Source organism: Tenacibaculum sp. M341, from assembly GCF_004337695.1.
GTDB lineage: Bacteria > Bacteroidota > Bacteroidia > Flavobacteriales > Flavobacteriaceae > Polaribacter.
This window is the reverse complement of sequence record NZ_SJXJ01000004.1, coordinates 191,678-249,348: the sequence shown is the minus strand read 5'-3', so window position 1 is coordinate 249,348 and position 57,671 is coordinate 191,678. Positions and strand designations below refer to the sequence as shown.

The window sequence follows — 57,671 nt, the reverse complement described above, 5'->3', positions numbered from 1 at the left end:
ACGACATATTAGTAACATTACTCACATCCCAATCATTTAAATCAGCATTAAATGAAGTAGCTTGATTGAACATTCCATACGTAGTAGTAACTAAAGATAAATCTGGAGCATCTGAAGCATTTGATGTTAAATTAGAACAACCGTGAAATGCATTATTCATAGCTTTCCATTGAATAATTCCCCATTGCTCAATGGTTAATATTTTATCTTTATCTCCTTGATTATTAAAAAATATCTGAGGAAAACTGCCTTTTATTTTAACAGTATAGATTCCTGGTTTTGCATATATATGTGTAGCATTTCCTCTGAGTTCAGACTCAGTAAAACCATCTCCCCAATCTACTGTGTAATTATACTCACTTCCTCTTGTAGGAATGGTAATCGATTCATTGTCTGTTATAGTTTGCCAAGTTGTTATAAAAGACTCTGTGTCTTCTACAAAACTTACATTGGCTTTATTTGTACTATCTTCCTCTTTAATAGAAAAAGAAACTTCTGCTTTTCCTGATGTAGTACTTGATAAGGTAGCTGTATACGTTCCGTTTAAATTATCTGTTACATTACTTAAATTTCCTAGAGTAGTTTTTATAGTTACTGTCTCTCCTCCTTCTGTAACCTTAACTCCATTTGTATCTAACAACTGGACAGTTATTGTTGAAACAGAGACACCATCAGCTATTACTTCTGTTGGTTGGGCTGTAATTGTTGATGTATACACATCAATGATTTGTTTACCACATAAAAGATCTTTACCATCATCTGTAATACCCCATTTATATTTACGAATTATTTCTGCTCTAGCTTCTTCTGCTTTACAATAATTACTTCTACCTCCATCAAATCCTACATTGGGCTCTAAGGTCAATTTACTCCAACCTATTAATAATGCATCATAATTTGTGGTGGATAGTTTTGAATTATTAAACATAGCCCCCATATCTTTAACATTTTCTACATTCCAATTACCAATATCTCTATCAAATAATAATGAATTTGAAAACATAAATCTCATATTCGTTACATTACTTACATTCCATTCACTGATATCGGCATTAAACTTCTTTGTAGACTGAAACATACCTTTCATAGTAGTAACATTCCATAGTTTATCCTTCCATTTGCTTAAATCTGCGTTAAACTCTTCTGCTCCAGAAAACATAACTGACATGTTCTTAACTTTACTTACATCCCATTCACTGATATCTGCATTAAACTTTTTGGTGGACTGAAACATTGTACCCATATCAACAACACGACTAACATTCCATCTACTTATATCAGCATTAAAAACCTCTGCTCTTGAAAACATAACTGACATATCGGTAACATTATTAACGTCCCATTCACTTATATCAGCATTAAACTTTTTGGTAGACTGAAACATACCTTTCATTGTGGTAACTTTTCCCAGTTTATCCTTCCATTTACTTAGATCAGCATTAAATTCTTCTGTTCCAGAAAACATAAACGACATATCAGTAACTTTATTCACTTGCCATTCGCTTATATCAACACTAAAGGAACTTGCTGATTGAAACATAGCAGACATGTTTTCAACATTAACCACATTCCAATCACTGATATCTATATTAAATTTCTCTGCTCCAGAAAACATAAACGACATGTCAATGACTCTACTAACATTCCAATTACTGATATTTTCATTAAACTCTTTTGCTCCATAAAACATAGATGACATATCAGTAACTTTAGCTACTTTATCTCCCCATTTGCTTAAATCTCTATTAAACGAAACAGCACCTCTAAACATGGTAGACATGTTTTCAACATTGACAACATTCCAATCACTGATATCAGCATTAAAACCTTCTGAAAACAAAAACATGTTTGACATGTTAGTAACATTTTCTACATTCCATTTACTCAAACCTGAGTTCAACTTCTTTGTAAATGCAAACATAAAACTCATATCAGACACCCTTGATAAATCTGGTACATCTAAAGTATTTAATATCAAATTAGAACATCCATAAAAAGCCCCTGTAAAAGTCTCCCATTGAATACTCCCCCATTGCTCTATAGATAACATTTTATCTTTATTTCCTTTATTATTAAAATATATTCTAGGAAATTGTCCTCCAATTTTTATTGTATGAATACCTGGTTCTTTATATGTAAATGTTGCTGATCCTGTTACCCTTTCATCTATATTACTATCATCCCATCTAATAGTGTAATTATACCCACCCCCTATAGTAGGTATCGTAATTGATTCGTTATCTGTTGTAGTTTGCCAAGTTGTTATAAAAAATTCTTTTTCTTCCATTTAAAATATTTTAAATATAATTAGTTAAATAACCTGAGTTAAATCTCTTTGTCTTCGTATCTTAAAATCTTTTGATTTAACTCAGGGTGTTTTGTATAGAAACAAATAATTGTTTCTTTTTAGACATATTGGTAAGATTATAATTAGCTATCGTATGAATTACATGGAACTATTCCATGCATTTCTCCATCTTCTCTTACTTTAAACTCAATAGTTGAAATTGGGACTAAACTTCTCCTCTCATAATCTGAATATGACGGCTTACTTACAATAACATAAGATTCATTATTTCCATTAAAAGGAATACTAAAGTCTGCATCTCTATACAAATACACCTTGCTTGTATCTCCTGTCTTAAGGTAAACTTTTACTTTATCACCTAATATACTGAAGCAATTTCCTTTGTAAATTTCTAATACATTCTCTTGATTTTGCTCACATCCATTAATAACAAAAGATGAATGCTTATACCAATCTGTCCAAACTCCATTTACTCCTTGAATCATTACCTCTAACTCATACTCTGCTGCTTCCCTTAATAAAGGCGTTGAAGGATTATTAAAGTTTGTAATCTCAAAAGTTATCCAAGGAATTGTTGCATCAATAGGTTCATCATATATTCTTCTATATCTCCCCTTTGCTCCTGTAATTGTTTGATCCGCTTTTATATTAAAAGAAACTTGACAACCTAACGGTTGATAAAAACTAACTAAAGTATTTTGTATTCCTTTTTCTGCTCCAACTTTAAACGATACTATTGCTGTACCTACAGAATCATCTCTCAATTCAGTTTGATAAAGCCCATTTCCTAAATTCTGAATAGTACTTGTAACTCCTTTTGTTGAAGCAATACTTACTAACTCAGTAGGTCTTGTAAAATCATTTCCAAATTCGTCTTTTAACTGAACGGTAATTAAAGATGATTCTTCTTTATTAATGTTTATATTCTGCGGAACTGCTGTAATAATAGATTTAGTTAAATCTAATTGAACACAAGCTATATCTCTTCCTGAATCTGTAATAGACCAATTAAACTTAGAAATAATATTTCCCCTTGCTTTTTCTCCATCACAATAATTGCTATTTCCTCCGTCAAAAGGAACATTTTCTTGTAAATTTTGTTTACTCCAACCTATCAAAGAGGCATCATAGTTTTCTGTAGAAAGTTTCGCAGATTTAAACATTTCAGACATATCTGTAACATTACTTACATTCCAATTTCCAAGGCTTTGGTCGAAAGAACTAGCTGCACGAAACATTCTATGCATATTAGTTACCTTACTTACATCCCAATTACTTAAATCTCTATCAAACAAATCTGCTATTTGAAACATATTAGCCATATTAAGAACATTACCTACATTCCATTCACTAATGTCTCCATTAAATACACTTGCTCTTGAAAACATTCCTAACATATTAATAACATTGTTTACTTTTTCTCCCCATTTAATATCTTGATTAAATACACTTGCTCCTGAAAACATACTCGCCATATTGGTAACACTACTAACATCCCAGCTATTCAAATCTCCATTAAACTTTTTAGCATTCTGAAACATTGCTAACATATTAGTAACATTACTAACATTCCATATATTTCCTTTTGTTATTAAGTCTTGAGCAAAAACCTTTGCTCCATTAAACATAAAACTCATATCAGTAACTTTACTTGTATTCCAAGTACTAATATCTCCATTGAAAGTTTCAGCCCCTGAAAACATAGCTTTCATGCTAGTAACACTACTAACATTCCAAACATTTTCTCTTGTCACCAAATCTTGATCAAACATTTTAGCTCCATTAAACATGTAAGACATATTAATAACCCTGACTGTATTCCAGGTACTGATATCTCCATTAAAAGACTCTGCATTTTGAAACATATTATGCATTAAAGTTACACTACTAACATCCCAAACATTTTCTCTTGTCACCAAATCTTGATTAAAGATTTTCGCTCCATTAAACATGTAAGACATGTTAATAACCCTGACTGTATTCCAGGTACTGATATCTCCATTAAAAGACTCTGCTTCATGAAACACCCCAAACATATCTTCAACATTAGAAGTATTCCAAAGACTTAAATCTCCATTGAATAGACTTGCCTTTTGAAACATATTTCGCATACTAGTAACTAGTAATAAATCTGGAGCATCTATAGCTTTTGAAATTAACTTAGAACAACCTGAAAAGGCTAAATTCATTGACTCCCATTTAATAACACCCCATTGTTCTATAGTTAAAATTTTATCCTTATCTCCTTGATTATTAAAAAATATTCTAGGAAAATCTCCTTTTATTTTAATAGTGTGCACACCTTCATTGGCGTAAATATGTGTGATATTGCCCGTTATAGCTGAGTCTACAGTTCCATCACCCCAGTCTACTGTATAATCATACCCATCTCCTTTGGTTGGAATGGTAATCGATTCATTATCTGTAGTAGTTTGCCAAGTTGTAATAAAAGACTCTGTATCTTTTTGGAAACTTACATTAGCTTTATTAATACTTTCTTCTCCATTTACAGAAAAAGACAATTCAGCATTACCTTCTACTTCACTTGATAAAGTCGCTGTATAAATTCCGTTTAAATTATCTGTTACATTGCTTAAATTTCCTAGAGTAGTTTTTATATCTACTATTTCTCCTCCAGAAATAATTTTAATTCCACTTGTATCTAATAACTGAACAGTGATGGTTGAGGTAGAAATTCCGTCTGCAAATACCTCTGTTGGTGTAACTGTAATGGTTGATTTGTTAATATCTACTTTACCACATTCTGGGTCTTTACCAGTGTCTGAAATTCTCCAACCAAAATCATTTATAATTTTTTGTCTAGCTTCTTCCGCTAAACAATAATTACTATCACCTGCATCAAATCTTACATTTCCCTTTAATTGTTGAGTACTCCAACTCTCTAAAGTAGCATCGTAATTAGCCGTTGAAAGTTTAACCCCATGAAACATTTCGGACATAGCCATTACATTAGTAACATCCCAGTTCTCTAAAGACTGATCAAAAGAGCTTGCTTGAAAAAAAAGATAGAACGTGTTAGTAATACTACTTAAATCCCAATCACCTATAGGTTGATTAAATTTTGAAGCTCCATAAAACATTCCCTGAAACTCTTTAACATTACCAATATCCCAATTACCTATAGGTTGATTAAAAGATTGAGCATTAGAAAACATCGAGATCATAAGCGCTACTTTACTAACATTCCAATCACCTATAGGTTGATTAAACTCTGAAGCATCATAGAACATACCCCCCATATTAGTGACGTTGCCAACATTCCAATCTCCTATAAATTGATTAAAGTCTGAAGCACCAGCAAACATACTCTCCATATCAGTTACATTACTTACATCCCAAGAATCTAAATCCTGATTAAAGGACTTTGCATTTCGAAACATTTGTTTCATATTAGTGACGTTACCGACATTCCAATCACTTATAGATTGGTTAAATTCTGATGCACCATAAAACATACCCTCCATATCAGTTACACTACTTACATCCCAAGAACCTAAATCCTGATTAAAGGACTTTGCATTTTGAAACATTTGTTTCATATTAGTAACTTTACCGACCCCCCAATCGCTTATAGATTGGTTAAATTCTGATGCATCATAAAACATAGCCTCCATATCAGTTACACTACTTACATCCCAATCTCCTATAGGCTGATTAAAACTTCTAGTTCCTTGAAACATTCTCCGCATATCTCTAACATTACTTACATCCCACCTGTCTATAGATTGAATGAAATTGTGTGCATTAGCAAACATACTATTCATAGTAATTACTTTAGATGTATCCCAATTTTCTATAGGTTCATTAAAAGAAATTGCTTCTCTAAACATACCTCTCATATATTTAACACTATTAACATTCCAATCGCCTATAGGCTGGTTAAAATTTTCAGCTTCATAAAACATAGTAGACATATTAGTCACTTTAGATGTATCCCAATTTCCTATAGGTTGATTAAACTCAAGAGCACCATAAAACATAGAGGTCATATCAGTTACATTACTTACATCCCAATTTCCTATAGGTTGATTAAATAGCTTTGTTCTTGCAAATATTGAGTGCATAATCGTAACTGAACTAACATCCCAATTACTGATATTAGCATTAAAAACTTCAGCACCTGAAAAAGTAGAAACCATATTAGTTACATTACTTACATCCCAACTACCTATATCTTGATTAAAGAACTTTGCTCCGTACAACATTTTCTTCATATTTGTAACCGAACTGACATCCCAATCACTAATATTCCCATTAAATATTTCTGCTCCCCAAAAAACGCCCTCCATATCAACTACAGTGCTGACATTCCATTTATTTAAATCCTGATTAAAAGATGTGGCTTCAAAAAACATAGAATTTAAACTTTTTAACCGTTTGAAATTCCAATTATCTAATGCCCCATTAAAAATTTTATTTTGGTAGAACATACTACTCATGTTAGTTACATTACCAACATCCCATCCATTTAAATCTTGATTGAATGACTCAGCTCCTGAAAACATGGCTTTCATATTAGAAACATTACTAACATCCCATTGTTCTATAGGTTGATTAAAAGCCTTTGCCATAAAAAACATACTTTCCATGTCTATTACGCTTACCGTGTTCCATAATCCTAATGACTGATTGAATGACTCAGCTCCTGAAAACATGGCTTTCATATTAGAAACATTACTAACATCCCATTGTTCTATAGGTTGATTAAAATTCATGGCGAAATAAAACATATACTCCATATCTGTAACCTTACTAATATTCCAAGCGCTTATATCCTGATTAAACTCTCTACAGTTAGAGAACATATTAGCCATTTTAGTAACCTTACCTACATTCCAGTTTCCTATAGGTTGATTAAACATACGTGCCCCTGAAAACATAGACCTCATATTAGTTACATTACCAACATCCCAAGTACTTATATCTTGATTAAAAGAAGTATTGTAAGAGAACATTCCAGACATATTAGTTACATTACTAACATCCCAGTTCCCTATAGGTTGATTAAACATACGTGCCTCTGAAAACATGTAGGACAAATCGGTAACTCTATTAAGATCAGGAATGTCAGTTGCTTTACCTACAAGATTCTTACAACCTAGAAACATAGCATACATAGACTCCCAAGAAATAGCACCCCATTGATCGATACTAATAATTTTATCTTTTCCTACTTTCTTATTAAAAAACAAATGTGGAAAGGTTCTTCTTATTCTTACCTTATATTCTCCAGGAACTGTATAGACATGTGATGCTTCTCCTGTAAACCCCTCCTCAAAAATTTCGTTATTATCCCCCCAATCAACATCATAATTATAGGTTAAATTTGAATTTATAGGTATCGTAATTGATTCATTATCTGTTGTGGTTTGCCAAGTTGTTATGAAAAAATCTTTTTCTTCCATTTTTTATGTTTTTAAAGTAAATTGTTAAATAAAACAACCCGAGTTAAATGCTTTTTCATAATATCTGACAGCTTTTATCTAACTCGGGTTATTGTTTAATTTAGAAACATTGCATGTTTCTATAATAAGAAGGTGTAATTAGTTTTAACGTTTATCATATTAACTGTACACTACACATTTATCTAAGATAAATCTTGGACAAGTATACCAGTCAGTCCAAACATTTCCATCTTCTGAAATACTGATTTGTAAATCAAATTCTCCGAGACCAGCAATTACTGGAGTTCTAATATTATTGATATCCAACACCGTAAAATCAATCCAATCGGTATTTGAATACAATTTGTAACGTCCTTTTACTTTTGTAAATGGTCTTGAATTAATAGTCTCTATAGCAAACGGTACTGATACTTGATTTACATTTCTTGCATCAATACAAAAACGTTCTCCTTCTGGGTAATAGAAACTATCTATTTCCAATCCATTACAGCAACCTCCTTCAGTATAATCAACTGAAATAATTTCTATATCTGGAACTGATTCTACTAAAATAGTCTCAAGCAAAACACAACCTGTGACAGTGTCTTTAACCAAAACTTTCACTTCAACCTTTAACTCACCAGAAGAAACCATATATTTATGCGTGTACTGTCCCTTTTCATTTGGCTTTACTTCCTTCCATAAATCATCAGAATAAAAATCAAATTCATACGTATATTTTGAATCTAGCCCTGAAAATGTTACATCAAATCTGTTGCTATCGTCTTGGAAATACGCTATTGATGTGGTAATATTCACATTAGGATCTGGCAACACTGATAATTTTGTTTCAACAGGCTTATCATTTACTGTAAAACTTATCTCCTCTTTTGTTATGGAGTCAGGTATATTAGCTGGAATAAAATAATTTTGTCCTGCTATTTTTTCTATTACATCTATTTGATTACCGTTTATAAAAGCCTTTACCTCCCCTAACAAAGGTTCTGCAACTAGAATAAAATCCTCATCCCCTCGGCAAACTTCTGAAACCGGAGCTGATAATGAATAGTTGTATTTTGTAGGACAACAGATATAAGGAATTGTAAAATCTGCAAAAACTTTTGGGTTTGTTTCTGATTCATACATCATAACAAATGTTCCTCCTGCATACACTCCTGAATGATGAGCTACATCTGGATGTCTTTCTAAATAATCTAAATAGTTAATTTTAGTTTCATCACCTTGATTTGGATCTAATTTTTCTAGTGAAATTAAGACAACATCAAAATCTAGTTGCTTTTCAAATCTTAAATCATCTAAAAACTTTTTAGCTTCTTCATAATTCTTACCTAGGTGTCCTTCAACCCTAAAAAATGATGCTTGATCTAAATTAAAATCTATTGGCTTTTGAACATGCCTTGGCAAACTAGTGTTTGAAGCATGATACCCTAATATATTTTGATAATCTCTATTTACAGTAGTTTCAAAATCCCAAGAATGTCTTATCGAATTGTTATTATCATTCAATTCATTTGGTATCATTACTCTAGTCTGCAAAGCATTTATAACAGTTAAACCTCCACTTTGTTTATTTAAATAATAAAAAGGAATTGCTTTTTTTCCAATGTTTGGAACTTTAGAAGAAGGGATAACTTTAATTGTTCCTAAATCAATATTCAAACTCAAAACATTCTTTACTTGATCTCTAGACCTATCGAGCAATAACATTACCTTATCTAAAGTAGCTAACTCATCAACAACAGGACTTTTATAAAACTGATGTCTGTAAGTTTTATTTTCTGTATTCAAACTACCTAACATAATATGCTTCTGAAAAGCCTTAAAATCAGGAAATTTCAATGTCTTTAATTCAGGAAGCAACTCCTTAATTTCATTGTAAGTACTTATCAACTCACGTAAAAAAGCATATACATATTGAATTCCAATTTCTTTTGATCTTCCCGAAAGTTCTTCTATAAGCTTTGTAAGAGACAAATCCTTAAATACATCTTCATATTCAAAAAAACCAGTTATAAACCTGTAATTCTTCTCTATTCTCTCATGAAGATTTTTGTCGTTTACAATGTTTGAATACAAATCATTTATGAGAGTCTGAGTATTGGTCTTTTCATTTAATAGTGGTCTGTCCAATACTATCTCTTGTAGACTATCATAAAATTTACTAGCATCTTTTCTAAAATATACAACATCATCTTTTGATAGATGTTCTATTCCATCCTGATCTGTCAGTAATACTTTTAAGTTTTTTATTTGCTCTACTCCATAATTATCACAGTCTACTCCTCTACATGGTTTTATATCTTTTTCATAACTCTCTAAATAAAATACAAGATATTTATCTTCTAAATTCCCTAGACTTGACAATGATTTTGCTCCTGAAACCTTACTTAGTTCAGTTTTACTAACAAGCTCATATAATTTTATTTGGTTATCTCCATTATAAAATGGAGGATATAACGCTTTGAAATTATCATAATTTATAAAATGACTATATCGTATGTCTTTTAAAAAAGGGATTAAATCCCCATCAGTTGTATTAGCGTTTCCTACAGAAACGCTAATACTTTTATCTTTCTCTAAAGTTGGTTGTAAACCACATGCAACACCTACACCTCTTAATAATACTCTTGATAGCCTGTCTTGATCTTCAAAACTATTTAAAAACTCATTAAACTGATCGTATGCCACATATTGACCATTGGTAAACTTTCTGTAGAGTGTGATTATTTTATCTAATTCTATACTCATCGTTTTGTTTTTTATTCCTGTTCGTACTACCTAAAACTAACTTAAAACACTTGAAGACATAAATATATCGGCTTGATTACTAAATAGTTTATTTGGATTATTATCTGATGTTTCAAAACTCATTATTTTACCCGTGAGTTCTTGACCGGTAATCACCCTTGTATCTGTAGACGTAGATAATACTTGTTGTATTTTTACATTATCACAACCAAGATAACCATACCTAACATCCGGATGATCAGTCATTCCAACGGGTAATCCTGTTCTAAAGGATAGTATAACATTGCCTGTGGTAGATGCTACAAATTTTAAAGTTTCTTTTTGCCAAGTTTGATTACCAAAACCTTCCCAAACATTAGGGGTAGATGATTTCATGACACCTCCTAATGTTACTACCCATGGTATAGCAATCCCTAAAGTATAGGCTGCTGCTCTATCTCCTGCAAAAACTTGTTCAAAAGTGACAATATAAGTTTCCCCTGCTATTACATCTATTTTTGTAAAAAACTCTTCTCTCCATGTTGGTCTTGATATAGCACCTGCATAGACCCCTCCTTGTGAAGATGGCGGACAACCTGGACCTACTTGAACACTTGCTGTATTTGCGGGGTCAGGTAATACCGAATCAGCTGTACCTACACCATTTTCCCATCCTGCACCTGTTACATCACTATTCCATCCTGTTGTACCTGGCAAAGTATCAAATGTTCCATCAACTCCTGAATCAATTAAATCTTCTGATACTTTATTTAATGAGTAAACACCATTCGCATAATTTATTAATACAAAATCATCATCTTCTAATTGTTTTATTTCAGCATCTACATCATTCTGATAAATATATATACCATCAGCTTCTTGTTTAACATTATCAACTGAATAAGTTAATCTAGCTGAATCACTTACTGGAAATTCATAGCCTACTGTAACTGGATTACCGTTAAATAATAATTCACCTACAGACGGTAAAGCTGTTACTCTTACAGTCTCAAAACTATCTCCATTAGGATCTGTAAATCCATTAACAAAAGAAGCTGTATTGAATGCCTGTTGCTGATTTGCTTGAAAAGCTGTTGAAAAATTCAATGTTAATGTATTATCTTCTACAGTTGGTCCTTCATTAAATTTTTGAGTTACTACAAGCTCATTTACACAACTATTTTCTCCTATTACCCTTATCTTGGTATTAATTTCTGATAAATCAGATGTTAATACATAGGTTTTTGAATAACTTCCTGTAGCATCTGGTGTAATTTCTTCCCAAAATCCATTTCCTGAAAAATCGAATTCATATTCATATTCACTTATTAACCCTTTATAAGTTACTATTACCTCATCTTTACCATCAATAAATTCAATAGAAGATGTAATATTTACATCTGGCTTTGGATAAACCTTTATCGTTTGTTTCATTACATCATTATTTACTGTAAAAGTAATCTCTTGAATATCGCCAAATGTACTTGAAGGGACTGCTCTTGGAACAAAATACTGTTGTTCTCCTTCTTTTTCAATTGCGTTAATCTGTGTGTTTAATAGATAAGCTTTTACCTCTGCTCCTACTGGTAACACCTCTAATAAAACTCTGTCATCATAATCACATACATCTGTTACTGAAATATCTAATTCGTTTACTATTAAAAATAAATCTATTAACAAACTTTCTATTGCTTGGCAACTACTAGCTCCTGTAGTAGTATTGATTGCAATTACTTCAACGTTAAATGCTATATCTTCATTAGCTGGTAATCGTTTGTAGGTATGTGTAAAAGTTCTTCCTGTTGAAAATTGTCTCTCTCCATCACCAAAACTCCATTCGAAACTTAAATTATTTAAATCAGGATCTGTTGTTGAGTTAATCTCAAATGTTACCATTGCACTTCTTTCATCGGCATTGTATACTATTTCATCTAATACTATTGATATATTTGGCTCTGGATATACAGTTATTTGAGGCGCAACAGCTTCTTCGTTTACCTGAAAAGTAATTACCTTTTCATGATGTTCAGAAGGAACCAATATTGGGTTAAAGTAATTTTGTTCCCCTACTTTTGTAATAGCATTAATTTGTTTTTCCTTAACAAAAGTAGTAACCTCTGCATCTTCTGGAATTACAGAGATTTGAATTGGTTCTTCATATTCACATACTTTATCTACTGGTACTGCTAATAATACAGGCTCTTTTTTAGTACAACACACATAGGGAACTGAAAAATCTGCAACCACCATCGTTGAAGAATCTGGACCAGGAGTTGTATAATATAACAACACAAATGTACCCCCTAACTCAACACCTCCAGCATGTTCTAATCCAGAGTTACGACATAAATACTCACTTAACAGCTCTGTTTCAATTTCTTTTTCGCCTAGTATTGAATCTCGAAAAAGTGTACCCTCTACATTGTTTAACCTATTTCTTAATGCTGATAATATATGCGCCCCATGTTTTTGTTCTTCAGGATCATTAGAAAACATAGCTCTTTCTGCCACTGCTATATCTTCCGAAAAGGATGGTGTAGCTACTGCCGCTATTTTTTTTTCTGAATCAAGTATTTCATTTAGAGATAACACTTTAATTTTAAAAGGTAATCCATATTCAATTCGTTTAGAATTAATCTCTTCGTAAGCTGTTTTATAATCCTTTCCAATATGTCCTTCAATTCTAAAAAAATCAAATCCATCTAAACTATAATTCAATGGTTTTTGAATAAAATTTTCAGAAGACAAATTTTCTCTATGATAACTTAAATTATAAGCTTCTTTTCCTCTTTTTGTTTTATCAAAATTCCAATTTCTGATAAATTCATTGGAAGTGTTGTAATAAAAAGGAATGGCTCTATTACCTAAAAATACACTTGTAGTTGATGGTGTTATTTTTAATGTTTTTGGCAACATATTTGGTAAGCCATTTTGTAATAGTTTTTCAAATCTGTCTACTAAAAAAACTAGTTTTTGATAGTTTTCGCCATCATTTACCAAAATAGGCGACTTATAAAAATCGTGTCTGTGTTCAGTATTTTCACCAATATTTAAAGGCGCTCCTAAAATACCTAATAATAAATGTTTAGGAAATGCATTTAAATCTGGACTACATTGAAATTTAAGTTGTAAAATAAAGCTTCTAATTTCATTGTATGTTGCAAACAAATCTTTTAACAAATCATATCTATACTGAAAATCTTCTCCTTTAAAAGAATTACTCGCTTTAAACAATACTTCTGCTCTATTTGAAAGTTCAGTAGTATTTATAGATAAATTAAATGTTTCTATTACCTTTTTAATACCAGCTAACAAACCTAAATCTCCTTCTTCCTCACCAAACACATTTGTTTTTGTTACAACTTCTGCAAATTTTTCTTTTAACTCTACTGTATTTTTAACATCCTCTGAAATGATAGCTCTAAAAGCTTCTATTGGATTTAATACTTTATGTAAAGCTTCATAACTTTCTGCTGTTTTGTAAATAATATCTGACTGACTAATTTTATCAACATCGTCTTCACTTACAAGTAACATTCTAAGGTTAGACACCTGCTCATCTCCTTGATTATCACAATCAATATCTTCACACGGTGTTTCTCCTTCTTCAAAACTTTCTAAAAACAGTAACGCAACTTTACCTGTCACCATACTACTATTCAAACACTTAAAAAGATTTTTTTTATCTTCCTCATCATTATCCTTATCTTCTAAATCTTCTAAAGCGATCTCTTTTATATTACGTAGTTCGTAAAGTTTTACTTTTTGCTCTACACCATCTTCTCCTACTGATTTAAAAAAAGGATAATCACTATCTTCAAAGCCTTTGGTAGTTTCGTATTCTCTATAATGTGTATAGTTTTTTTCTGTAATATCAATTACTACCTCTTTTTCTCCTAATATACCAATACTACCACTCGCTTTGTCTCTTAGCGTAACTAAATCTCCATCTGTAGTAACCCCTACTCCTTGGGTAACATTGATTATTTTAGTATCGTCATCTCCATCTAAAACTGATGTTTTAAATCCGCATGCCAAACCAACTCCGGTTAATCGGGTTCTTGACAAACGATCTTGATCTTCAAAAAAATCGATTATTTCATTTAACTGACCAGCTGTTAAAGCTTGGTTTTCTGTAAACTTCCTGTATTGTGTTGTAAGTTTTTCTAATTTATAATTCATGGTGCTTTTTTTTTTTAAATATTTGATTGTCCTAAGATTATTCTTCCGTCTAACGTATCATCCTCATCACCACAATCCAATAATCTTCCTGGTCTATAAATGTTGTATAATTCGTCCATCTTAGTAATTAAATCTTCTGTACTCTTTAAGAGTTCATTAGAGCTTCCGTTAGATTTATCTTTTAAAAATTTTTCATAAGCTCCTTCAAATAATTCTAAATTATCCTTAGAGGTTCCTAATTCACTTCTTCGGTCTCCTACCCAACATATTTTGGCTAATACATGAGCTGGTAACTCTTGTCTAATTACTTTTTCTGCATATTCTCTAAAATCAGGATCTGAGAATCGATAACTATATCCTGGTAACACAATAGTTACTCTGTATGAATAAGGGTCTAATAATTCATTTTCACAGTCTCCTTCACAACCATTCATAAAAGCTCCTTCTCCAACATCTGAACCTATATCATCTTTATAATCTACAATGAACGAGTTTTGAACAATCATACATCCAATTCCTCCTGGATTGATTTCTAAACTTTTAAATGATGGTTTTAATAAAATATTCTCTACCAAGAAAATACCTTCCTCTGTGAAATCGTGTTTTAAATATTCTAAAAGATCTATAAGTGCTCCCCTTAACTCATCAATATTGTAGCATTTGTTAGATCTTGCTATTACCAATTTCTCTTGTAAATTATTGACAATCTTAAAACTATACTTCCCGTCTTTCTCTACAATTTTTATATGACCTATAAAATCTCCGTCTTTAACTGGTTTCTCAAAAACATTATTGATTTCTTCTACATCCACCTGTATTGCATTGAAAACAGCTGTGTACAAGTTTGTAAATGCTACATGTTCTATTTGATATCCTTTATGATAATCATATGTGTTTTCTGAACTTGAATAAGGATTAAAACAAGGATTTGAATTTATTTCATTTGCCAACACTGGATCAATATCACACAGTTCATCATCTTTAGGTTTAGGCTCTAAATCAACAAAAGAATACAACAAAATATCGCCATTAGCATCTTCAATTTCCCATGCATAATTGACATCAGAGTTATTATTATCTGTACACTGATCGTCTAAAATTGGAATAATATTTACAGGTGAATCAGAAATATTTCGTCTCTCGTAATTTTTAAGTCCCAGTAAACGAGCAATTCTTTTTTGTACTCCAGAAACATTAGTAGTGTTCCACAAATCACCCACCGGAGCATTATAATTATACCCAGATCCTCTAGTCTTACTAATTACTTCATAATCTTTTAAAAAATCTTCCTTATCTCTCAGTACAATTTCATCAACAGAGTTTCCATAAAGCTCTTTCATTATAAAAACATAGTCGCTAAAATTCTCAGCAAATCGGGCTAATAAATGATTTAAAACTTCATTTCTTCTTTGTGCATTGTTATCTATTTCTTCAAATAACAAATCAGTTAATGTCTCTTCATTGTTACTAGTGTAATCGTTACTTACCAACTCTTCAAAACCTTTAACATCTTTTAATGCTTGAGTAAAATAGGTTCTTTTTAGAGATCCTGAAACACTTAAAATTTCTTTAACCTTTCCTAAATGCTTGAAGTAACTTGCTAAAATTTGATCGAAAAACAACAAATAACCTTTTAATTGTTTTGCTAATGCTTTTCTTTCTGGTGTAGATTCTGATACAATTCCAAAACTTCCTACTCCATAAGTATCAGGAAATTCGTTTAAAATGGTTTTGTACGAATCTATATCATAATAGTTTCCTTTTGGTAAAGGTATATCTCCATCAGTTTGTGCATTTTCAATTAATAAAGCTTCTTGAGCTTTGATTTCATTTAGATATTGCTCAACTTTTGTTTTATTAAGATTTAGAGGTAAAGTACCTTTACTATAACTAAATGAACTTAAATCACATAAAACTGGTTTCTTTCCTTCTTCTAAACATAAAACCCATGGATTATCTGTTGATACACTTCCTCCACATTGATTTACAGAAATTTCTTTGATTTCTTTTACACCATCAATAGACATTATTTCTCTAATAATATCTGACAAACGTAACTCTGTTCTTAATTGACTTTTTTCTAACTCTTTAGTATCAATAAAAATTCCGTTATCTAAAAGTGGACCTTCTAAAACTTCATCAGTTGTATACCCTTTATCTAACATTTGATTTAAAGAATAGAAGTTTACTTCAGGAGCAAAATATTGCTCTAACTTGTGAAGTACAGTAGCATGTACTCGCTCTTCATCTACCTCACGCTCTACCTCTATTTTTGCACAAATAGCTACGTCTTGGTTTTTAACTTCATCTATTTCTACTAAATCTTCACATAAGTTTCTATTTTTATTAAAAACATTGTAAATAGCCGCATGAATTCCTGAACGATCACAATCTCCTACTATATCCTCATCAACATCTAACAGCAATTTATACAGTCCTTTTACATTAAAATGCTGTGCATCTCCAGTACCTTTTTCATAAGACAACTCTCCTGTTTTACAATCTGAATAAATAGTTTCTTCATAAGGTACCAACCAACAGTTTTTTATTGGCCTTTTTAAGTTTAAACTATCTCCTATACTTAAAAACAACTTTCTGTAATCAGAATGAGTTAAAGGTGCTGATGGAAGTATTTCCGTTGCTTTTATAAACTGAGTATGTAATGCGTGTTCATTGGAATTAGAAGCTAAAATGTCTTCCATATTCAAATTAGTTCTCATTCCTAAATCAGTAATCGCATAGCTCAATACCTCTAAAATTGATATTCCTGGGTCGTGAGAATTATAGTCTGTCCATAATTTACTACCTAGTTTTTCTATATAATTAATTCCTTCTTTTCGTAGAAATTCAAAATCTAAATCGTCATTTGTATCTACCTTTTTAGGAATCGTTATGTGCTTATTATCTAACATTGTAATATTTTTTTCTTCGTAGTTAATTTTATTAGCATACCTCTTTAGCAATTGTTACTATGTGCTTTTTAGATGACACAAAAATGGATTTAGGATCTGCTTGAATCTCTACATTACTATCAATTACCATTTTAGACTTCCCTGTTTCTTCATCAACAACTTCTTTTTTAATGATTAATCCATCTATGTAATCTACATAAGGCAATTGATCTAAATAATCAATCATATGAAACCTATTCATTGCTACTCCAAAACTAATTTCTTCAGCTGCTGAAAAAGCCCAAGGAGATATGAAACTCTTAATATCTTCATCTAACTTTTTGCTGTAAAAGTTTTCATCGTATCCTTTATTAAACTTTACAGATACTTCTACTCCTATCTCTTGATAATTCGGATTCATTACAATAGCGTTCACCTGCATGGTATTTAATGAATTCACAAAGTCTCTTACTTCAGTTAATAAGTTTTGACTTACTCTTGGTTGATAAACGTCAAATATGTTTTTGTTTCTTGTATTTGGTACTACAATAATTGTTACATAACCTGGTGCTAAATAAGAAGTGTTAGAAGTGTGATTTAAACACTTTACTTTAAAGATGTCTGGAAATTTTTGAAGAATTAAATATTCGTAATCCCATTGTGTAATAGCTCTATTTTTATGTCTTAAGCGTTCACTAATTCTTCTGTAATATTCTAAATCTGTTTCTTCATACAAGCCTTCTATTGAGTTATATGGTTGAGATACTGATTTAATTTTTGGCACTCTAGTTTGAAGTCTATCAATAGTATTTGCAGGTAATCCTTCACCTAAATGAGAAAGATTATTACCATTATTTTCAAATCTTGCTATGGCTGCTTGTGCAAATATGCCTTGTAACTTACACACTGCATCAAAAGCTCTATTCATAGAAGCTCTAACCCAAACTAAATCTCCACTAAGACGTGTATTTGATAAATTTAATGTGCTTGGTAATTGAAACTTTACAATTCCTGACTGTAAAAAGTTATTCGTTTCATTTAATAAAATATCATCTGATAAATCAATCCATGAATTGTTCGATAGCACTTCCCACTTTATTTTTTCTCCTTCATTAAATGTTATTGCTTCAGGATTTTCACTTCCTTCTACGTTTTGAACCAATAACGAAATTTGTTGTCCTTCTAAAGCACTTAATCCGATATATAACTCACCCGAATTATTATGTTGTGGAACAATATTTAATAATTTATCTTCTTTATAATACCCATAAACATCTTCTAAAAACAATGTTGTTTCTTCGTTAAAATCGTTTGTTACTTTTACTTCTGATGCTTCATAATTAATCTCTATAGATTCAATTAAAGGAATGTAAGCATTTGATGGAATTGGATGTGTTGGATCTCCTCCGGTAAGTGTTAATGTATACAACACCGGATAAATTTCTTGCAACATAGATTGACTCAACACCAACCTAAGCGCATCTGCTCTGTTCAATCCTGGTTTTATCGAAAACGTAAAATCATTCTCATTTAATGTAAAAAGAGAAACACCTGCTTTTCTTAATTCCCAACTTTCTTTTTCTTTTAAAAGTACTTCTCCTTTAAAATATGCATCAGAATTAACAACATACGTCACATTTTGTTCAGCTGGTCTTGGATTTTCAAAATAGTTCCTATCTAAACCATTTATTTTATCTGAGATATATGCTTTGTAGTGATCTTTAAAAGAATCTGGTGTATTCTTCCAGTTTACTTTTACATCAATGTTGCTCCATTTTTTATCAAAAATCTCACTACTTTTCAACGTAAAATTCGATCCTTTAATTGGCTGCGATGTAAATGGATAAAATGGTTTTTTAATATCAATTAATCCACTATCATTTTCTAGAATGAAGTCTGTCATTTCAGTAACATTTACATCAATCTTCATGTCTAGAATCTTCTTTTCAGCTAGCTTACTATAAAAAGCATAATTATCTTCTCCTTTAATGATAAAACGAATGATTGGTTGGTTGGTTGTAAAACCACCTGACAGCATTTCTGAATTAGGAGCAATTGCTGGAAATTCTTTAGGAAATTCTAATTTTAAAACTAATGAATTGGTAGTATTGGTAACACTTTTTATTGCCTCTTCATTTAACAGCCATTCTTCCTCTCCACTACATAATACCTGTATATTTTTTTTGAAATCCGCTAACTCAAAGGCATCAAATCCTTGTGTTCCATCAGCATTTGTAAATGTGGTTCCTAAGGCTCCTAAGTTTTTATAGCTAAATCGAATTTCAACTGTACGATTTCCTCCTTTTAATTTTAATATTGGAGATGCTATAGCAAATCCTAACTCTGCATCTGGTAATTCAGGATAAGATAACTGAGCTACTTCTGTATCTGGATTTTGAAAATATCCAAAAGGCCACCAATACTGTGAATCTTCATCTAGTTTCTCTCCTAATCCATCTTTAGAGTTAGCAATAGGAGCCATTTTAATTTGCTGATTCTCATCATCTCTTAAAAAACTTCTAATATGCTCAACTTTAGCCTGATTTACTACAATATCATCTGCAATTTTATAAGCTCTCTTTTTTCCATCAGCATCTTTTTTACCATCCAACAAAGTTCCTTCTGCAACTATCTCTTGAGTTGCTTTTTTCGCTAACTCAAAAATAACATAGGCTTTATCTTCAATAGCTTCTCTTTTTTCAATTTTTAAAATTTCACTGTAATAAAAATCGAGATGTCTTTTGGTTAAATTATTAAAACTCTTTTTAGAATATTCTAAAATATTTAAAAACGAAATGAATAAAACTAAGTGCGGAGTTAAAGTTCCATCTTTTTCAAAACCATATAATTTATCTTGAATACTTTTACGAAGCTTTTCATAAGCCACTTGCTCTCTTCTAGGAATATCTACAGCATTCGCATCTATATCATCTATGCTATCACTAATGATTTCTTTTAATTGAAAATAATCGAAAAAATCTTGCCAATTAACCGATGAGCTTTGTGAATTATCTTTTTCAAAATAGTTTACATGTTTTGCAAAATTAAAAGCAAAAAGCAACCAATCTGCAACATCTAAATCGTTCAACTTTAAATTTTCTGGATCTAAGTTTTTCAAAAAACGCTGCGATTGTGTTTTTCCTTCTCTGTAATGTAAAAACGTATCTGTATTGTTTGTCATTTTTTTTAGATTTCAGTTGCTTCTCCTTTGTAGAAAGGAAACACAAGGTTACTTCTGGTATTTGTATTTCTTATTTGGTAATTAATCTGAATCAATACTTTACCTTCTAATTCATTGGTACCATCTATAGCTATACTCAACACATCAATTCTAGGTTCATGGTACAGTATTGCTCTGGTTATAATGTCTTTTATCTCTGTTTCTAGTGTAAGATCTAAAGGTTTAAAAAGTAACTCTTCTAGATTGCAACCATATTTTGGGAGCATTACACGTTCTCTTAATTTTGTAGACAATAGTATTATTAAACTATTTTGTATATCATTGTTACCAGTTGTCATAACAACTTCTTTTTGTCTGATACTAAACTCAGGAGGGAAACTCCATCCCCTACCCAAAAAATCATTGTCTATTTCCACGTTTTTTTATTTTTTCAAATTATTTTTTAATAATCAAATACTCACAAGTTGTAACCTCTTCGGTTTTACCCTCCAATTAACACAGTTGGTTCTCCTGCTGTTATAGTTCCGCCGTGAGCTGTTGTATCTCCCATTCTTGCTGCTGGTTTACCCCCAATTAGTACTGTTCCAGATCCGCTTACTATAGTATCTGGTGGTCCGGTACACACTGCTTTATCTCCCATTCTTGCTGCTGGCAAACCACCTATTAAAACAGTAGGTTCTCCTGCTGGTAAAATAGGACCACCAACATGAGGTACAGTTCCGGTTACCATTGGGCAAGTATGCATATCTGTTACTCTTGCTGCTGGTTTCATAGTCTTAATTTATTTGTACTTGAGCTCCTTTTATAACTGTATTTGCTCCTGATGAAACCTCTGCTCCAGAACCTCCTTCTGCTTTTAATGCTGCGCTTGCTTTTACATTCACATTGGTGCCTTCCATATTCAAATCTCCTGAAGCTTTAATGGTAATATCACCAGCACTTTCAATCGTAATTCCGCTATCATTAAAAGTCATAATATTAGAATGTTCATCTTCTAACTGAACAATTCCTGCATCTTCATCTAAGGTTACTTTTTTTCCTGCTGGCGTTTCTAACACATATGATATTTTATCATCATTAAAAATCATTTTCATTTCACTACGTGTTACCAAACCTTTTTCATGGTTATCATCTGCTGCAGTAATTGGAGCTGGTTTTGTACTGCTATGTAACATTCCTAAAACCACTGCATCATTAGGATCATCATTAATAAATCCTATAATTACTTCATCTTCTATTTCTGGTCTAAAGAAAGTTCCTCTATTATCTCCAGCGTCTAAAGTTGCTACTCGAGCCCAAATTCCTTGTTCTTCATTATTAATGATTGGAATTTGTACTAAAATTCTATCCTCTCCATCTGGATCAGATTCTAACTGAGTTACTACCCCAACATGCAATCCATTAATTGCAGGCATAATTCCTGAACCTGGTGTCTCATTTACTTTAAATGTTTCTGAAAACCATTTAGGAGACAATCCAAACTGTGCATCAACTAACCAGTTACCTTCTGTGATTTCATGACGAACACCACTTATGTATATTTTACCATTGAAGCGATTACTGATTCCTTCAAGATTTAAACATACTCCTGGTTTTACACTTGGTATTCCTTGAAATTTTACTCGTCCTCTGGTTTTAGCTAATTGCTGATATAGAGCTTTCGCATTACTCCATTCCTGTAATTCATCTTGTGTTAGGTTTCCACCATGCCTTAGCTCTACGTTTTCTATTTGAAAAACATCTGCTAAATCACTTGATGACAAGTCTCCGTTTAATGCTACTCCTGGATCTTGCGCTTCTGCTTCTATTAATTCTTGATCTGTAGGATTCCACGAGTAAGAAGTTATGGTCGAAAATTGATCTCTGGCATCTATTTCTCCGTCAAACTCATGAATTGTTTGCCCATAAGAAACAGTTTCAACTTCTTCACCACTAGCATCTGGTTTGGCAATGGTAATTTCTCCATCGTCAATAAAACACAACTTACCATTTGCTTGTGCTCTTGTAAGCATAAAATCCCAGTCTGAAGTTCGGTACTGAATAAGTTCTGCATGTGTTGTAGTAGTAGCTTCCACCTCTCCAGATAACCCATTATTAGAAAGTAATGTTTCTATAACATCGCTGTCGGTGCTATCGTAAAAAAAAGCACTCTTTTTACCTAGTGTCAATTTCACCGACTCATCCATACATTCCACTACTAAATACGAAGAGTTGTCTCTTACTTTAATATTGTGCTTTACAACTATTCCTTTAAAAATAGTTTCTTCATTAGAGTAATATCCACTTGTTATTTCTACTTCTTTTCCAGGTATTAATAGTCCTTCATTACTTAAATTAAATTTTTGTTCACTCGCACTTCCATCTACAATAATGATTTGTGCATATGGAATTCTATTAATTTCCTTTTCTACAACAATATTTTTTACCGCTGTAATTTCTTTGCCATCTACAAGAACTTTAAATGTTACAAGCCCCGTTCCTGCACTTGTTTGTATTTGTCCGCTATTATTCATTTTTATGATGTTTTTTCAACAGGCGGAAAAAATATTTCTTGACCAGCTTTTAAACTTCTAAAGTTTATTAGCTTATTTGCTTTAGCAACTTCCAAATAATATTTAGAATCTCCATAAATACGCTCTGCCATTATTGGTAAAGTATCTCCTTCTCTAACAATTCTTACATGTGTTAAATCTGGTGAACTTTGTTTGTTTAACCCTTTTTTTAAGTCATCATCTATAGCTCCAGTAAATTTTGCTTTTGCTATTGCTCTTAAAGGTTCTCCACTCGGTTTAAAAAGCTTAAAGTCGATCACCATTTCTGAAAGCACTCCTTGAAAAAGTAAAGATCCCCATGCTATTTTTACATGGTATGGTTTATGAATATCTCCCTCATAATTAAACACTACTTTCTTAAAGTGCTCAATTTGATCAATAACACTTGTTTTAGTTTTTACATCACTTCCCTCTAATACTCCTGTTCCATCAAAAATGAAATCAAGATTTAAGTCTGGTGATTTTGCTACTGTAAACTTTGGATTGTTATGACTATCTCCTGCCCCTTGATCTTTATTATGCTTTACTGTATACTTTATACTATACTTTTCTGGATTTGCTACTACTGAAAACTCTTTAGTATCAGAAATTTTTTTTCCTTCATCAAAGGTTTCATCCTCGTATGCTGTAATTCTTAACTTTTCTACTTTACCCATATTCTTGAGATATTTCTTTTTATCTTTCTTTTTTACGAGATGCTATATGCATTATTTGTTCTACATGCTTTCTAACCATTGCATTCATTTCTTTAGCATCTGCTTCTGCACTGGTTGTAGTTCTAGAGGTTGCTTCGTCTACATTAATTTTAATATGTAACTCTTTAATTTCTATGGGCATCTTTCTCTATTTTTTAATTGTAAAATATTTATACTTCAATTCTACAGTTTCAATGGCCAATTTGTTTTCTTCTGCATTAAATTCAGACACTTCCCATTTAACTGGATACGCCCCTACTACACTCCAGACCTTTGATGGTTTTGAAGAATCTTCGCCAGATTGAAGAGCTATAGTTAAATCTTTAGTTCTAAATTCAAAGTTTTCCATACTATTTCTACACCAATCTGTAAATGCCGAACTTACTACCAAACCTCTCTTTAATATTAAATTTGGATATTTTACTTTTGTTGGTAATTGATGTTTAAACCTGTTTTCTCCTCCTTCTGAGTACTCTTCAGTTTCAATCTCGGTCGAGAGTCCCGACACGGATTGAAACTTAGAGTCTATATCCTCACCAGAAAGACTTTTAATAACAAATGAAAAACTTGCTAGAGGATATGTGTTATTCATCTATTAGTTATTTTGTATGGTTAATCCTTCGTGTGCTATTTCTAAAGTTTCAATAGCTACTTCATTTCCTTCTGCTTTTAAATCTGTTGATTGTAATTTTACAGGAAATGCATTATTAACTTTCCAAGTAATAGCTGGATTACCTTCTTCATCTAACAATGAAATAGTAATTGCTCTTCTTTCTACTTCATTTAATTGAATTGTATCTAACCAATCATAGTACTCATTATCGCTCTTAAAAGAACCTCTCTTAAGTGTGATGTTACTATATTTGATCATTCCAGGCATTTTAATTTTACTAAAATCTGGGCTATTACTAATTCTGTGTTCTATAACTTCTACTTCTTTGTCTAATCCTGAGATTTCGTGAAACCCGATTCGTGTACCACCCCAGTCTACTTGGAAATAAAATTTAGATAATGGATACTGCATAATTTTCTTTTTTAAATTTTTTAATGTTTATGATTCTTGTAATTTGTGAGAGAAACGTAATACGATGAACTCTGCAGGACGTACAGCAGCCATACCTATTTCGATGATCATTCTACCTTCTAAAATGTCATTGGCAGTCATTGTTTCATTTAAACCTACACTTACATAGTAAGCATCTTCTGGCTTAGCTCCTGCTAAAGCACCAGCTGTCCATTGTTGGTTTAAGAAATTTTCAATCATAGCTTTAATACGTACCCAAGTATTTGCATCATTAGATTCGAAAACAAATCCTTCAGTAGCATTCTTTACAGACTCTTCTACCATATTAAAGAATCTTCTAACTGGTACATAACGCCATTCATTACTGTTACCATCTAAAGTTCTTGCCCCCCAGATTAATGTTCCTTTTCCTGTAAAGCTTCTGATTGCATTGATAGATTTACCTGCTGTAGTATCAACATTTAATCCGTCTTGCTCATCTTTTGTAATTTTCACAGCTGGTCCAACTACATAACTTAAACCTAAATTAGCTGGTGCTTTCCATACTCCACTAGTACTATCTACTTTTGCGTATGCTCCTGCTACTGCTGAAGATGGAGGTAACTGTACACGTAATGAAGAAGCAATTTCTCTTGCTACTGCATTATAGCTACCAGAGTCACTAGTTTTTAAGTCTGCTAATGTTCCTGCTACACCATCAACTGTTACAGCAACATCTGCATCATTATATTGATAGTTTAAAATTGTGTTTAAGTTTGGATAATATGCAGCTCCGTACTTTAAGTTAGATGATAAAGGAAGTTCATCTCTTAAATCATCTGCCGAAGTAGTATCGATAATTACAAATCTATCTTTTAATTTTTCAGCTTGCATTAATGCCTCACTATACACAGCTCCGTAAGCCTCGCTTGCAGCTAAACAAGTAGCTTCTGGAACAACTAATAATGTTGGCTCATCTTCTTTTTCTAATTTACCCATTGCCGCTACTAATTCAGCTGCTACTGGTGCTTTATAAGCTCCTGCTGAAACTACGTAACAAGGTCCACCTCCGTTTGCAAAAAACATTTGTAAAGCATAGTACATGTTGTTTTTCTTTGGAGTAGGGTTTGCTACTACTACGTTTCCTGCTGTAATAGTTGCAGAAATTGTTGTTTCTGGATTTGCCTTACCAAAAATTGCTTCGTATTCTAATAATGAAGTAATTCTTACTGGCTCTGTTTGTGAAGCTAATTCGGTATACCCGATAAAAGCTGGAATTGCCGTTTCTACTTGTGCTACCGATGGAGGAAATTTTGAAATTTCTTCTACATAGGCTCCTGGCGTTTTGTAATTCATAAGTCTAAAATTTATTTATGTTCAATTTTTTTTAATTATTCTTTATGGTTAATCCTTCGTGAGCAATTTCTAAAGTTTCAATAGCTACTTCATTTCCTTCTGCTTTTAAATCTGTTGATTGTAATTTTACTGGGAAAGCTTCTTTTACTGTCCAAGTAATTGCAGGATTACCATTTTCATCTAATAAAGAGATGGTTACTGTTCTTCTTTCAACTGAATTTAATTGAATAGTACTTAACCAATTAAAATATTCATTGTCTCCAGCAAAAGATCCTCTCTTTAATGTGATGTTGCTAAACTTCTTCATTCCAGGCATTTTTATTTTGCTAAAATCTGGACTAGCACCTTGCCTGTATTCTATAATTTCAACTTCTGTATCTAAACCTGATACTTCGTGAAAACCTATTCTTGTTCCTCCCCAATCTACTTGGAAGTAGAACTTTGATAATGGATAATTCATTCCTTTAAATTATTTTATGATTCTTGTAATTTGTGAGAAAATTGTAGTACAATAAATTCGGCTGGACGTACTGCTGCCATTCCTATTTCTACATTCATTCTTCCTTCTAAAATATCTTGAGCAGACATTGTTTTATCTAAACCAACACTAACATAGTAAGCATCTTTTGGAGTAGCACCGGCTAAAGCTCCTAAACGCCATTGTTGGTTTAAAAAGTTTTCAATCATTGTTTGAACTTTTACCCAAGTTTTAGCATTGTTAGATTCAAATACAAAACCTTCCATAGCTTTTTTAACTGACTCTTCAACCATGTTAAAGAATCTTCTTACAGGTACGTAACGCCACTCGTTACTGTTTCCATCTAAAGTTCTTGCCCCCCATATTAAGATTCCTTTACCACGGAACTGACGAATGGCGTTAATTGATTTACCTGCGTTATCATCTACATTAAGGCTCTCTTGAGCTTCATGAGTAACTTTTTCTGTTAAAGAAGAAACATAACTTAACCCTAAATTTGCTGGTGCTTTCCAAACTCCTTTTGTACTATCTGTTTTAGCATAAGCTCCTGCAATTGTTGCTGATGGTCCTAAAACCACTGGCATTGCCTTGATTTGCTTTTCTAAAGAAGCGTATAATAATGGATCGCTTTCTTTTAATTGAGTTAATGTTTGTCCGTCAAAGTTTCCTTTTTCATCTACTTGACTTCCTAAGCTTGCTAAAAATGTATCTATAGATTCTTCAAATTTAGTAGCATCACTAACATCTAAAGTTGCTGAAATTGGAGTGTCTAATGTTGAGTTAATCATACTAATTAACACCTCAACTTCTTCTTCATTGCTTTCACTAACTGCTGTTAAAAATTCAGCGATAGAATCTTTAAATTTAGTAGCACTACTTACATCTAAATTAGCTTCAATAGGCTCATCTAATATTGCATTTATAGCATCTATTTGAGTTTGCGCTAAAGTTTCATTTGCTGCTGCATGAGTTGCATTAGTAATAGCTGCATCATCTCTTAATGTTTCTAATTGTACTTTTTCATCTGATACATTCTTAATAACATTTAAGCGTGCTTTTTCATCTACATAGTTGTAACCAGTTCCTTCATGAGAAATTGCTACATCTTCTGCATACTGAAAACTTAAAATTGTATTTAAATGTGGATAATAAGCTGCTCCATATTTATCCCCTGCAACATTTGATCTGAAGTTTGCAATAGTACTTGGCTCACCTGTGAAAGTATCTAAGATTACAAATCTATCTTTCATTTTATTAGCCTGTGCTAAAGCATCACTATAAATTCCATAGAAATCACTTTCTGTTTCTAATGAAATAGCATCAGGAAATACTAATAAAGTAGGTTCGTCTTCTCTTTCTAAAGTATCTAATCCTTCTTTTAAATCATCTTTACTAATAGCTGTGGCACTGTAATCATCTACTGATACGATATAACATGGACCTCCGCCATTTGCAAAGAACATTTGCATAGCATAGTACATTAGAAAAATCTCTGTTGGCTGCTCTACTAAAGTTCCTTCTTTTTCATCGTCTACTAATGATAATTTTAACTGATTTGCTCCTCCGAAATACTCTTCAAACTCTAACATAGAAGTAATACGAGTAGGTACAAATTTTAAGTCATTGTCTGTTTTCTTAGTTGCCTTTTCTGTATAACCAACAAAGGCAGGTATAGCAGTTTCTACTTCTGCTACTGATGGTGGTAATTTTGAAATTTCTTCAACATAAACCCCAGGTGTTTTCAATTGCGCTGACATTTTTTTTATTTAATTATTAAACATAGATTATGGCTTCGTTCGCTTGTAAAGCATCGATTGGTGAAGCCATTCGATAAACATTTGCTTGTTCATCTATTATTTTTATGGTTCCTTTTTGAGTAAAAGGAAATGCTTGATCTGTTCTATACACTTCGTTATCCTGACTGTCTAAATACACCCAAACTGCTGTTCTGCTGTCAAAAACTATTTTGTATGATATTGCATTTGTAGGTATCTCTCCATTGGTTTCTAACAAATCATTCATAGAAATTTTAACGATTCCAAAAAGAGCTACTCGTTCTTTAACTGTTATCTCTTGAAGCAATTTTTGATAATCAGAATTTTCATCTGTACTAAATGCAATTGCAAAATTTGAAATTGATGATGCATTTATTTTTGATAAATCATCTATTGTTTTATCTGAAGATGTATCTGAAGTAAAGTGATAAATTGACTTATTCTCTGTATTTATATTTGTGTATTTTTCAAATAGAGCATCTTTTATATAGACTAAAAACTCTAATTCTTCATTGGCACTATTTATAAATGGTTTTGAAGATTCATCTGCTGCTACTAAACAGGTAATTCCTGTAGTAGTAGTTTGTATTAACATCTTATGACTTTTTAATACTTTGGCAGTTTGTTGTGTTGGAACTACTCTTGCAAAATCTTGAAAATTATAGGTATTAAAAACAGTTGGAAGTTGTGTGTGATCGTAACTTTCATCTCCTAAACCTAGAAAGTAATTATGCAATAAATGCAATTCAAATAACGGTTGATAATTTGTATAAAAACTCATGTGATTATTGTTGATTTAATGCTCCTTCAATTCCTGTAATTATTGGAGTTTTTTGTTTTACATTTTCTTTTACTACCTCTACAATACTTACTTTGTAAAATGCTGATGGCATTATTTTACCTCCCATTACACCCCACACATAACTCAATTGTTCGAATCGTAAAGAGCTTAAATCGATATGAAACTTAAACTCTGTTAAATTTGTTCCATGATCTGGTGTATTTGATGGAGTAAAAAATGTTTTGTTCTGAAAAAATTCTACGACAGACTCTATATCCTGAAGGGCCATTTCATAATTAGTTCTGTTTGCAGCAAACATGATATACATGTTTAAGTAAGCTGGAGTACCTGTAAATACTTTTTTTCCGTTTACTATTTTGTGATTCGCAGTATTTTTAAGTGTAGCTTCTTCTTCAATACTTAACATAGATAAAATCACTTTATCTTTTAGTGAACCACTTCCCTGATCAATCTTTACTAAATTGTCTAGTACTACTAGGCTTTCATCTCCTAGGTAATTAGACGCCTCTTTCTTGATTATATTTAGTACATTGTATATCATAAGTTATGTATGTGTGAATTATTTTTTGTGAATGGATTCTTTTTCTTATCCCGGTACAAAACTAGCGCAGTAATTAACAAAAATCTAATTTTCAAAGCCTCCCATCCTGTCTTTGCAGTAAGTAGTGATTTAAAAAATCATAAAAAAAGACTCTTAAAAACATAAAAAGCATACAAAAACCACTATAAAATCAGCGTTTCAGTCTTTCTTAAAAATCTTCTAGCAAAAAACACAAATAGCATTTTGTTATTTAAACAAATAAAAATCTACTGCAAAGACAGATTACAGTTTGTTTATTTCTCTTTTTTATTGATTGATTCTCCTATTTTTCACTCCTTAAAAAAAAATATTATGAGTCTAAAAAACATTTATAAAAGCAGAAGTGAAATTCTAGATGGACATTTAAATGAACTGCGAACCGTAACAGGATTAGCAAGTAAAGATGAAGTTGCTATTTTTTCTGTAAGAGAAAAAATTTGTAGTTCTTGTCCTTTAAAATCAGGAAATTCTTGTAATTCTAAAAAATGGATGCACCCTAAAACGCTTGAAATTTCTAATAATCCTAAAGAAGGTTTTGTAAGAGGTTGTGGATGTAGACTGAGTGCAAAGCAAAAATCAAAACACAGTGTTTGCCCAGCTAAACTTTGGGGAAATGAATTTTAATTGATGAATACTGAAGTTAGAAATGTTCAATAAGCGTTTCTAACTTCTTTTAATCATTATTCATTAACATTTAAATGACAAAACATGAGTCTTACCCCTCAACATCATATTATTCATAAAGTATCTTTAGATATACAAACGAAAAACGAGCAACAAGCTTTCGATATAAAAGATAATATTAGTAGTTTTTTAAAAACAGAAATCTTTCCTGAGATTGAACGTTATTTTAAAGAAATTGAAATAACAACAAATAATTATGCCATCCGTTTTGAAAAATTGAACATTGATGTTTCATCTTCAGAAACTAACTTAAATTCTGAATTGAAAGGAGATATTATTCAACAAATAAAACAACAGATAAATGAAGTTGTACAGAAAAATGATGCAGTAAAAAAAGCTAATGGTAATACCTCTCCTAAACAGCTACAGTTAAAAAACAACAATCACAAAACAAGTAAAAAAATTGAAAAAGCATCTTACTCTGAAATAATAGATGATCTTTTTAAACCTGATGATATTCACTATAAAAACACGACACCTGTTAGCTCTCCTAGTTTTTTAACTAAAGAAACTCATCAGTTAGAAACATTACTTTACTTTTTTGAACATGGTAAAGCTCCTTGGTGGCAAAATGATACTTCTTTAACCTCTTTATTAAACAATGAAGAAGTATTGATTTCTTTATTTTCAGAAGTAACTTTCAAAGAAAAATTATTATCTCTTTTATACAACTCTATAATAATAGAACGATTAATCAATCAACTATCTTCTAATATTTTAATAGAAATTTTATTATTATTTCTAGATAAGATCGATTCTCAATCTCATCAAATTATAAAAGAAGAATTACATAAAATTATACAATATTTTGAGTTTGAAATTAAAAAAGAGTCTTTCTATAATTTTTTTCAAAAAATTTCTTCGGATGATGGAATTTCAGAAACTAAAATCATTACCATTATTATTGATGTTATTAATGCTAAATCCAATGTTCAGAATTCTATTTTTAAAGAAGCAATTGCTTTTAAAAACTTGAAAACATTCGCTAAAAAGATAGCAATACTAAAAAAAGAAGGCATTCTTTTTTCTGAAAAAGGCGTGTTGAAAAAGTCAAATACTCATTCAAAAGAAACCAATAAAGAAATACGAAGTAAAGACTTAATTAGTCCTAAAAAGAAAAAAACAACAAAAGAAAAAGATCTGAAGAAATCAAAAAATATCAGTCTTGATAATTCTTTGAGTGATGAATTTAATTTAGCAAAAAAAGCTTCAAAAAACACATCAAAAAAGAAGAATGAAAATTCCAAAAACAAACACAATCAAGAAAAATCTTTAAATAAGATTGAAGAAAACCTTCCTTTTAAAAATTTAAAGAAATCGGAAGGTCAGCATAGTAAAAAAGAGAGACTAAAAGAAAAAACTACCAAAAAGAAATCTTTAAAAAACATTAAGAAAAGAGCTATTAAAGAGAATTCTAAGGAGAAAATCAAACTTAACAAAAAGGTCAGCAAAAATTTTACTTCAGAAAAAATTATTACTAAAAATGAATTAGATAAAAATCAGAAGACTACAAATAATTTAAAAACAGATACTTTAAATTTCAACAAAAGCACAGAAGATAGCAGTAATGCTTCAAAAGAATTTTTTATCGATACTAAAAACGAATTAATTGAATCAAATAACAATTTAAGCTTTGAAGAAAAACTACATCAGTATAGTAATTCTGAAACTGAATTGATTCTTCAAAATGCAGGACTTGTTTTAGCGCATCCTTTTATTCCTTTTTTGTTTAAGCATTGTAACTTGCTTGACGAAGATAAAAACATTAACAACCCTGAATTAGCTGTTCATATTTTACATTATTTAGCTACTGGAAAAACAGAACAAGCTGAAAGCGATTTACTTTTTGAAAAGTTTTTATGCAATATTCCTTTTGAACAATCTATTAATCGATTTGTTAATGTTTCAGATGAGCATAAAGCACATGTATATGAATTACTAGATGCTATAAAAAGCAATTGGAGTGCCATGAAAACGGCTTCTTATGGTTTGCTACAAAATGAGTTTTTACAACGACCTGGAAAAATCTCTTTTAAAGACTTAAACGCAACACTTACTATGGAGCAAAAAACACCCGACATATTAATGAATAAATTATCTTGGGGATTCAGTATGATCCGTTTTTCGTGGAAAAAGGGATTTATATACGTACACTGGAATTGATATTCTTTGAAAATTATCTTATTACAGAAAGAACGAATTCTGTAATAAGATAATACTTTTGAAATACTAAAAAACTCACATTATTTTACATCTGACAAGTTCTCTATCAGAATTTTTATTGAAACCATTTCTTCCATGAAGACATTTATGATTATGAAATATAATCAAATCACCTGGTGTTAATTTTACCCTTAATGCTATCCTTTCCAAAACTTTATCAAACTCAACCAAGGTTTCTAATTCTTCTTCTGATAATGAAAAAATCTTTTTTTCTATTTGTTGTTTGATTTCTCTTAAATTGAAATAAATTCTTTCCTCTGAATCGAATGACAAAACAGGTCTATTAAAATTTTTAAACGCCGATATTTTTTGAAGTTTATTTATTAAACATGAAGGTGTTTTATCTAAAATATCTTTCAATGGAGCAACTAATGTTTCTCCTCCTTCAACTGAGTTTTTATAACAAAGTAAACTAATAATTCTGTGAGGTTTCTTCAAAAAATAAGAATCAGTATGTAATAAAAACTTATGATAAGTAGAAGATAAAATTTCATATCCGTTTCTATCTAACGAAGGTATTTTATAACTTTTTACTCTCTTTAATAGTAATTCAGATACATCTTTATTTTTTGTAAAATCTTTCATGAAGTTTTTTAAAACATCTAGCTCTAATGGAAAAGACTTTATTATTAAAAAATGATCTTTTGCTAGTTTCTTTTCTAAAAATTTAGGAATGTTAGAGTTTTTTAATAAATCTTGATAGTCTATATATTCTTCAACATTATTCATATCACAATTTCCTTTTCTAAGTATTTATCAAAATATTTATAGTTAAAACTGCCGCTCGAAAAAAATCGAGCGGCAGTTTTTAAAAATCAATGTATATATATTACTAGCTTACTACTTACCAGTATTATACTTACTCATTGTTTCTACACTTAAACTATGTATTTCCGCTAACGAGATGTCTGCTTGTTTATCTTCTAACTTATTACGTAAAGTTAAAATCACATCTAATGTTGGTACTTCCAAATTTAAACCTAACACTCTTAATGAAGAGGCTAATAATTCTAATTGTTGCATTTCCATATTTATTTCTTTATTTATTATTTTATCTAAAATCTTCTAATAATTCTTCTTCTAAAAGTAAATCAGATCTATACCATCTTAAAACAACAGATTTAGTTCCTGATCTTACTGTTACATCTCCAGACAAATACTGAAGTTGATCAATACCTCCATCATACCAACCTTTAACTGTTAACCTAAAATAACCATTTCCATTTCCTGAAGCCGAACTAAGAGTTGCTTCAGTTCCTCCTCTTGTTATTGAGGCTGTCCACGGTCCACTGGCTGTTACTGCAATTGAATAAGTTCCTCCATTAATAGGAACTCTCTCTATTTGCGTAGGTTTAATTCTTAAAACTTCTAATAAAGGTCGCCATACAAGACCACGCCAATCACTTAATTTATGTTCACTCTTAGCAAAGACAAGGTTTCCTGTATAATCATACCATTCTTTAGCCAACGTATTTAAACTAACATTAGTTCTGGTTGGCTTCCCCATTTCAGTTACAATATCTTTTACTGTAATTCTTCCACTAGTTGGTAGTGCCATAAAGTTTTGTTTTAAGTTCTTCTATTTGCTGTTGTTGCTCTTTCATTCCTTCTATTAACAGCGGAATTAATTTTTCATATCGTACAGATAAATATCCTGTATTTTCATTTTTCCTTACCGCTTCTGGCAATACATCTGCAACTTCTTGAGCAATCACACCATAATCTTTACTTCCTTCTTTATGAGCAGTTTGTTTATCATTCCATATAAACTCATTTCCTGATAACTTATCTATTTTACTTAAAGGGCTCTCAATTTTCTTAATGTTGTCTTTAAGGTTTTTATCTGAAGAAGAAAAAGCTACAACATCTCCTGTTGCCAAAACAGCGCCACTAACTGTTAATTGGTTTCCTACTGTTAAATTTGCTTTAAATCTACCATTCCCTTTATCATCAGCATAAAAAGCAGATCCGCTACTCCCTACTTCTAACCTTTTATCTGTTCTTAATGTTGAAGTTCCACAGTAAATACCACTTGTAAAATTATTCCCAGGATTAAATCTCAACCAACTATCTGAAAACTGTATAATACGTTTATTATCTCCGTAATAATAAGTTCCTGAAGCGTAAATATCGCTACCTGAAACAGTTCCTGTAGCAGCAATTTTTCCTGAAGTCCAAACTCCACTATTTCCTAAAGCTACCTTTGGAACTCCATTTTCACACCAAATTGCTTGATGACCTCCGGCCATGGCACCTCCTGTAGTATTATTTGTGTGCTTGTATGCAAAACCATATAAATTTCCAAAATCAGTACCATCAGCAGCAATTTTATATGCTGTTCCCATAGACCAAATATGACCTATTTTTTTACTATCATAAACTCCATAAATTCCGGCCTGACGAGTATTAGTAGATCCTACAGAAAGTTTCCCAGTAAATGTATCATCTACATCACTTCTAAGAAGTTGAGCTCCTTGAACTCCATCTAGTTTATCTGCGTCTAAACCACTTCCAGCTCCCTGGTTTCCAGTATGAAAAAATTCATAATATTTTCCCCATGTAGTAGCATCATAATTTTGTTGAGTAAAACCTACACTTGGTGTAGACTTTCCAAAAATTAATGCATTACTCTTTTTAACATCTCCTCCTGTATAACTACTTAACCAAAGTACATCGTTCCAAGTATTTGAACCACCAACATTGGTATTACGTAACATTTGTAACTGTAATCTACCACTACCAAACCAATCTGGCTTTTCTAATCCACCTGAAATATAGCCTGCTCCTAAATAGTTCTTAACATTATAAAGTTTATGATTATACTGAGCTCCATCTAATCCATCTAGTTTATCACTATCATTTACTTTTCCTAGCCAAGCAGAAAACCCTGCTTTAGTTACATGTCGTAAATAATTATCTGTGGTACTAATACGCATAGTAACTGTAGCCCCAGCAGGTATACTTCCCTGAGTTTGATAATTACTTCTGAATAATCTTGCATGAACATCTGCAGCACCATCTCTTACAGGAACAGTATTGGCAGTTACTGTTGATGCCGAATTGTATCCGTCTAACTTATCACTGTCCGAAGCCTTAGCTGTTTTTCCTAAAAATGCTCCATTAGCCCATTCTTGCGTTGCTACTATTTTATTATTTGAATGTATGTTACCTAAAACTTTTAAACCTCCTTGTTTTAATTGCATCCATTCATTATCCCCTCCACTAGTATGAATCCATTTAAAATATTCATTTTTATTGTCACTAGTTTTAAAATATAAATAGCTGTCAGTATCTGCATCAGATTCATTTTTAAATCCAATAGCAGCTCCATCAGTATTTTCTAGCCATTTTAACTCCTTATCAGTTAAAATAATATCTTCTCCTTCTTTTAGTACTTTACTATCTTTAACAAAAATCTCTTCCGATGAATTAACTCCTCTTGTCTTACTTAAACTTATTTCAGCAGCTATATTCGTTAATAATTCGAAACTAGAAACATTTCCTGGATCAGTACCATCTGGAACCCAATTTTTAACTAACCAACCTGAAGTTTGAAAGTCTTCCAATATCAATCCGCTAACAACAGAATCATCTGCTTCAATATGTACTTGTAACATGGCTCCGTTATATACTCCTCCTTCTTTGATTCGAATACCATCAAAATTTTTCCCTGAATAGAAACTATTCGATAATACAGTTATTACATTACCCACTCCATAGTGATGAGCTCCATAAAAATGAACTGCTTGATGACTTCCTGATTTTGCTCCTGCCAAAATAAATTTTGCACTTGCTCTGTTTCCGCTATTAACAGCAATAGTATACCATCCTTTTTTAAGAGTTCTAGTAGGTATAATTTCTTGTCTAGCAAAAGCTGTACTGTCTATACCATCTAATTTATCACTGTCTATCGCCTTAGCTGTCTTTCCTAAAAAACGGGCATTACTCTCTGCTTCTGTATAGTATAAATCATTATGACTATGAGATGTTTTTGCAAAAGCTGAACTATCTAAACCATCTAATTTATCACTATCAGTTGCCTTAGCTGTTTTTCCTAAAAAACGAGCGTTACTCTCTGATTCTGTGTAATATAAATCGTTATGACTATGAGATGTTTTTGCAAAAGCTGAACTATCTAAACCATCTAATTTATCACTATCAGCTGCCTTAGCTGTCTTTCCTAAAAAACGCGCATTACTCTCTGCTTCTGTATAGTATAAATCATTATGATTATGAGATGCTTTAGCAAAAGCAGCACTATCTAACCCTTCTAATTTCATACTATTTGAAGCAGTAACTAAAGTTTCAGTATGAGTTCTTTGTATGGTTCCAAAAGCTTCAACCAAACTAATACCCCAACCAGTTAACCATTTTTCTTTTTGAAAGTTACTGTACCCAAAAATCCCTTTGGTAATAACAGTCTTTAAATATGCCCAAGTAGATGTAATTTCTCCGATATAAATACAAGGCTTTTCTTCTTCATGACCAAAACGAACAGTAAAATTTCTACTGATACTAGAACCTAATATTTGTGCTGAAGTATTATACCAACTTTTTGATTGATAGTTGTATCCTGATAAAATTAAAGAAATACTCTCATTATTTGTATAATCGAAAATATCTACATGCAATTTCATCATTGTATTACTCCAACCTACAGGCAAATCAATTTTAATTGCTCCTTTAACAGAACTGCTTGATGTTGAAAAAGCAGCATCTTTCGGGGTTAAAACTGTAACACCGTTAGACGAATTACTAATATCTTGAAGAAAAGCCGAACTATCTAGACCATCTAATTTATCACTATCTGCAGCCTTAGCTGTCTTTCCTAAAAAACGTGCATTACTCTCTGTTTCTGTATAGTATAAATCATTATGATTATGAGTAGCAGCTGGAAACGTTGTAGGCACCTCTTTAATTTCTGACCACTTATGCTGATGATTTCCTGCCGATACTGTTCCTGCAGTTGTACCAAAATCTTTGTTGAATGCTGTATTTTTGGAAAAAGCATTTTCTTTATTTGAAAGTGCTGCTGATAAACCCGAAATACTAGAAATACCTAAATTTTCTAACTCTGATTTATTTTGTTTGATGTAATTTACAATCTCCTGAATTTCATCTAATTTTGTATCATCACTTGAAAGGATGGCATTGATATCATCAATAAGTCCTTTTAACACCTTACCTTGATTTGCAGATAATGGTTTGTTTTCGGCTGTAGAAGTTAAATCATCAACAATATTAGTAAGTGCTACAAAGTAAGAACTCTCTTTTCCATCTAATTGAGCACTATTAGTAGCTTTAGCTGTTTTTCCTAAAAAGCGTGCATTACTTTCTGTTTCTGTATAATATAAATCGTTGTGATTATGATTAGATGCCGGAAATGATGTAGGAACATCTTTAATCTCAGACCAACTATGATCGTGATTTGTTCTTGAAAAATCAGTACTATCTAATCCGTCTAACTTATTACTGTCTACAGCCTTTTCATTCTTTTCTAAAAATCGTTCAGCGGTTTGTTCTTGGGTATAGTAACGATCGTCGTGCTTATGATCTATTTCTAAGTTATAAATTAACTCCCATTTACTTCCTGTATACTGATATACTTCATTCGTGTTTTTTTGGAGACCTTGTTCTAATTGTCCCATTCCTGTTTGAGCTTCACGCTCTTCTTGTGTAGCCCATGTATATTTTATACCATAATTAGAAATTGCAACAACATCATTCAGCTCTTTTAAAGTTGTATTGTTTGCTATCATTTTTTGTAAACTATCTACAAAACTAATAGGCATACTAGAAGGTAGTATAAACTCTTCTATTTGTATTTTTTTATCAGAAGCTAAATTGATGGTTAAATCTCCTTTTGAATTAATAGCGAAACTTTTTATAGTTTCTTGTTCATCTACATGTTTAAAACTATCAATTAACACCGTAAAATGATTTTGAGCAGGAACATTTCCTGCTTCAAAATAGGCTTTCATTATTTCTTTCGTTGTACTCATTATTTTACTCTTCTTTTATTTTTCCGTTTATCACTCATTTTTAATGTATAGACTTTAACTATTGCCATAGTTTCATTAAAATTTTGGCACTAAAAATCTACTGCTGTAACATTTGTTATAGCATATATTTTGTCTTTTTAATCAGACTCAATCTTTTGTTTTTGGATACTAGTTGTGTAATACTAGCACTAGATCCTAAGTCTAGTGCTAGTATATTTTTCTTTTATTTTTTTCTATAATTGGATACCTAAAAAAGGTATTTAGGTAATAGCTTTTTAATGGAGTTTTTTTTCTTTTGAGCTTTTGTGTGTTCTATACTATAATTATTTTTTCGATAATCTTACTGATTCATATTTTTCTATGAATTTATCCCAACTAAAATCAGGAAAAATTTGAGGCATAAATTTTTTAAAATTATCTGTCTCTGGTCCACCTAATTTTCTACCATCGTAATGCAATAGAACAACTTGCCAATACCTAAAAACTTTGGCTTCTAAAGCCATTTCTGTATACCCCTTAAAATCCAAATCTAAAAGGTGTAAATCTGTTTCTCCAGCATCTTGATAATATAGATAAGGATCTATTTCGTTAGGTCTCATTATAAAACCAACTCTATGCTCTGCAGCTGGCACATCCAACGGTTTAAAAAATTCTAAATCGGGATTAATTTGTAAATCTTCATCATCAAAATAAACAATCCGTTTCCAGTCTCCAATCATTTGTTCAAATACCGTAAATTTTATCCTTCCACTTACAGTACGTTGTTCATCCATTTGCCATTGAAAACCATAACCATCTTTTACATTTTTATAAAAATCTTCTACACCTTCATGTACTGCATTTAAACGTTCCATTTCTGAATGACTTTCATAAATACTCCCCATAGAGGAGATATAGTCATAACTAAACACTCTTCCTTGTTTCTTTTCATTTCGAACATAATGTTGTAAATATTTATTAAAACGATGTTTTTCCATTCTGATTTATTGTCTTGTTATAATTACTATAAAGTTACATTATTCCCTGGTTTTCTCAAATATCCCTTAATATTTTCATCATTAATCTTCTCTACTAAATCTTCCAGTTTAATTAAATCACTCTCTATTTGAGGAAGAAAATCTATAATTTGTTCATAAGTCCTCAAAGAAGAAATCGCTTTTGCTGCTTTATTTACAATAATAGCTTCATCTAAATCTAATATTGTATTCTTAGCTATGACTTCTGGTGTACTAGATGATAGACTTACTTTCTCTCTCTTTTCTCTATCTACCTTATAAGACTCAATATTAGTTTCAACTGGATTTTGAACATTGGTTTGTTCTACTAAAAGTTTATCCCTTACAAAATCATTACCTTCTTTTTTCAATAAATATGACCTTAAAACTAAATGGTTTGGTACAGAAGCTTCAGCAACACGTAATTTATTCATTTTATCTTTATCTTCCTTCTTAACAAACCCAGCTTGTTCCAATTTAGTATCTTCAAAAGGTTGTATAGATCTTCCGTATTTAACAATAAGAGTATAATCAACAATAGCACCAGAATTCACAGCTATTTTTATAGCCTTTTCAGCTTCTCTTAAGTGATTTTTATTCCCTGTTTGAGATAATGGAGTTAAATTTTCCCATGTTCCTGGTCCATGAAGTTCCATATTAAGTAAATGACCTCTTACATAATAACTCCCATTACCATCTGCTCTTACTAACAAAGCATCCATAACTTTGTGTCGGTCGTCATTTGGTTTCCCTCCTTTTATTCCTTTTTGAGTCAGTCTTTTCGCATACATTTTTGTAGCCATTTTCGCGCCCCCTATGGTACTTGAACGATGTTGAACCTCTGTCTCTGGTAGATCTTCTCGATCTACTCCGAAAAGTATACCCGTAGGCTTACTTAATTCTAAAAGTAAAGCTTCAAATTCTGCATCTTTTTTCTTTTTAGATGCTTTCTTTTCCTCTTTAGTATCACCTTTTAGTCTTTCATTTATTTTTGCATCAACTTTTTTAGCTATACCAATAGCAGTTGTTTTATGTGTCTTTTTTTGTGGATCATCAAGATCTACATCTCCTATAAACTCTTTATAAGTTTGTGGATTACTTGCAACCATTAATTCTACACTATTGCCTTTTCTTCTAAGAAATAAAGTATGTGTATGTTGATCTACAGTTTCAAATTCTTTTTTAATCTTCTTTTTTTCTACTAAATTCAAAAACTGCTCCTTTTTAGATAAGTCACCTTCCTTCTCTTCCTTCTTCTTACCAAAACCAAGTTTTTTCCAAACCTTCCTTCCAGCACTCTTAATTTTAGTCCATAAGCTAAATAATGCTTTTTCTACACGCTTTCTTATTTTTCGTACAATTCCTAACACTTTATTTGCCAAACCTCCAATACCTAATACAGATGCCAATAAACCAATTACTACAGGAACTGCTTTTCCTAATGCATTTTCAATACTCTTAGCCACAGCTCCAACTTTTCCGGCTGCAATAGCTGCAATAGATTCTGTAAATGCACTTACCAATTCTGCTATTTGTGAAGCTCGTTGTATGAAAAACTTAACTACATCTATAATTGCCATAATTGCTTTGACAAAAGCTCCTACTGGAGAAAGTAAACCTAGAATCCATTTTATTCCTGCTTGGACTACCTGAGACATTAACATGTCTTTAATAGCACCAATAACCGTTTCTTTTAAATCTTGAAACTGTTCTTTTAAATGTTCCCACAATCCTGCTATTCCTTTTTCTCTTAGAATTTGTACCATTTCAAAACCTGTTTCTAAGGCTTTTACAATAGGTTCACCTACAACTTTTACTCCAACAGTTCTAATAGTACTCCATGTAAAACCTAAAATTTGAGTAGTTAATGAGAAAATTCCTTTTAACGAGAAAATATTTTCTGGCATTTGAATGCTTAAACTCCCCATAGCACCTGTTAACCATCCTAGCAATCCGCTTTGTAAATGCTGTACAATATTGGTCATAAAGTTTTGAACTCCCTGACCTACACCTGTGATTAACATTTTGAAAAAACCTATCGGATCTGAAATAATAGCACCTACTGCAGTAACTACATTTGCTAATAAATTGGTTAATGTATTTTTTACTTTGATAATAATGTCAAATACACCTTTTAAAGCTCCCATAGCTTTATTTATCAGCCCACTATTTTTCTCTTTTAATGCTTCAATTTGAGTATCAACACTTGCTACTGCCTCCGAGTATTTTTGAGATAACACATCTATTAACGTATCTTTCTTGTTATCTATATCTTGCTCTAAGCTATCAAACTTACTTTGTATTTCATTAGCTGCTTGCTGACCTATTTTACGCAAGTCTGGCGATAAACCACCTACATAGTCTTGTACCGATTTTTTACCTTCCTTGATTGTACGTTTTGCTTTGTTTAACTCATTTGCTACTAAAGTTGCTATGGAACCTAAATAGCTATCCATAGTATCAATGTATATTTTTCTACCACTCTCAAAAAATTGATTCACCTCTTTTGGTAAACCTACAAAAGCATCTTTTACTCTACGAAGTTGTTTCCAACTAAAAATAGAACTTCCGTAACGCTTTTCTTTGTAAGCTTTCATATTGGTTTCAATATGATTTTCAAAAGCCTGTTGTGCTGCTCTGGCTCCGCTTTCAAATTTAGAAGCTACAGCGGTATCTAATGCTGATAAAATACTCGTTACTTTGGTTTTCGTTTCAGTGTAAAGTCCTTGTATTTTATCGGCAACTTGCTTTCTTGCTGCCGTATTTTGAGTAGCACTCTGCTTTTGATTGCCTGCTACTTTATTAAATGCTGCTACTCTATTGGTATGCATTCCTTGTGAGGTAGCATTTACTTGCTGTTGACTTTGTTGTTGTGCTGTATTTAATTCCTGATTTTCTGTATTTCTAAAAGATGCAACTGATGCTTTACTCTGTGCTTTGGCATTATTTTTCTCATCTAAAGCACTCTTAAAAGAAGCTTCATTTGAATTTGCTAGCATTGCATCTGTTACGCCGTGTTGTTCCATTTGCGTATCTAAACTTGCAGTTTCTTCTTGCAATGGTTTTTCTACAGATGCTTCTGATCGCTTACTTGGCATTGCTTGTGCTGTAGGAATCATAGCTGGTTTTTTACCAGGTATTGCTTTCGGCATAGGAGAAACTGCTGTTACTGGAACTGATGCTGTGTTTGGTGCTGCTGATGTTGCTTCAGGAATTCCTCCTGCAGCATTATCTTGCGCTGTTTTTACATCACCCATTGCAGCCGATTTCACTTCTGAAAGATTATTATTTTCTTTGAATTTATCTGCTGCCTCTTCATCTTTTGGCAATTCCATTTCTGCAATTCTAGATTTTAATTGCTCTTTAAAATCTGAAGCTTTAAATTCTCCTGTTTCTTGTTGTTCCATTACCTCAACTTGAGATGCTTGTGCTTTACTCAATCGTTCATTGCTTGGAACAGCTGCTGCTTTTTGCGCTTTTTTAGAAGCACTTTGAGCTGGTTCATGCTTTCGTTGCTTTTTAGCATTTGCATTAATAGAACTTGTCAATGCCTTAAAACTCGGATCTTCTGCTGGTGTTTTAGGTACTACAACTTCTTCTGAAGCTGGTTTTCCTGGTCCGGCTATCGGATAATCATTAACATCAAAATTATTATTTGTTGGTGTTGGATATTGTGCATCTAACATTTCTTTTGCAGAAACCGAAGTATCTTGAGGCACTTCTTTAACATCGTTTTGCTCCTTGGCTATAGGAGCAGCAACAGTTGCCGAAGCAACATTTACAACAGGAACTGGTGTATTAAAACCTTCCTTGTTATTTTTTATTGGTATGTTTTCTTTTTGTATTTGAGCCTTCGGTTTTTCTGCTGCTGGTTTTGCAACTCTACCTTTAGCTTTAGTGGCTTGATTCTCCATATGATTTCTTTTTTCTTAATCAGCTTTAATGATTAATTTTTATTGAAAACTTCATCTTTACTTCAACTATTTAATTGCTATTTTTTGAGCAATAAATTCCCTGTGGTAGCCATTTAATGACTCCAAAAAAGTTTTTTTATCTAATAATTTTTGTATCTGTTTCTTCCTAAATGGAAATTTTACAAAGTGCTGCTTTTAGCAATTTGTTAATGGTGATGAACAAATATCTTCTGGTCGAAACCATCCTTCTATTTGTTCTCCTGTTTTCTCTTTATGGTAAATTCCATAAATCCATTTTTTACAACACTTTACAATTTTAATTGTGTATTTTTCTGTTGGATTAACTCCGCTTATTACTTTCGATTTTTCATCTGCATTACTATAAATATTTACTTCCTTATCTGAATCAGGTAGATAAACACGTAAATGCTTACTTTCTATCCATAAGTTTTCGTACTTTTTATTGTTTGCAGTCTCAGCAAAAGCAACTTCAAGTTTTTTAATTTGAAACATTCCTTCTTTAGAGCTTGCTAATTCTAAAGTTAAAAACTCTTCTTCCCCTTCATTAAAAGAAACCCTCTCTGCAACTTCTTTTTTCTTATTGAATAATTCAATTCCCTTTTGAGGAGATTTTATTGCATAAGCTGTAACATTACAATCACATTCTTTTACAACAGCTGCTACTTTCTTTGATGGATTAGACACATCATCATTTACAGAAACTAGTACATTTTCTGATTGTATTTCAGTTGTTTTCGATTCCTTTTTCTCTTGTTTAGAGTTGCATCCTTGTAATAAAAAGACTAAAAGGAACAGTAAACTGAAGCTACTTTTTAAAATATTCATTTATTTTTAGTTTTATTTGATTTCTACTTGACCAGTATCTGTTGATTCAGAAGCGGCAGGGGGATTAAAGCTGGCTAAATCTATCATTGTATAATACCATCTTCTCTGACCGCTTTCTAATGATTTATCTGATACTTGCATCATAAATTTATAAAATTTTTCTGCACCAAAAATTACCTGACATAAAATTGACCAAGGTCCTACATTTTCATCTACCTCTACAGCTTCATTATCTAAAGTATTCGACTTGTTTTCAAATGCTTCTCTTTCCTTTAAAGTTTGCATTTTAATACTATTCTTTATGTATGTTTCGTGACTGGCTGTTAGTATGGTGTTATCATCAAAATCATCAAACAAAGCTTCCACTCTTTCATAATCTACTGTTGCTTTTGATTTTAAACTACTTATTTTCTCTTTTTCTCCATTCACTATTTTTAAGAAGCCTCCTCCAGCTTTTCCATCTACCGAAGCTAACTCTGGCAAATACTCAATTTGTCTTTTAATAATGTTTTCAATATGACTATCTGTAATCAATCCTTTTATTTGATCTTTTGTCATTTCATCATATGTCTCTGGCTTTTCAAAATCAGCATCTATATTCTGTAATATTTTTAATAACGATTCTCTATCATTTTTAGTTACTACCCAATATTTAGCAATCCATTCTTTACTACTGGTTAACTTTATTTTTTTAGATGTATCTTCTTCTCCATCTTTGTGCACTCCTGCTTTTCCTTCTTCCGTTTCTTCAAAAACAAGTTCCTTTTTATCTTTCCATTCTTTTAAATTAGTATAAGCAGTTTTACTAGTATCTAATCCCCATCTCGATAAAATGCTAAACAACTCTGTAATAATTAAATTTGCCTTAAACTGTTCTTCTGTAGAAACTGTTCCGGCAGGTAGTTTGGTACTTTGCATTCCTAAAATTTTACCCGTTGTTCCTCCTGGATGCCCATTTAAACCTCTTCCATCTTTTACATCAAACAGTAATGTTCCATCTGTTTTTTCTGTTAGTGTTCTATGTCCTCTTAAAGCAGGTTGTCTCGATTTATGATATCCTAATTTAAACATCATGGTTTGTGGTACTAACTTTTTGTTATCACTTAAATTACCTGGCTCTGTAGTTCCCGAAAAAACTTTTGCATGTTTTACAGTAGCTCCATTTTCAGTTGCAATCCAACTTACCGCAATAGTATCATTCCATTTTGTTGAGGTTGTGTCTAACTTTCTTCTAACTCCAGTAATATTGGTTATATTTTCATTATCACTCCACAATCCATTTCTTGTTAATGTAGCATCTCTAAAAAAGTCGTACAATGTTTCTTCATTCGAATTAAAATCTGGAATATTAATTGTTTCTCCTTCTAAATTCACCATTGAAGTATTCGATTCTTCGCTCATGAATTTTTTCTTTCTTGTTGCTGAATTAGTTACATCAGTAAGTTCACCCATTACATCTTTAATAAAAGAAGGTCCAGGCATTCCATCAATTCCTACACCTGCATTTGCTTGTAATAATGCTATTCCCAATACAATTTCATCTGGAAGAATTTTAACATTATCAGCTGTTGCTCCTGATAAATCTGTAGGAATTTCATACGAAACACCATCTACATTATCTGCCACATATTTAGCAATTCTCACCACTGCATTCAAAGTAAACTCTGCCTTGTCATCTCCTACCATTTTATTTCTGATATTCTTAACACTTATAACTCCGTTACTTTTTATTTCTTCTCCTTTTTTAATAATCAATTTATCATCATCTGTAGTACTAAAATATCCTGAATAGTCTCCTTTCTCATAATTTTCCTCGGTAACAACACTTGTATTACTAGCAAAGAAAAATTGAGAATCTATCATTTCTTGAGCACTAGGAGTATCTTTTACAGGAATTTTCCCTGCTTTTTCTTTTTTTTCTTGCTTTTTAACAGCGTGTCCTTTTGCCTTTTTCGACTCTTTTACTTTCATAATATTTTAATTTCAGCTGATTATTACTAAAAAACTCTATCTTCTTTGTGGTATTCTTTTTTAATACTATCTAACAACATTGACTCAACAATTGTCCAATCTCCTTGCGCTAAAGCTTTTAAACTTACATCCTGAATCACATTCATAATATTAGCACCGTTTAGCATGTATTTATTTGCTATTTCTTTAAGATTGATCTCTTTGGATACTTTTAATTTCTTTGGAAGATTTGTTGTCCACATTTTATAGCGTTCTGCTGGCTTTGGAAAATCAAATTTTATAACAGATTGAAAACGTCTCATAAAAGCTTCGTCCATGTTTTCTTTATAATTAGATGCTAGGATCACCATACCCGGAAATGCTTCTATTTTTTGTAATAAAAACGATACTTCCTGGTTTGCATATTTATCATGAGAATCTTTTACATTGGTACGTTTTCCAAAAACAGAATCAGCTTCATCAAAAAACAAAATCCAATCTTTATTTTTTGCTTTATCAAATAAGTTAGATAAATGTTTTTCTGTTTCTCCAATGTATTTAGAAACCAAAAGTGATAAGTCTATTTTAAAAACATCTTTTCCTGTTTGATTTCCTAACAAACTTGCTGCAAGAGTTTTTCCTGTTCCTGGAGGTCCATAAAACAAGGTTCTAAAACCTGGTTTTATTTTGTGTTTCATATCCAACTCATTTAATAAAACATCGTTATACTCTAACCATGTTTTAATGCTATGAATATCATTTAGTGTTTCTTCTGGCAATATTAAATCGTTCCAAGTTAAATTGGTTGTGATTTTTTTTGCAGGAAATTCTTCACTAAACTGAGGAATGAAAGTTCTACCTTGTAACATTGCAAAAAGTGCATCTTCATATATTTGTAAACGACCTCTTACCTTCGGATTACCTTTTGAAGTTCCTTCTAAATACAATCCACAAACCTTAAACAACTCACTTTTTTCTAACATCTCTAAAAAAGAAACTCTCTTTTGAAGATTGTTTCCAAAAGCTAAAAACTGCGCTGTTTCTCCTGTAGGATCTGCATTCTTTCCATCTGCTCTAATAATAGAATATAAGTAGAAAGTAGCACTATTATTAGCCATGGCTACTTCTCTTATTAATTCTGAATATACATGCGGACTAATAGCTAATAATAACATTAAAACTTCTTCATGAGTATAGGCAATACTACTTCCGTTAATAAAATTGCCAATAGTACTATTATTTAATATGCGAATATTAAAGCTAGGTCCTTCAGTTAAATCTGCATTCGGATGTTGATCTCTCCATTGCATCACCTCTTTTAAATGGCGAAACAAAAGCTGTAGTGTTTGTTTATTGTCAGTCATTACTTTTTTAGAATGAGGTTTTTGTTTACTATTCTAGAAATTTTAGGGGATTATTCGGTATATATTTATTGATTCATGATGTTATAAATAGTACGCTCTGATAAGAACAATCTCTCAGAAAGTTCTGCTACTATTAACTTCATTTGTTTCTCTTGATTTTTGTTGATATAACCTCTTACAAATCTTCTTCTTTTCTCTATTAAATCTTTACTTCTTTTCATCTTAATTATGTTTTTACAACTATTTGACAGGTCAAAAATCTGAAGAATATCAAGGGTTTACAAACTGATTATCAATGATTGTAAAATGCATTACAATGGTTGCAGGTTTTTATGTTATGATTGATTTTTCTTCTTATTGAAACAACAGTATTTACTTGAAATAAATCTGTAATTTCATTTTTTTGAAGCATAAAAAAAGGATTCAAGTACTAATTACTTGAATCCTTTCCGAAACGATATTTATATATCTAAATCGTTTACTCCACTTAACTTTTTATTTCTTTTTACCTAAAAATGTAAAATACTCCCATACGCCAAAGTAAGCATTGAATATGTCACTATTTACAACTTCAAACTTACGTTCTAATATTGGATGTAAATGACTTTCCATTCTTACATGATGATTGCTCATATGATTTCGAAACCAACTGTGTTTAGAGTTATAAAAATCTACTACAGCAATATATCCACCAGGTTTTAAATCCTCATATGCCTGTAAAATCATTGAAGAAAAATCAGGATTTACCATAGTAAGCATATAAGAAAACAGTATAACATCTGGTTGCTCTCCCTCAAAATTTATTTTTTTAGTCCCGTAAGGACTTTCAATTAGTTGAATATTGGAACTATTTTTATTTTTTTTCTGAGCAATTTGAATCATATCTGCTGATACATCTAATCCTAAAATTTTACTGTTAGGAAATTTTTTACTCAAATTTTTCAAATTATAACCTGTTCCACAACCAATTTCTAAAATTTTTTGAGGTGATGTTTCTTTTGCTATTCTGTCTAAGATTAGATTTCTTCCAAACAAAAAAGACCATCGTGTACTATCATAAATCATTGATTGAAAACGATAGTAATTTTGAATTCTCTGATTTTGTATTATTGAACCTTCTTGCAGCATATTTTTTTAATTTACAATTCCTAAATAAACACTTGCATAAGTTCCTACTCTATCTTTTGTATGCATTCTATCAGACAATTCTTTGTCAAAAGACACTTTATTCTTTACAAAATCAGGAAAGAAATCAATTTCTGTTGCAGCTGATCTCATTAAAATTCTGGTTCCTGGTTTACTGTTTTCTAAAATCAAACGCCATTCTTCTTCTAAAGCAGGAATATTATTTGCTGCCAACCAATCTTGATGATCTAATAATACATAATGTGAATAAGCTCCAGGATTTTCTTTTAAGAAACCACTTAAAGTTGTGGTGTAGCTTTTAGCTTTTTTTTGTTGATTTTGAAGCGTTGAAAAATGTGCTTCTTTTAAATATTCAGGACAGCATTGTTTGGTATAAAATCCATTAAGATATACTTGATAAAAATAATTATCTCCAATATCTAATTTTGTAAATACATTTCTAAAACATTCTCTAATATAAGCTACATTTCCACCAACATAGCTTTGTTGAATCAATGCTTGCTGAGCTTTGGGCACTCCTGCCAAATACATTGTTAAATGATTATTTAATAAACGTGATATAAATGGATTGAAAATTTTATCTTCTAATATCGAATAATAGCTTGCCTGTTGGCTTAAGTTATTAGATGACATAAAGCTTTCTAAATTTTGACGTATTTTTTTTCGTGTGTATAAATATCTTCTACACATAAAAGCCAAAAAGCCTGAAGCTCCTCTGTAATAAAAAGATTTTCTTCTTCCTTTACCTTGAAAATAATGTATGTGCTGATCCCAATATTCTTGTGCATATTTAGGCAAACTTTCTCTTACATTATTTTCGTAATAAAATTTAGCTTCTGGGTGATTTCCTTCTCCAAAAAATTGAAATAATGCTTTATAATCACCAAGATTTATAAAGCTTCTTTTCAATTCAAATAATGCATTCTGCCTAAAATTCATATCCACTGTATGAATTTCTGCTGGCTCGTCTAATAAATAATCTAAAAGATTATCTCCAGCACTTGTAATCATTACTAATTTACTATCGTGCTGGAGTTTTAATAGTTCTCTATCACAACGAGGGTCTTCCCAACAAGTGTTATAGATTAATTTATTGCCATGTATTTTATGGAAAAACCAATTTTGAATTTTACTCATTATGAAGGTATATTTTAGTTACAATTCATACAAAGTAACCTTCTTAAAATGAGTTCTTAAAAAATTAATTATTAAGTTTTTATCAATCTATTGTTAAGTATGTTATTATTACATTCCTAAAATTATAAACTCAGACCTTCTGTTTAATTGATGTTCTGCTTCTGAACATGTTACACCATTTGCACATTTGTTAATTAACCTACTCTCACCATATCCAATGGCACTTTTAATTCTATTCGCTTCAATACCCTGACTAATTAAATAATCTCTTGTAGATTTAGCTCTTCTATCTGATAATGCTAAGTTATAAGCATCGGTATTTCTAGCATCGGTATGAGATTCTATTTTTATAATCATCTTAGGATATTGACGCATTAAAACAACTATTTTGTTTAGCTCAATTCCCGCATCGTTTCTAATGAATGATTTATTTAAATTAAAATAAATAATTCCGATTTTTATTTTTAACAGTCCTTGCTCTTCAACTATTAACTCGTTTAATGTTTCCAAACCTAATGGTACAATTGTTTCACCATTTTTACTATCAGTAGTAAACGGCTTTGTTTTTACGCCATATCCAGTTTTAGAAGCTTCAACTTTGTATTTAATGCTACACCCTAATGTAGTATCAAAATTATATTTTCCATTTAAATCGGTAGTTGTACTTGCAATCTTCTGATTTTTCTCATCAAATAATGTTACCATAACATTACCTATACGCTCACCTGTAATAGCATTAGAAATATAACCTTTTACTTGCTGCTCGCATATCTCTTTTGGCTCATCAGCTAATGGAATCCTTACAAACGAATAAATATCGTCATCTCCTTTACCTTCATCTCTATTAGAGGCTACAAATCCTCTGTTTTTATCTTCTTTTATAATGAATGAAAAATCATCTTTTTTACTATTTAAAGGAGCCCCTAAATTAGTAGGACTATTAAAATTTCCTTCATCAATTATTGAACTTTTAAAAACATCTAAACCTCCTAAACCTAAATGTCCATCAGATGCAAAATATAAGGTGTTTTCTGTTATATAAGGAAACATTTCTCTTCCTGCTGTATTTACCTTATCTCCTAAATTTCTTGGCTTAGAATAACTTGTTTTATTTCCCTCTTGATTTAATATATCTACTACAAAAACATCTGTTGCTCCAATTGAACCTGGCATATCTGAAACAAAATACAGTAATTTTCCATCGTTACTAACTGTTGGGTGTCCTACAGAATACTCTTCACTATTAAAAGGCAATTCTTTTACGTTATCCCAAGTTGCAACATCATCTTTTGTTACTAAATCAGCACTGTATAACTTTAAATGATTCGTACCATCACTGTCTCTTACTAATTCACCATCATAGTTGTTTCTTGTAAAATATACTCTTTTGTAATCTGGTGAAAAAGCTAATGTTGCTTCATGATATTTAGTATTTAACTTTTCAGAAAATTCACCAATGTTCTTAACATCAGATTCTATGGCATTAAGATTACTTACGTACATATTTAAAAATGGTTGCTCGTTCCAATGATAAATTCTTGTATGATAATTTGATGAATCAATTGCAGATGAATACACCAATTTATCCTTGTAATACATTGGACCAAAATCTGAATACTCTCCGTTTATTGAAAGATTGTGTAAAATAAACTGCGGTTTAATTGCTAAAATATCTTCAACACTAACTTCATTTTGGTTGAAATTACCAGATCTATCATCTCCTTTTTTAGTTCTTTTAGAAAACTCTTTCATCCATTGCTTTGCCTCTTTATATTTTCCTACTCCTTCTAAACTATGTGCATATCTAAAAATATATTCTGGATCAACTTTTTCATAATAATTAGAAATTAATCGATCGTAAATACGATAAGCATTCTTCATATCTGTATTAAAAAAATAAGAGTCTCCTGCTCTTTCCAATAATCTTATAAACTCTTTATTGTCGTTGATAAGATCTGTTGTTTTCTTATCTATTTTTTCAAACTCTTTTTCATACAATGCGGCAGCTTCTTTATACCACATTCTTTTAAAAAGTTCGTCTGCTTTTGGTGTTGAATTTTTAGTAGATGTTTTAGCGGATAGATTATCTTCTACAGAATTTTGTGCAAAAGAAAAACTCGCTGCTAATGCTATTATAAGTGTAATTATTTTTTTCATTTTGCTATGTTTTAAAAGAAACGTGGTGATTTTAATTGTTTTTCTTTTGTTAATAACTCAAAACGTAACATAATTTCATGTGTTCCTGAATTAAAATCTCCTAATCGAGTGGTTGTTAAATCATATGCATATCCTAGTAGTAATTTCGGAGTTAATTGTAACCCTATTAAACCACTAAAAGAATCGTCCCAACGATAAGCCGCTCCTATTCTAAATTTATCGTATAACATAAAGTTAGCTGATAAATCAACTATTGCAGGAGCTCCAACTACAAACTTTCCTAAAAAAGCAGGCTTAAACTTAACCGAATCACTTAAATCAAATACTTTACCTGCTATTAAAAAATAATGCAAACGTTCGGCACTTACCTCAAAAGTATTACTATTAAAGCTATCTCTATCAAAATGCTCTTTGGTTAAAAAGTTAGGAACAGAAATACCTATGTATGTTTTATCATTTCTCCAATACATACCTGCACCCACTGTAGGCAAAAATCTGTTATTTATTGAAGATACATCGGCATTAGTTTGAAAACCATCAAATAAATCAACATTTAACAATCTTGCTCCCGCTTTCAAACCAAATGATAATCTACTCTTATTATTCAAACGAATTGTATAGGATAGGTTTCCATCCAGATATATTTCTCTGGATGGACCTAATTTATCATTCACAATCGCTACACCTAAACCAAGGTTATTACCTATAGGTGACTCCACTGTTAACGATTGAGTTTGCGGAGCTCCCTCAATACCAACCCACTGTGTTCTATGCAATGCTGTAACAGATAAATGTCCTCTTGAACCTGCATATGCTGAATTAACAGACAATGTATTGAACATATAATTTGTGTATTGTGGATCTTGCTGCGCATTACTTTGTAGCGTAAAAGCAGCCAAAAACAAGACAAATACTATTTTAAATTTTAAATACATTTTCAATTTTTTATTAACTTTTTTATCTGATTTATTTTTATCTAACTATGTATAACCAACCTACTCTTGCATCTGATCCATCTCCTAGATCTAATACATAGTAATAAGTTCCTACTGGTAACCTTTCTCCTTTGTTTATAACTGCTCTACCATTAGAAATTCCGTCAAAAGTATTATCATAACCTTCTTTAGAGTATACGATATTACCCCATCTGTTATATACTTCTAACTTATTTTTTGGATAATTTCCAATACAATCTATGTAGAACACTTCATTATCTGCATTTCCGTTTGGAGAGAATTTATCATGAATAGTTAAACATATTGGATCAATGGTTGCTGAATTACTATCATTATTCGGATTTCCGTCTATCTGATCTAAAGATTGTAAAGATGCCGTGTTTTCATAATCACTTATATCTAACACTTTAACTTCAATCTCTAACATTACTATTGCACCTGTAGGTACTGACGGTATTGTCCAAACTCCTCCTACTTGATCATAAGAACCCTCTGTAGCTACAGAAGACATATACTCATATCCTGACGGTAATAGTTCACTTATTTCAACCGAAGTTGCCGCAATGCTACCTTCATTTGTAACTGTAATTGTAAAGTTAATTATATCACCTATAGCTGGCTCTAGCACATCCACTTCTTTCGATACAGATATATCAGCAGTTGGCGTATTAATAGTTGCACTTGATTCATCATTTTCGCTTTGATCACCATCATCATTATTAGGTGTACTATTAGGGTCAAATTGATCACTTCCAATTATTTGTGCTACATTTTCATACTCACCAGGCTGTAAAGTAGGCATGTTAACAGTAGCTTCATAGGTGATTGTTAAACCAGAAGTGGTTACTGTTAAGTTATTCCAATCAATTGTATTTCCTGTCAATACTCCTCCGTCACTAATGTTATCAATGTTACTATATCCAATTGGTAATACATCCTGTAAATCAACTCCCGTTGCTGTGTCAGGACCTAAATTATCCACTTGTAAAGTAAACGTAACAACTTCTCCAACATTAGCATTTACATTGTTTACTGATTTAGTTAGTGATAAATCAGCAATTCCAACTAAAACAGTAAAGCTTGTTTCATCATCATCTGCTAAACCATCTGCTAAATCATCAACAGAGGCGTCGCTTAACACGTCACTATCTGGATCTATTTGATCTACTCCAACAATTTCTGTTCTGTTAACAAACTCATCTGTTGTGTTACTTGGTGTATTAACTATAACATCTATAAATAAAGTTTGTGATCCGTTTGCTGGTATATCATCAACTTCCCAAAGTCCAGTAACTGCATCATAACTACCAGAAGTAGCACTAAATTGATCGTATACAAAACCTACAGGTAGTAAATCTGACACCTGAACATTGCTTGCATTATCAGGACCTGCATTGCTTACTGTTATCTGGAATCTTAATGGATCACCAGGCTGTGCGCTTGTTATTCCTCCAACTGTTGTTTTACTAATAGATAAGTCAGCTACTTTTTGAATAGGCGTCGTTAATGCTTCTGCATAATCATCTTCAGTTGTCACACTATTTCCTGGTGTAGAATCACTATCAGTAACATTAGAAGCTGAAACTTCTGCTGTATTTAAATAATCTCCTCTAGGATTTACTCTTACATCTATTAATAAAGTTTCAACATCTCCATTTGCAAGATTACCAACAGTCCAAACTCCTGTAGTTTCATTATAAGTTCCTGTTGAAGAACTGAATGTTTGGAAATCATATCCTGATGGAAGTAAATCTGTTACTTCAACTCCTGTTGCTGTTTGTGGTCCATCATTTCTAACAGTTAACACAAAAGTAATTTCATCTCCTACCAATGGTGTAACATCTCCATCAACAACTGCTTTTGTTAATGATAAATCTGCTATTGAAATCACAGGGGTTGTTATTGCACTATCTTCATCATCTTCACTTTGATCTCCATCATCATTATTCGGAGTTGAATCTGCATCAACTACATCTGAAGCCGTTACTTGAGCAATATTTAAGTAATCTCCTGTCGGGTTTACTAATACATCAATTAATAACGTTTCTGAAGTTCCACTAGCAACATTACCAACTGTCCAAACTCCTGTAGTTTCATTATATGCTCCTTCAGTAGAACTAAATAAAACAAAATCATATCCTGATGGTAACAAATCTGTTACTTCTACTCCTGTTGCATCCTGTGGTCCATCATTTGTCAAAGTAATTTGGAATGTAATTTCTGACCCTACCAACGGTGTGGTATCACCATCAACTACAATCTTCGTAAGTGATAAATCTGCTATTGAAATTACTGGAGTAACAATTGCATTATCTTCATCATCCTCACTTTGATCTCCATCATCATTATTTGGTACAGAATCAATATCAAACACATCAGAAGCTGTTACTTGAGCTATGTTTAAATAATCTCCTGTTGGATTTACCAATACATCAATCAATAATGTTTCTGATTCACCTGCTGGAATACTACCTACTTGCCATACTCCTGTTGCTTCCTCATAAGTACCTTCAGTAGAACTAAACAATATAAAATCATATCCTGATGGTAATAAATCTGTCACTTCAACTCCTGTTGCATTCTGAGGTCCATCATTAGTTACTGTAATTTGGAAAGTAATTTCTGATCCAACCAATGGTGTTGTATCACCATCAACCACAATCTTTGTTAATGATAAATCTGCCACATCTACATAATCAACCGTTACCGTTGAAGGATTAGAGGTATTTCCATCATTATCATCAACTGTATAACTTATTGGTGTTGGATCTTCTACAAATCCTGATTCTGGAGTAAAAGTTAATTCTCCAGTTACTGGATCATAACTCCAAGTTCCTTCTCCAGGTACATCAAACCCTATTACATCTCCATCTGCATCAGTAACAATATTTGTTGCTCCTGCTGGTGTAATTAAATTTACACTGTCTGGATCTAAATTTCCATCTGGATCGTTATCATTAGCTAGTATATCGATACTTGCAGTACTTCCAGTTGCATTATTCAAACTTTCATCATCTTCTGAAATTGGAAATTCAATTTCATAATCAATGGTAATAGTTCCTGGTGATGTTGTTACTTCTCCAGTATCTACATCAGTTAGATTATAATCTACTGGTGTAGGATCATCTGTAAATCCTGATTCTGGAGTGAAAGTAACTTCTCCACTAGCTTCATCATATAACCAAGTTCCTTCTCCTGGAACTGTAAATTCAATTGTATTACCACCTGCGCCTGTAACAGTACCAGTTGATCCTGCTGGAACTACAAAATCAAAAATAACATCATCTGGATCTGGTGTTGTACCATCTGGTAAAGTATCATTCAATAACGCATCTAGGGTTACAGGATTTCCTGTATCATTTCCAGTACTTGAATCATCCATTGCCACTGGCGGATCTTGACTGTACTCAATAGTAACTGATGCTTCATTTGAAACATTTCCGTCATCATCTCTTACTGTATAACTCACAGGAGTTGGATTTCCTGTAAAACCATCTTCTGGATCAAAACTTAACTCTCCAGTTACTTCATCATAACTCCAAGTTCCTTCTCCTGGAACTGTAAATCCAATAATATCTCCACTTAAATCAGTTATAACATTCGTTGCTCCTGCTGGTACTACTAAATTTACTGAAGTAGCGTCAATAGTTCCATCTGCATCTGTATCTCCATCTAAAATGTTTACTGAAACAATATCTCCTTGATTATTACCTGTACTTAATTCGTTATCTGCAACTGGTGGAATTTCATAAATCACCGTAATTGTTGCTGTATCTGAAGCACCTGTATCCAAGTCTACAAGCTCATATGTAATTGGAGTTGGACTCAATTCAAATCCAACCTCTGGTGTAAATGTAACAACTCCCGTAGCTGAATCATACATCCAAGTTCCTTCTCCAGTAACAGCTAATGAAGTTTGAACTCCTGGTGTTCCAGGATCTAAATCAACTGTAACATCTGAAACATCTGGTGTTGTTCCATCTCCTAATTGGTCATTAGTTAAAATATTAATTTGAGTTGGATCACCTATATCAGTAGGTACTGGATTAATATCGTTAGTTGCTACTGGTGCCGTGTCTAAGTATTCAATATTAATATTCGCTGGCGTTGCGATTTGATTACCATCATCATCACTTACATTATAAGTAATGTCGGTTGGATCGCCTGTGAATCCATCCTCTGGATCAAAACTAATCTCTCCTGTTACTTCATTGTAACTCCAAACTCCTTCACCTGGAACTGTAAAACCAATCACATCTCCGTCACTTGAAGTAATAATATTTGTTGCTCCTCCTGGTGCGATTAAACTTACAGTCGTCGGATCAATTGTTCCGTCTGTAT

35 protein-coding genes (1 of these 35 cut by a window edge) are annotated in these 57,671 nt (G+C 31.7%); 2 read left to right on the top strand and 33 right to left on the bottom strand.

The features are described 5' to 3' along the window. From EYW44_RS06260 to EYW44_RS06180, 18 genes are all read right to left on the bottom strand, one after another. Positions 1-2,287, bottom strand: partial view of a BspA family leucine-rich repeat surface protein gene (locus EYW44_RS06260; protein WP_132722815.1) — the 5' portion only. Its footprint begins 1,898 nt before the window's first position; 2,287 of the gene's 4,185 nt are visible here — the first part of the coding sequence; its start codon is at positions 2,285-2,287; its stop codon lies off the left edge, out of view. Between the two features lie 143 nt (positions 2,288-2,430). Beyond that, positions 2,431-7,734 (bottom strand): BspA family leucine-rich repeat surface protein, encoded by a 5,304-nt coding sequence (locus tag EYW44_RS06255; protein ID WP_132722814.1) that lies wholly within the window; start codon positions 7,732-7,734, stop codon positions 2,431-2,433. A 159-nt stretch (positions 7,735-7,893) separates the two neighbouring features. Beyond that, positions 7,894-10,482 (bottom strand): hypothetical protein, encoded by a 2,589-nt coding sequence (locus tag EYW44_RS06250; protein WP_132722813.1) that lies wholly within the window; start codon positions 10,480-10,482, stop codon positions 7,894-7,896. A gap of 36 nt (positions 10,483-10,518) precedes the next feature. Continuing rightward, positions 10,519-14,643: a PKD domain-containing protein gene (locus EYW44_RS06245; protein ID WP_132722812.1), complete on the bottom strand. Its 4,125-nt coding sequence runs from the start codon at positions 14,641-14,643 to the stop codon at positions 10,519-10,521. A gap of 14 nt (positions 14,644-14,657) precedes the next feature. Continuing rightward, positions 14,658-17,555: a hypothetical protein gene (locus EYW44_RS06240; RefSeq protein WP_132722811.1), complete on the bottom strand. Its 2,898-nt coding sequence runs from the start codon at positions 17,553-17,555 to the stop codon at positions 14,658-14,660. Between the two features lie 31 nt (positions 17,556-17,586). Beyond that, on the bottom strand, positions 17,587-20,715 hold the full coding sequence (locus tag EYW44_RS06235) for a baseplate J/gp47 family protein (protein WP_132722810.1): 3,129 nt from the start codon (positions 20,713-20,715) through the stop codon (positions 17,587-17,589). A 5-nt stretch (positions 20,716-20,720) separates the two neighbouring features. Beyond that, positions 20,721-21,131, bottom strand: a complete 411-nt coding sequence (locus tag EYW44_RS06230) for a GPW/gp25 family protein (protein ID WP_243643610.1) — start codon at positions 21,129-21,131, stop codon at positions 20,721-20,723. Between the two features lie 65 nt (positions 21,132-21,196). Then, positions 21,197-21,487, bottom strand: coding sequence for a PAAR domain-containing protein (locus EYW44_RS06225; protein ID WP_132722809.1), 291 nt, complete (start codon positions 21,485-21,487; stop codon positions 21,197-21,199). A 4-nt stretch (positions 21,488-21,491) separates the two neighbouring features. Further along, the gene (vgrG, locus tag EYW44_RS06220; RefSeq protein ID WP_132722808.1) at positions 21,492-23,228 is read right to left on the bottom strand and encodes a type VI secretion system tip protein VgrG; all 1,737 of its coding nucleotides are present in this window, start codon (positions 23,226-23,228) and stop codon (positions 21,492-21,494) included. A gap of 2 nt (positions 23,229-23,230) precedes the next feature. Next, positions 23,231-23,923 carry a CIS tube protein gene (locus tag EYW44_RS06215; protein WP_132722807.1) on the bottom strand — a complete coding sequence of 231 codons (693 nt, stop codon included), beginning with the start codon at positions 23,921-23,923 and terminating at the stop codon, positions 23,231-23,233. Positions 23,924-23,942: 19 nt separating this feature from the next. Further along, the gene (locus EYW44_RS22145; RefSeq protein ID WP_165872174.1) at positions 23,943-24,104 is read right to left on the bottom strand and encodes a DUF5908 family protein; all 162 of its coding nucleotides are present in this window, start codon (positions 24,102-24,104) and stop codon (positions 23,943-23,945) included. A 6-nt stretch (positions 24,105-24,110) separates the two neighbouring features. Further along, a complete protein-coding gene (locus EYW44_RS06210) occupies positions 24,111-24,554 on the bottom strand; it encodes a phage tail protein (RefSeq protein ID WP_132722806.1) in 444 nt (147 codons plus the stop codon). A 3-nt stretch (positions 24,555-24,557) separates the two neighbouring features. Then, a complete protein-coding gene (locus tag EYW44_RS06205) occupies positions 24,558-24,986 on the bottom strand; it encodes a phage tail protein (RefSeq protein WP_132722805.1) in 429 nt (142 codons plus the stop codon). 27 nt (positions 24,987-25,013) lie between these two features. Next, positions 25,014-26,321 (bottom strand): phage tail sheath family protein, encoded by a 1,308-nt coding sequence (locus tag EYW44_RS06200; protein WP_132722804.1) that lies wholly within the window; start codon positions 26,319-26,321, stop codon positions 25,014-25,016. Between the two features lie 31 nt (positions 26,322-26,352). Further along, complete coding sequence (locus EYW44_RS06195; RefSeq protein ID WP_132722803.1) at positions 26,353-26,781, bottom strand: phage tail protein; 429 nt, start codon at positions 26,779-26,781, stop codon at positions 26,353-26,355. Positions 26,782-26,795: 14 nt separating this feature from the next. After that, positions 26,796-28,556, bottom strand: coding sequence for a phage tail sheath family protein (locus EYW44_RS06190; RefSeq protein WP_132722802.1), 1,761 nt, complete (start codon positions 28,554-28,556; stop codon positions 26,796-26,798). 16 nt (positions 28,557-28,572) lie between these two features. After that, entirely contained in the window at positions 28,573-29,355 is a 783-nt protein-coding gene (locus EYW44_RS06185; RefSeq protein ID WP_132722801.1) for a hypothetical protein, read from the bottom strand. Positions 29,356-29,359: 4 nt separating this feature from the next. Next, a complete protein-coding gene (locus EYW44_RS06180) occupies positions 29,360-29,917 on the bottom strand; it encodes a DUF4255 domain-containing protein (protein ID WP_132722800.1) in 558 nt (185 codons plus the stop codon). Positions 29,918-30,268: 351 nt separating this feature from the next. Here EYW44_RS06180 and EYW44_RS06175 point away from each other — a divergent pair, with 351 nt between their 5' ends. Further along, positions 30,269-30,580, top strand: a complete 312-nt coding sequence (locus EYW44_RS06175; RefSeq protein WP_132722799.1) for a hypothetical protein — start codon at positions 30,269-30,271, stop codon at positions 30,578-30,580. An 84-nt stretch (positions 30,581-30,664) separates the two neighbouring features. Beyond that, the gene (locus EYW44_RS06170; RefSeq protein WP_132722798.1) at positions 30,665-32,803 is read left to right on the top strand and encodes a contractile injection system tape measure protein; all 2,139 of its coding nucleotides are present in this window, start codon (positions 30,665-30,667) and stop codon (positions 32,801-32,803) included. Positions 32,804-32,878: 75 nt separating this feature from the next. Here the strand turns inward: EYW44_RS06170 and EYW44_RS06165 are convergent, their stop codons facing one another. The 15 genes from EYW44_RS06165 to EYW44_RS22135 form a co-directional block, all read right to left on the bottom strand. Then, entirely contained in the window at positions 32,879-33,592 is a 714-nt protein-coding gene (locus EYW44_RS06165; RefSeq protein WP_132722797.1) for a TauD/TfdA family dioxygenase, read from the bottom strand. A 111-nt stretch (positions 33,593-33,703) separates the two neighbouring features. After that, on the bottom strand, positions 33,704-33,886 hold the full coding sequence (locus tag EYW44_RS06160; protein WP_165872173.1) for a hypothetical protein: 183 nt from the start codon (positions 33,884-33,886) through the stop codon (positions 33,704-33,706). Positions 33,887-33,914: 28 nt separating this feature from the next. Next, on the bottom strand, positions 33,915-34,421 hold the full coding sequence (locus EYW44_RS06155; protein WP_132722795.1) for a BACON domain-containing protein: 507 nt from the start codon (positions 34,419-34,421) through the stop codon (positions 33,915-33,917). Continuing rightward, the gene (locus EYW44_RS06150) at positions 34,405-38,865 is read right to left on the bottom strand and encodes a tail fiber domain-containing protein (protein ID WP_132722794.1); all 4,461 of its coding nucleotides are present in this window, start codon (positions 38,863-38,865) and stop codon (positions 34,405-34,407) included. Before EYW44_RS06150 ends, EYW44_RS06155 begins: the two co-directional genes overlap by 17 nt. Before the next feature lie 323 nt (positions 38,866-39,188). Beyond that, complete coding sequence (locus EYW44_RS06145) at positions 39,189-39,842, bottom strand: hypothetical protein (protein ID WP_132722793.1); 654 nt, start codon at positions 39,840-39,842, stop codon at positions 39,189-39,191. Positions 39,843-39,868: 26 nt separating this feature from the next. Continuing rightward, positions 39,869-43,774 (bottom strand): phage tail protein, encoded by a 3,906-nt coding sequence (locus EYW44_RS06140; RefSeq protein ID WP_132722792.1) that lies wholly within the window; start codon positions 43,772-43,774, stop codon positions 39,869-39,871. Positions 43,775-43,969: 195 nt separating this feature from the next. Continuing rightward, entirely contained in the window at positions 43,970-44,620 is a 651-nt protein-coding gene (locus tag EYW44_RS06135; protein ID WP_132722791.1) for a hypothetical protein, read from the bottom strand. 12 nt (positions 44,621-44,632) lie between these two features. Further along, the gene (locus EYW44_RS06130) at positions 44,633-46,591 is read right to left on the bottom strand and encodes a hypothetical protein (RefSeq protein ID WP_132722790.1); all 1,959 of its coding nucleotides are present in this window, start codon (positions 46,589-46,591) and stop codon (positions 44,633-44,635) included. Positions 46,592-46,617: 26 nt separating this feature from the next. Continuing rightward, a complete protein-coding gene (locus EYW44_RS06125; RefSeq protein ID WP_132722789.1) occupies positions 46,618-47,934 on the bottom strand; it encodes an ATP-binding protein in 1,317 nt (438 codons plus the stop codon). A gap of 65 nt (positions 47,935-47,999) precedes the next feature. Further along, positions 48,000-48,155, bottom strand: coding sequence for a hypothetical protein (locus tag EYW44_RS22140; RefSeq protein ID WP_165872172.1), 156 nt, complete (start codon positions 48,153-48,155; stop codon positions 48,000-48,002). Between the two features lie 274 nt (positions 48,156-48,429). Further along, positions 48,430-49,062, bottom strand: coding sequence for a class I SAM-dependent methyltransferase (locus tag EYW44_RS06120; RefSeq protein WP_132722788.1), 633 nt, complete (start codon positions 49,060-49,062; stop codon positions 48,430-48,432). Between the two features lie 6 nt (positions 49,063-49,068). Further along, complete coding sequence (locus EYW44_RS06115) at positions 49,069-50,217, bottom strand: DUF3419 family protein (protein WP_132722787.1); 1,149 nt, start codon at positions 50,215-50,217, stop codon at positions 49,069-49,071. Positions 50,218-50,325: 108 nt separating this feature from the next. Then, positions 50,326-52,374 (bottom strand): OmpA family protein, encoded by a 2,049-nt coding sequence (locus tag EYW44_RS22770; protein WP_132722786.1) that lies wholly within the window; start codon positions 52,372-52,374, stop codon positions 50,326-50,328. 11 nt (positions 52,375-52,385) lie between these two features. Then, a complete protein-coding gene (locus EYW44_RS06105; protein WP_306766631.1) occupies positions 52,386-53,309 on the bottom strand; it encodes a PorP/SprF family type IX secretion system membrane protein in 924 nt (307 codons plus the stop codon). A gap of 37 nt (positions 53,310-53,346) precedes the next feature. Beyond that, positions 53,347-57,671, bottom strand: a 4,325-nt coding sequence (locus EYW44_RS22135) for a gliding motility-associated C-terminal domain-containing protein (protein WP_165872171.1), incomplete at its 5' end; no start/stop codon positions are given.

What these genes read in the sequence shown, in the direction of transcription:
- EYW44_RS06255 (WP_132722814.1), bottom strand. Translation starts at nt 7,734, where the DNA reads ATGGAAGAAAAAGATTTTTTCATAACAACTTGGCAAACCACAACAGAT.
- EYW44_RS06250 (WP_132722813.1), bottom strand. Translation starts at nt 10,482, where the DNA reads ATGAGTATAGAATTAGATAAAATAATCACACTCTACAGAAAGTTTACC.
- EYW44_RS06245 (WP_132722812.1), bottom strand. Translation starts at nt 14,643, where the DNA reads ATGAATTATAAATTAGAAAAACTTACAACACAATACAGGAAGTTTACA.
- EYW44_RS06240 (WP_132722811.1), bottom strand. Translation starts at nt 17,555, where the DNA reads ATGTTAGATAATAAGCACATAACGATTCCTAAAAAGGTAGATACAAAT.
- EYW44_RS06235 (WP_132722810.1), bottom strand. Translation starts at nt 20,715, where the DNA reads ATGACAAACAATACAGATACGTTTTTACATTACAGAGAAGGAAAAACA.
- EYW44_RS06225 (WP_132722809.1), bottom strand. Translation starts at nt 21,487, where the DNA reads ATGAAACCAGCAGCAAGAGTAACAGATATGCATACTTGCCCAATGGTA.
- vgrG (WP_132722808.1), bottom strand. Translation starts at nt 23,228, where the DNA reads ATGAATAATAGCGGACAAATACAAACAAGTGCAGGAACGGGGCTTGTA.
- EYW44_RS06215 (WP_132722807.1), bottom strand. Translation starts at nt 23,923, where the DNA reads ATGGGTAAAGTAGAAAAGTTAAGAATTACAGCATACGAGGATGAAACC.
- EYW44_RS22145 (WP_165872174.1), bottom strand. Translation starts at nt 24,104, where the DNA reads ATGCCCATAGAAATTAAAGAGTTACATATTAAAATTAATGTAGACGAA.
- EYW44_RS06210 (WP_132722806.1), bottom strand. Translation starts at nt 24,554, where the DNA reads ATGAATAACACATATCCTCTAGCAAGTTTTTCATTTGTTATTAAAAGT.
- EYW44_RS06205 (WP_132722805.1), bottom strand. Translation starts at nt 24,986, where the DNA reads ATGCAGTATCCATTATCTAAATTTTATTTCCAAGTAGACTGGGGTGGT.
- EYW44_RS06200 (WP_132722804.1), bottom strand. Translation starts at nt 26,321, where the DNA reads ATGAATTACAAAACGCCAGGAGCCTATGTAGAAGAAATTTCAAAATTT.
- EYW44_RS06195 (WP_132722803.1), bottom strand. Translation starts at nt 26,781, where the DNA reads ATGAATTATCCATTATCAAAGTTCTACTTCCAAGTAGATTGGGGAGGA.
- EYW44_RS06190 (WP_132722802.1), bottom strand. Translation starts at nt 28,556, where the DNA reads ATGTCAGCGCAATTGAAAACACCTGGGGTTTATGTTGAAGAAATTTCA.
- EYW44_RS06185 (WP_132722801.1), bottom strand. Translation starts at nt 29,355, where the DNA reads ATGAGTTTTTATACAAATTATCAACCGTTATTTGAATTGCATTTATTG.
- EYW44_RS06180 (WP_132722800.1), bottom strand. Translation starts at nt 29,917, where the DNA reads ATGATATACAATGTACTAAATATAATCAAGAAAGAGGCGTCTAATTAC.
- EYW44_RS06175 (WP_132722799.1), top strand. Translation starts at nt 30,269, where the DNA reads ATGAGTCTAAAAAACATTTATAAAAGCAGAAGTGAAATTCTAGATGGA.
- EYW44_RS06170 (WP_132722798.1), top strand. Translation starts at nt 30,665, where the DNA reads ATGAGTCTTACCCCTCAACATCATATTATTCATAAAGTATCTTTAGAT.
- EYW44_RS06165 (WP_132722797.1), bottom strand. Translation starts at nt 33,592, where the DNA reads ATGAATAATGTTGAAGAATATATAGACTATCAAGATTTATTAAAAAAC.
- EYW44_RS06160 (WP_165872173.1), bottom strand. Translation starts at nt 33,886, where the DNA reads ATGCAACAATTAGAATTATTAGCCTCTTCATTAAGAGTGTTAGGTTTA.
- EYW44_RS06155 (WP_132722795.1), bottom strand. Translation starts at nt 34,421, where the DNA reads ATGGCACTACCAACTAGTGGAAGAATTACAGTAAAAGATATTGTAACT.
- EYW44_RS06150 (WP_132722794.1), bottom strand. Translation starts at nt 38,865, where the DNA reads ATGAGTACAACGAAAGAAATAATGAAAGCCTATTTTGAAGCAGGAAAT.
- EYW44_RS06145 (WP_132722793.1), bottom strand. Translation starts at nt 39,842, where the DNA reads ATGGAAAAACATCGTTTTAATAAATATTTACAACATTATGTTCGAAAT.
- EYW44_RS06140 (WP_132722792.1), bottom strand. Translation starts at nt 43,774, where the DNA reads ATGGAGAATCAAGCCACTAAAGCTAAAGGTAGAGTTGCAAAACCAGCA.
- EYW44_RS06135 (WP_132722791.1), bottom strand. Translation starts at nt 44,620, where the DNA reads ATGAATATTTTAAAAAGTAGCTTCAGTTTACTGTTCCTTTTAGTCTTT.
- EYW44_RS06130 (WP_132722790.1), bottom strand. Translation starts at nt 46,591, where the DNA reads ATGAAAGTAAAAGAGTCGAAAAAGGCAAAAGGACACGCTGTTAAAAAG.
- EYW44_RS06125 (WP_132722789.1), bottom strand. Translation starts at nt 47,934, where the DNA reads ATGACTGACAATAAACAAACACTACAGCTTTTGTTTCGCCATTTAAAA.
- EYW44_RS22140 (WP_165872172.1), bottom strand. Translation starts at nt 48,155, where the DNA reads ATGAAAAGAAGTAAAGATTTAATAGAGAAAAGAAGAAGATTTGTAAGA.
- EYW44_RS06120 (WP_132722788.1), bottom strand. Translation starts at nt 49,062, where the DNA reads ATGCTGCAAGAAGGTTCAATAATACAAAATCAGAGAATTCAAAATTAC.
- EYW44_RS06115 (WP_132722787.1), bottom strand. Translation starts at nt 50,217, where the DNA reads ATGAGTAAAATTCAAAATTGGTTTTTCCATAAAATACATGGCAATAAA.
- EYW44_RS22770 (WP_132722786.1), bottom strand. Translation starts at nt 52,374, where the DNA reads ATGAAAAAAATAATTACACTTATAATAGCATTAGCAGCGAGTTTTTCT.
- EYW44_RS06105 (WP_306766631.1), bottom strand. Translation starts at nt 53,309, where the DNA reads ATGTATTTAAAATTTAAAATAGTATTTGTCTTGTTTTTGGCTGCTTTT.